The following is a 57671-nucleotide window of genomic DNA, read 5'->3' on the forward strand; positions in this document are numbered from 1 at the left end:
CGTAGCGCCTCAGAAAAAACCAGTAAAGATCCATTAGTGGAGTTTGCAAGTAATTTAAACCAACGTGCTGCAGAAGGTAAAACCGATCCATTGATAGGACGCGGTCCTGAAATTGAGCGTACTGCACAAGTATTGTGTCGTCGCCGTAAAAATAATCCATTGTTAGTTGGAGAGCCGGGCGTTGGTAAAACTTCTATCGCTGAAGGTTTGGCTTGGCTTATCATCAACGAAAAAGCCCCAAAACCACTGAATGGCTGTGTGATTTACAGTCTTGATATTGGTGCGTTGATTGCAGGTACCAAGTATCGCGGTGATTTTGAAAAACGTATGAAGTCATTACTTGATGCGCTCAAGAAAAAACCCAATGCGATTTTATTCATTGATGAGATTCATATGATTATTGGTGCAGGTTCATCAATGAGTAGTAATATGGATGTGTCAAACTTAATCAAGCCAGCACTTGCAAATGGTGAGTTACGTTGTGTCGGTTCGACCACCTTTACTGAGTATCGTCAAGTATTCGAAAAAGATCACGCATTATCGCGTCGTTTCCAGAAAATTGATGTAAAAGAGCCAAGTGTTGAAGATAGCATTGATATCTTACGCGGTCTTAAACCACGTTATGAAGAGTTCCACAACGTTGAGTATACTGATGAAGCGTTAGTGACAGCTGTAGAGTTGTCTTCTAAGCATATTCATGAGCGTTTTTTACCAGATAAAGCGATTGATGTTATCGATGAAGCTGGCGCGTATAAGCGTTTAGGGATTATTCCCGATACAAATGATATCAATGCAGAAGACGGTCTGATTGCGGATTTGGAAAAAGATATCAACCAAAAAGACCATGAAGGTATTGATACCAGTAAGTCTGATAACGACAATGAGATGCAAGCTAAGGCAGCCACTGCTAAAGCTGATGACGAGTCGAAAACAATAGATGATTTGCAAACGATCAATAATCAAAAGCCATCGATAAAAATTGATGTTGCTGATATTGAAGCCATTATTGCTAAGCTTGCCCGTATTCCACCCAAATCAGTCTCCAGTGATGATAAGAGTATTCTCAAGCATTTAGATCGTGATCTCAAGCATTTAGTGTTTGGACAGGATGAAGCGATCGCTACACTTGCTGATGCTATTAAGCTGTCACGAGCAGGACTAAAAGCACCAGAAAAACCGATTGGCTCCTTTATGTTTGCAGGTCCTACAGGGGTTGGTAAAACAGAAGTATCACGTCAGTTGGCGAGCCTGCTGGGCGTAGAGCTGGTACGCTTCGATATGTCAGAGTATATGGAGGCGCATACAGCCTCACGTCTGATAGGGGCGCCGCCAGGTTATGTCGGTTATGATCAAGGCGGTCTGCTTACTGAAAAAATCAATCAGCATCCGCACTGTGTATTGTTGTTTGATGAGATTGAAAAAGCGCATCCTGATGTTTTCAATTTACTATTGCAAGTCATGGACCACGGTACGCTAACTGACAACAACGGCCGTGTGGCTAGCTTTAAGCAAGTTATTGTTATTATGACGACCAACGTGGGTGCAGATAGTATCAGTCGCTCATCTATGGGCTTTACTCAACAAGATCACAGTCGCGACAATACTGAAGCGCTAAAACGAGTCTTTACGCCTGAGTTCCGTAATCGTTTAGATGCGATCATTCAGTTCAATCCTTTAGATACAGAAGTAGTGATCTCAGTTGTTGATAAGTTCTTAGTAGAGCTGCAAGTACAGCTTGATGACAAACAGGTCACTTTAGAGATTGACGATGAGGTACGTGACTATCTTGCTGATAAAGGGTATGACCGTTTAATGGGTGCGCGTCCTATGCAGCGTCTAATACAAGATGAGATTAAAAAACCATTGGCAAATATGATTTTGTTTGGTGATTTGGTTAATGGCGGAGTGGTACATATATCTCTAGAACCGGAACATGATGAAGAATCTAATACTACTTCTAACGAAGTTTTGTTGAATAAAGATGAGGCCACATCAAGTACTAGTATGCAAACTGATAAAGGTTCAGCGGATAGCCGTATTATTCTAACTGTGGTTGAAACTCATGAACCACATTCAGACTCTGAGTCATTAGCAAGTTAACAATATTCTTTCTTTAGATAAAAAACGGTTACTTAGGTAGCCGTTTTTTTGTGATATTCGATTATGCGATTGCTATACTTTATAACAAATTTGGCATAACATTTTGCTAATATAATAAGTAGGATGCTTTTTATAGTATGGTTATATACTTTTTAAGCTGATTAATAATAAATAAGAAAGGACTTGTTATGGAACTGTTCCATGAGCCGACAACAAAAACCCCAGAACAAAAGCAGGCGATTTTAGATAATGTACGCCTGCCAGAAGATTGGAAAACAGCATTAGCAGATGAATTAACCTCTGAGAATATGGATAACTTGCGGGCTTTTTTAAAAGAATCTTACCAGTCGAATGACAGTATTTATCCGCCAGCACAACTGATGTTTAATGCCTTTAATTTAACGCCGTTGTCACAAGTGAAAGTCGTGATTTTAGGTCAGGACCCTTACCATCGTCCAGGACAGGCAATGGGCCTATCGTTTTCTGTACCTAAAGCCATTCCAAAGCCTCCTTCATTGAACAATTTGCTTAAAGAGATGGCAGATGATATCGGTACCAAACCCCCTGCACATGGTGATTTGACCTATTGGGCACAGCAAGGGGTACTATTATTAAATAGCTCTTTAACGGTTAGAGAAGGTGAACCAAACAGCCATCAAAATAAAGGCTGGGAGCAGTTTACCGATGCTGTTATTGATGTGGTGAATGAACAAACAGAGCACACAGTATTTATATTGTGGGGCAGTAAAGCACAGAAGAAAGGTAAGTATATCAATACTGACAAGCATCTTATCTTAACCGCTGTTCATCCATCCCCGCTTGCTGCAAATCGTGGCGGATTTTTTGGTTCCAAGCCGTTTTCTAAAACCAATGACTATCTAAAGCAATATGGGAAAACGCTAATTGACTGGCAGCTACCACAGTAAATGGCAATGTTTCAATATGATGAGTATCAGCCTGTCTATTCTATGAATAAGCAATTAACAAATGATAAATTTAATTTTCTTCCAATTGCAACGAATACGTTTTGGTCAACTCAAGATGTTAAATGGATGCAAAAAGCTCTCACGCTTGCTCGTCAAGGTGCTGAGTGCGGAGAAGTGCCAGTAGGTGCGATATTGGTACATGATAATCAAATTATTGGTCAAGGGTTTAACGAGCCGATTGGACGCCATGATGCGACAGCACATGCTGAGATTGTCGCATTAAGAGATGCCTGTACGCGCTTGAAAAACTATCGCTTACCACTTAAGACTACTTTATACGTGACTTTAGAGCCATGCACCATGTGTATTGGGGCTCTGATACACGCACGGGTCGATAGGCTGATATATGCTGCAAGTGAGCCACGCGCTGGTATGGTTGGTAGTCAAATGGACTTGGCTGTACAGCCTTTTTATAATCATAGTATCCAAGTGCATAAAGGTTTATGTAGCGAACATAGCAGTCAGATGCTCAAAACTTTTTTTCGTGAACGTCGAAAAAGCATGAAGCAGCGTAAAGACAGTGCTTCTAGTAAATAATATGGTTAATGGATAAGATATAAGTCTTGATACTAGTGATAACGTGGTTTGTTTGCTATAATATTGCCCTATTTGATTGCTAACCAATTAATTGGCTTATTAAACACCTGATAAATAAACTTTAATATCAAGTAAGTATATGAAGCATCGTCTCCATAATATCTGTGATTAAGTGAGTGTTATGACCGTCTCTACACCTGATGACTCTTTACTTAATAGTGAGGATAGTGGTACAACGAGTTTTAAGCGTTATCCTGTCATTTGTATCGATGGGCCAAGTGGTGCAGGCAAGGGCACGGTTACATGGCGATTAGCACAGAGTCTTGGTTATCAACTATTAGATTCAGGCGCGTTATATCGTATCGTAGGACTAAAAGCGTTTGAGGCTGGATTGGTTAGTGCAGACGCCAAACGACCTATCGATGAAGAAGCATTACTGCAATTGACTCAAGGTTTAGATATTGTTTTTGTGCCCAATAATGAGTCAGGGCGGGTCGATATTTTGGTCAATGATGAAGCCGTCGGTGAGCAAGTCCGTAATGAAACTATCGGAGGTTATGCCTCTCAGATAGCGGTATTCCCTAAAGTTCGTCAAGCATTGCTTGAACTGCAACAAAATATGGCTAAACGTTCAGGGTTGGTCGCTGATGGTCGTGATATGGGAACGGTCGTTTTTCCAGATGCTGATGTGAAGGTTTTTTTGACGGCGAGTGCTACAGCCCGAGCTGAGCGCCGCGTAGCCCAATTGCTGAATGCTGGTCAAACAGCAGATTTTGAAGCCATTCTGAATACAATCAAAGCTCGTGATGAACGTGACGAAAACCGAACCACAGCACCGTCAAAACCTGCTGAAGATGCTTTGGTATTAGATAGCTCAATGTTAGATGCTGATAAAGTTTATAAGTTAATTAAAAAGCAATGCCAAGATAAAGGTATTTATTTTAATAGTTAATAAAAACAACATATTACGAACTAAAAACTTTCCTACGATGATTGAATTTAGTATAAAATTATAGTAATCAAGGTTAATAGTGTTTGAAGAAGTATCAAGATCTTTATATAAGACAGTTGTTGCTAGTAAGTAGAATTGACAAGAAGCTTATTATCAACAAACGTTTTTTTATATGATTGTATAAGATATAAAACCAGTATTCTCGTTTTATGCAATCATAAATTTGATCCGTACTGTGCTGGACAGGATACGGCTATACAAAGGTAGACATAATGGAATCATTTGCTGAACTATTTGAAGCGAGCATTGAAGAGCAGGGTCTGGATATTGAGCGTGGCTCAGTTATTACAGGTGCTGTTGTGGCCATCGATAGTGATTGGATCACAGTAGATACTGGTCTTAAATCTGAAGGTATCGTCGCTCGTGAAGAGTTTTTAAGCGAAGAAGGCGAACTTGAAGTTGAAGTTGGCGATAGTGTCGATGTTGTGGTTGAAGCAGTTGACAATGGTATGGGTCAAACCTTACTGTCACGTGAAAAAGCCAAACGCGTTGAGACGTGGAATGTCCTTGAAAAAATCTATGACAACGATGAGATTGTTAAAGGCATCATTTCTAGTAAAGTAAAAGGTGGTTTTACTGTAGACGTGGGTTCAGTACGCGCGTTCTTACCAGGCTCATTGGTAGATGTACGTCCGATCCGTGACACGACGCATCTTGAAGGCAAAGAGCTAGAATTCAAAGTCATCAAACTTGATCAAAAGCGTAACAACGTTGTGGTTAGCCGCCGCGCAGTTATGGAAGCTGAAAACTCAGCTGAGCGTGAAGAGCTATTGAACAAGCTTGAAGAAGGTATTGAGATCGAAGGTATCGTAAAGAACCTTACTGATTACGGTGCATTCGTTGATCTTGGTGGTATCGATGGCTTGCTACACATTACTGACATGGCATGGCGCCGTATCAAGCACCCATCTGAAGTTGTTGAAGTTGGCCAAGACTTAAAAGTTAAAGTACTGAAGTTTGATCGTGAACGTAACCGCGTAAGCTTAGGTCTAAAACAACTTGGTACTGATCCTTGGGACAACGTGGGCGGCACTTACCCAGTCGGTAGTGTGGTTAAAGCACGTGTAACTAACTTGACAGATTATGGTTGCTTCGCTGAAATTTCTGAAGGTATCGAAGGTTTGGTACACGTATCAGAAATGGATCACACTAACAAAAATATCCATCCATCGAAAGTCGTTCAAGTAGGCGATGAGATTGATGTGATGATTCTTGATATTGATGAAGAACGTCGTCGTATCAGCTTAGGTATCAAGCAAACCCTAGCAAACCCATGGGATGAGTTTGATAAAAAGCACGAGCGCGGTGATAAAATCACTGGTACGATCAAATCAATCACTGACTTTGGTATCTTTATCGGTCTAGACGGTGGTATTGATGGTCTTGTTCACTTGTCTGATATCTCTTGGAATGAGACTGGTGAAGAAGCTATCCGTAACTACAACAAAGGTGACACCGTTGAAGCAATGGTATTGTCTGTAGATGCAGAAGCAAACCGTATCAGTCTAGGCGTGAAGCAGTTAAGCTCAGATCCATTTAACGAGTACTTGGTTAGTAATGACCGCGGTGCTATCGTAAATGGTAAAGTAAAAGAAGTAGATGCTAAAGGTGCTACTATTGAACTTGCGGATGAAGTAGAAGCTTACCTACGTGCTTCTGAAATTCAACGTGATCGCGTTGAAGATGCTACTAAGCATTTAAGCGTTGGTGATGATGTTGAAGCGAAGATCATTAGTGTAGATCGTAAGACTCGTAATATCAGCTTGTCTATCAAAGCAAAAGACGAAGCCGAAGAGCGTCAAGCGATTAAAGATCTTGGCGGTGCAAGTGCTACTCCAGCAGCTGGTTCTGATGCTCAACCAAAAACGATTGGTGATCTAATCAAAGAGCAAATGCAGTAAGCTTTAAGTTATAACTATATTAACCATAAAAAAAGCGACTTCGGTCGCTTTTTTTATGATTAAAAATGATGATAGCGCTTAATCAATAAGTACAAAAACAATTTTTCAACGTTTTGTCCAAACTTTGATTCCTATTTGTGTAGAATTCCGCTATCATTTGCTACATTGAGTAAAGAAATGTAAACTCATGCCAAGTGTTTGATTATACATTAACTTTTAAGCGTTATTATTTTTATCTTTTTAAAGTAGCTGTTCTTATAAAAAACAATCGATTAGTTTTGGACGATACTTTGTAGTAATAATAACCAATTGATAACCTAGATATGATTGATATGTAAATAATACATAGCGAAAAATCGCCTTTATTTATCAGTCATATTTTCATTAATTAAAGAAGGCAATTGTAACGATGCAACAAGCGATTAATAAATCCGACTTCATTAGTAATTTAAGTGTGAGCTGTGACACCATGACTGAGATGGTTGTTGATGATGCTGTGCGAGAAATACTAAACTTGATGGTAGATACTTTGGCTAATGATGGCCGAGTTGAAGTTCGAGGGTTTGGTAGCTTTTGCTTGCATCATCGACGTGCTCGTATGGGCCGTAATCCAAAGACAGGAGAGAGCGTACCGGTACCTGCTAAAGCTATTCCTCATTTTAAACCTGGCAAAGCATTGCGTGAAGCAGTCAACGACAAAGTAGCCTCATAGCTCATAAAGACTGATGGTTAACAGAACAAGTATAAAGTAATGGGTACTTATGATTTATCATGACTACTTATTATTTAATTTACTTGTTTTACCTTTGTTAGGTATTAAGAAGCAGGTGTTTTCGCACATTTTGTCGAGGTATGCATATCATGCGCTTTATACTGTTCGTTTTATTATTTTTAAGTTTTGCTTATGCGCTTGGTTTGGTGATAGCTAACAATACCGATATTGGCGTCAACCTGCTGTTCTTACAAGCTCCTACGATGAATTTAGGACTGCTACTCATACTTTGTCTGATACTCGGTATTGTGATTGGTATGCTATTAGCATTATTAATTTTCCGTGTATTACAAAATAAGTGGGAAATATCGCGTTTGCAAAAGTTAAATGCTAATTTGCAAGAACAAGTAACTCAGGCCAACGTCGTTATCGATCGTCAAGCGAATGCGCCGACAGTTGAAGAAGCTGTTTATGGTTCGACAGCGACCAACGTACATGACCAAGCCACGGTTAATGTAGATGAGAGTGCTACGCTTACTAAGCAAAAGCGAGACTAAATTATGTAATGGTTAATCAATGATTCACCTATACATATCACGCTTAATAAATTCAATATTGATATGGCAACATCATGAATAATACAACTAATTCTCCAGTCATCATTGCTTTAGATAATATGACAATGGAAGCATCAATAGCATTGGCTGAGCAGCTAGATCCAGCGCTGTGTCGTTTAAAAGTAGGTAAGGAGCTGTTTACTCGCTGCGGGCCTGATATCATAAAAGCGCTTCATCAACGTCAATTTGAAGTGTTTTTAGATTTGAAGTTTCATGATATTCCTAACACCACAGCACAAGCAGTATTAGCGGCAGCCGAGCTTGGTATATGGATGGTTAATATTCATGCTAGCGCAGGCTTTGAAGCTATGTCTCTGGCTAAACAGCGCTTACTGGATAATGACTTAGATACCTTACTAATTGCTGTTACTGTGTTGACTTCTATGGATAATGACGCATTGATGCAAACAGGTATTACTGATGGTTTAGATGTACAAGTTAGTCGTTTAGCACAATTAACTAAGCAAGCTGGTCTTGATGGCGTGGTTTGTTCAGCACAAGAAGCTGAAACCCTCAAGACGCTGTGTGGTCAAGATTTTAAGCTAGTGACGCCTGGTATTCGTTTACCAGAAGACAATGCCGATGACCAAAAACGTATCTGTACGCCAAAGCAGGCGTTGAATGATGGCGCTGATTATCTCGTGATAGGACGTTCTATTACACAGGCTACGAACCCTGCTGCTAAATTGCAGATGATACTCAATAGTATCTAATGTTTATAATGTTATAAGAGGTGCAGCTTAAACAGCTGCATTTTTGCTTTTTGTAGGTAGCAAAAAAGGTGCTACACTATTTAACTTTATATGTATACCAGTTGCGAAACTATGATTGGCAGTGTCAAACTTGCTCAGTGCTAAGCAAACCACAAATAGAGTACTTATGCTTGTGATCATTGTTTGATGCTTCTACAGCTGGTGTTATTAGACAACAATGGATAATATGAAATTACAGATACTAAGTGACTTACATATTGATAGTTATGCACGTCAATCACATCCCGTAGGTCATATTCCCAAAACTGACGCTGACGTGGTATTAGTAGCAGGGGATACTGCCAACAGCGATAGTGGTATGCCATGGTTACAGGAGCAGGCAGAACGTCTGCAAGTGCCCCTTATTACCATCGCAGGCAACCATGAGTACTTTAATGAAGATGTATTGCATTTTGATAAAAAATTAGCCACTTGGGACAACTATAATACCGATTCGCAGCTAGGCGTTCGCGTCTTACAGTGCCAGCATCTCGATATTGGTGAGGTACGTATTTTGGGGTGTACGTTGTGGACAGATTATCAGTATCAAGCCAATGAAGATACGATGGTAGTTGCTAAACGTTTTATGCGTGATTATAAGCAGATATATGCAGGTAATGGGCTATTTTCTCCTGAAATATCGATTGAGCTACATATTCAACAGCGCCAATGGTTAAAGCAGGCGTTGATTGAGGCGCAGCAATTAGGAAAAAAAACAATCGTGATGACTCATCATAGTATTAGCGCCTTATCGGTCTCTGAAAAGTATGCTACGCTGCCCAGTAACGCAGCTTTTGTTAGTGATTTATCTAGCTGGATGCATAAGGATTGGGCACCAACCCTATGGGTACACGGCCATACCCATGAAGCGTTTGATTACCGTATTGGTAATACCCGCGTGATTGTCAATCCTCGTGCATATCCTAACGAAGTTAGTAGCACTGAGATTGAGTTTGCGTGGGATAGAGTTATCGATATTGGCTAGCATATCTTGAATGATGTGAATTATGCGATACAGCCTACACAATGCTGCCTGTAAGCCATGAGCATTTGGTGTTGTAGTCTCTATATGACTTATCTATCGTTATACTTTGTTACTGACATTTTTATTGTTGGTCTGCTCATATTTCGTTCACTAGTATCCAATAATCTGCTACGCTAGCTGCTATGAGTAAATTTTCTGAATCATCACGTTCTGAGCAGTCCAATGCTCAAAAGCCTCTTAAGATGAGCGCGCCTGCCCCAGCGCATCTGCCTGATAGTATGATTTCTTCGGTTAACTTGTTACCCGAGAATAAGCGCTTGATTTTGTTTACTAGACACTCTTTGCGTGAGCGCTCCGATGGTAACGGGTTTGCCAGCTACCAGCTGCCACTTACACCTAAAGGACGCGTATTAGCAAAGTCTTGGGGACGCTGGTTAGCTGGTCATCTACCATATTCTCTCGACGTAGATAGCATCTCAAGCCCTATTGGACGTTGTATTGATACTGCGCAGCTAATGCAAGAAGGGGCAGGATTACAACGACCGATAGCGCATCAATCGTTATTGGTTGAGCCAGGTAGCTTGGTTACTGAGCCTGAAATTGCGAATGCAGTCTTTAAAGAGATTGGTGTGCTCAATTTTATTAATCGTTTTTTACAAGGTAACCTTGAAGGTACAAAAAATGCCTATCAAGGTGGACTCGATATTTTATCGCTTTTTTATCAAAACCAGCCACAGCATGGACATTTAATGTTGGCAGTGAGTCATGATACGTTACTATCTGCTTTTTTAGCGATAATGTTCGATGTGATTGAGATTGATTGGAACGACTGGCCCAAAATGATGGAAGGCGTGTTTTTATGGTTTGATGATAAGCCATTTGAGCAGGCTAATGCATATTTTGTTTGGCGCGGTGAGGTTTATGTTCGCCCGATCAATACGTTAATAGATAGCTACCGTGCTGCTGGTTTTCATCCTAGTAAGCTATTATTACCGCCGAAAGTGAGATGGACGTAGTATTAAAGCGGCGCGAGGCTAAAACTACAAGGGACAGTATTAAATATGACATTTTGAATAGATATAAAAAAACCTTGCCACTAGGACAAGGTTTTTTTATGAACGCTTGTTAAAGCTACTAATCTTAAGCTTGAAGAGCTTTGATAGCTTTGTTTAGACGGCTCTTACGACGGGCAGATTTATTCTTATGAATAATGCCTTTGTCAGCCATACGATCAAGAACAGGTACCGCTTTTTTATAAGCTTCGGTAGCTGCATCATAATCTTTAGATTCGATTGCCGCGTCGACACGCTTTAAATAAGTACGAACCATAGAGCGTTGTGACGCTGAGTTTTGGCGACGTTTAGTGTTTTGACGGGCGCGTTTACGAGCTTGTGCAGTGTTAGCCACGCGTATCTCCTTTATGAAAGACAGATAAAAATATGAATGTTGATTGGAATAATGAGTTTAACAATCATCGGTGACGAGCAGCCGTCTCGTCAAACATGATATCGATGTTCAATATTAGACTTCCTAATATTAATAAATCATCGGTAGCGTCAAAGCCATCTGGAATAATTAAATAGCTATGACATGTAAAGCCGGATATCTTAGCAAATTATTGCGCTTAGAACAATATATTTGACCATCAAAGCGAAAAGAAGTTGTATGTGTCGTTATGCTAATATGTATAAAGTTAGGTATATAGATAAATAGTGGTTAATAATCGAACCATTGATAAAAACTTTTACAATAAATCATGAATAGTAGCGACAGTTATAGGGTAACTTAGTTATGATACTGCCCTATAATATAGGGCATAGTCCGTTTTACGTAAAACCAGTAGGTTACTAGCCACGCACTGTATGGGTTTTATAGTGAATCGTCTATAGTACGACTCGAAAACCATAAACCTAAAAGTCATAAAATAGTCTCTATAATACTTTACGATTATGAATAATGGATAGGATATGCAGCAAAAAGCAATTTTAATTGGCGCGACAGGCTTGGTTGGTCAGCATCTTGCGAAGCAGCTTAGTGAACTCTATGATACATTAATAGTCATTGCCAGACGTCCACCGAGGTATATAAATGCTAGTATGAGATTCTATCAGGTGAATGACTTTGATAACTTAGCCGACGTTTTTGCAAACATCGGTGTGGATGCTACAACGGATGCTTTCAGTTGCCTTGGTACAACTAAGAAGCAAGCAGGCAGCGATGAGGCTTTTCGAAAAGTAGATTATGACTATAACGTAAGTTTTGCCAAGTTATGCTTTGATAAAGGGGTTAAAAACTTTTTTTTATTGTCTGCAATGAATGCTGACGTTGACAGTCGGTTTTTATATAATAGAGTAAAAGCAGAAACTGAACAAACCATTATGAGCCTAGGGTTTGAGCGTTTGGCTGTTTTTCGTCCCTCATTATTATTGGGTAAGCATAAAGGTCGACCAATCGAGAGCATTAGTCAAAAAGCCTTTAAAATCATCTCGCCTTTAGTGTCTGAATCATTACCGCTGCATCCCATTTCAGCCAAACGTGTCGCGATTTCGATGGCAATGACCGCCCATGATATGTACGAACGTCGTAAATACAGCGATTATCGTTCTGAATCAAAGCTCTCTGAATCAAAGCCCAGTATGACTGATATTATCGAGAATAAGCAGATGCTAGCGATGACTCGTGTCAAAAAATGAATCACGACATTACTATGTCGGTAAGTTAGGCCAAACGACCAAACTTGTTTGGAAGATAATAGCCTAAGCATTTGCTGATAAAGTAATATCAATAATAGCAAGACCATAGATTGCAAAATAACTGATAGTCATTAACAAGGAGTAAATAGCTATGTCAGAATCAACAGCAATGAATAAAGAGAACTTTGTAACCTGTGATTTATTGGATGCCAATCCTGAATCACAAGTCTGCTTACCAAATATTGAGGGCAAGACCTTTCAGAGTTTTGGCGCAAAAGATAAGTTTTGCGGCGAAATTGTGACAGTAAAATGCTTTGAAGATAATAGCCGTGTGAAGGCATTATTGAATAGTAATGGCAAAGACGATAACGGTGCAGGCAAAGTGTTGGTCGTCGATGGTGGTGGTTCAATGCGCTGTGCGCTGCTCGGCGATATGATTGCACAGTCAGCGATTGATAATGGCTGGGCTGGAGTTATTGTGTATGGCTGCGTCCGTGATGTCGATGACATGGCGCAAATGAATATCGGTGTGATGGCATTAGGCTGTATCCCGCGCAAGTCAACACGCCGAAATGAGGGTCAAACAGATATTGAAATTAGCTTTGGCGACCTGACTTTAAATTCTGGCATGTTTGTCTATGCAGATAATAATGGCATTATTGCAAGTCATAAGTCTTTAATAGCGTAAAGTATTGTTAGTATAAATCGATTGTAATTATAAATAATTATATATTATAAGTAATTATATGATAATTAAAAAACCCAGTTCAAATTACGGAACTGGGTTTTTTGGTTGAAAGTAAATGATTCATTAGTATTTTTCAAGCTCTGAGAGTAGTTGTTCGCGTGCTTTATAAATCCTGCGTAGACCAAGCCATAAGCTAATACACATAACGATCAACACCGAGGTAAAAGGCAAGCCCGTACTTACTGAGCCTGCTTGAATGGTTTTTAGGGCTTGCGCACCGCCGCCATAGAGAAGAGCAATAGCGATAAGTCCTTGAGCAACAGCCCAAAATATACGCTGATATATTGAAGCTTCAAGCTTACCACCTGCCGTAATCGTATCAACCACTAAAGAGCCTGAGTCTGATGAAGTCACAAAAAACACCATTACTAGAATAATAGCAATTAAAGAGGTAATGGTCCCTAGAGGAAGATTTGCCAGCATCTGAAATAAGGTTAAGGAAGCATCACTGACCCCTCCTGCCAGCTCACCGACTTGATTATCATATTGGCTCAATCCTGACTGTCCAAATACCGTCATCCAGACGATGGTTACAAGCGTAGGGGCCAACATTACTGAGGTAATAAACTCACGTACTGTACGGCCTTTTGAAATACGAGCAATAAACATACCTACAAAAGGTGACCAGCTGATCCACCATGCCCAATAAAACACTGTCCAGCCATGAAAGAATTCGTCGTCACCGCGGCCTATAGGATTCGATAACGGGATAATATAAGTTGCATAATCAACAGCAGTGGCACCGATTTTACTCAGCAATCCGATTGAGTTGCCAACGAAAAACACAAACAGCAACAAAGATAAAGCGACTAACATATTGACGTTACTCAATAGCTTAACCCCGCCATCAAGGCCACGTGCTACAGATATTGTAGCAAGAGCAGTCACTACAACTATAATGGTAATCTCAAGCGAATTACCTGCAAAGTCCCAACCAAACAAATAATTAAGTCCGCTGGCCGCTTGTTGAGCACCCAAACCCAGCGAAGTCGCTAGACCAAATATCGTTGCTAGTACGGCCAATATATCAATAATATGACCAGGCAGCCCCCATGTCTTTTCTTTAAAAATAGGATAAAATACGGAGCGCATGGTCAATGGGAAGCGAAAATTGTAAGCAAATAGGGCCAATGACAAACCAACTACTGCATAGATACCCCAAGGGTGCAAACCCCAGTGGTACATGGTCGCACCCATAGCAGCATGGTAAGCTTCAGGGCTGCCTGCTGCGACACCAAGTGGTGTACCTGCCCAACCGCTTGCATAAGCCAATGGCTCAGCCACACTCCAAAACATAAGGCCGATGCCCATGCCAGCTGCGAACAACATGGAGAGCCACGAGCGCCGATTGAACTCAGGTTTGGCATTTATACCGCCAATTCGGATGCTGCCATAGGGAGACACAACCAATATCAGACTAAATATCACCATAATATTAGCTGTGCTGACAAAGAGCCAGTCAAAACCATTGACCACCCAATCTTTAGTACCATTAAGCCAAGAATTGGCTATATTCGGTAGTAATAAAGCAAATAATACAAAGCCAACAACGGCAATAGCGGTAAAGAAGAATACAGGTCTGTGTAAATCTAAACCCAATATTTCAGTGTTATTTTCACCAACTGTATGTTCAGTGGTATAAAGCCTGCGACGAAATTTATCGAGAAGGGGCTTTGGAATCTGTTTTTGCTCGTTCATAGGTGACGAATCTCCTGATGAGTTAGCTGAGCTGGACACCGTCAAAGTATCGACTATTTATGACTAATAAACAGTTTTTGGCAGCTACAAGCTTTAGATTTTAGGTAATGTAAAAATGCTGTTGGCGCTTTACAGAGAGTGCAAGCTACTGAATAATCGAGACTCAATAAAAGGCATGTATAGGAGATATTTATTCAAAATACTATGCAAAAGTTTATATAGAAATAATTAAATGCTAACAATGGAAAGTTAGCTTAAAACAAGAATAGCCAAAAGCGTGCCATGTTAACAAACCGTTTAGTTTTGTCAAATCGTAGCAGCCTGTTAAAGTGTAAATTAGTTTTGGTCAATTGCGAAAATATTCGTATAATAACTGCCAGATTCTTAAATAGATCCTACCTGCTATGTCTATCACTGCCCTAACTGACGCTTTTGCTCCCATTAATGAACAGCTATTTCCTATCCAAAACTTGCAAAGACGCTGGCTTGCACCCGTACATGGTGCAGTAGGCAGTCTATGGTTAGCAAGTTTGGTCAAAACGACTATATGGGAAGTATCAGAACGTTTGAAAGTGGTCGTAGCTCGAGATCAAAACCAGCTCAACCAGATAGAGACTGAACTGGCATTTTGCGGCGTTGATGCTTATGTCTTTCCTGACTGGGAGACGCTAACGTATGATGAGCTGTCCCCGCACCAAGATATCGTTAGTGAACGAATCAACTTATTGACAGATATGCCAACGTCAGGTGTGCTACTCATATCTGTACAAGCTTTGATGCATCGCGTTGCACCGCCTAGCTGGCTGATTGGACAACACTTTGATTTAGGTGTTGGTGATCAATTTGATATCCATACTCAACGTGAGCTACTAGCGAAAGCGGGCTACCGTGCGGTTGACAATGTATTTGAGCCAGGCGAGTTTGCAGTACGCGGTAGTATTATTGATATTTTTGCGATGGGTCAGCCATTTCCACTGCGCCTAGATTTATTTGATGATGAAATTGAGACAATTCGCTTTTTTCACCCGCAGACTCAGCGTACGTTGACCGATGATGATCTAAAGGCTATGGTCTCCGGTAATGATAAAAGTATGGGTCAAGAGTCGCTATCGTTGTTGCATAAATTGCCCGATATCTCAAAACCTATTAAGAAGTTTCAAATACTACCTGCAAAAGAGTTTCCTTTAGAAGATGGGAAAGACACTTTTCGCATGAATTTTGCTGCAATGTTCCCAAATGCTAGTAGCCGTAAATCTGAGTTACATAAAGATGTGATGGCAGGAATTGCGAGTAGTGGGCTTGAATATTATCAACCGTTGTTTTTTGATCTAGAAGATTGGCAGCAAGAGAGCAGCTTATTCAATTATTTGCCTAAAGATGCTTTGTTCATTACAGATGAGCTAATCAATGAGCGCCAAGCGGATTACTGGTCGCAAATCCAGCGCCGCTATGAAGAGCGTCGTCATGATATTGATAAACCTATCGTAGCACCAAAGCTATTGTATTTATTATCCAATACGCTGAATGAGCATTTAAACCAGTATCCACGAGTGATATTAAGTGCAAGAGAAGAGCTCGCATCTATGACAGATGTAGCAGATCTCAATGGTCAAGAAGCATCCGCATCTACTGTATTGCAAACCAAACAGCAAGGCCTAGTCACATTAAGCGCTCAAATGCCGCCGCAATTGACAGTAAACCACCAAAAGGCAGAACCTTTAACCGAACTGTTGGATTTTTTACATCTGCAGGTAGAAACAGGTACACCAGTATTAATTGTCGCTGAAACTGCAGGTCGTCGTGAGATTCTCATTGAGCTGTTCAAAGGTAAAATTGATATAAAAACCTATGACAGCTTCAAAGATTTTTTAGCAGCAGACAAGGTCAGTGACAACAATTCAAGCCAAAAACCATATGTTGGTCTGACAGTTGCACCGATTGAGCGCGGAGTCTTTGTCCCCGAACGTTTGGTGCTGATTAGTGAGACTCAGCTATTCGGTAGGCAAGTACTACAAACACGTCGCCGTCGACAAAGTGGCGTATCAGAAGAGTTCTTGGTCAAAAGTGTCACTGAAATGACACAAGGCAGTCCTATTGTCCATATCGAGCATGGTATTGGTCGCTATAATGGCCTCATTATTTTAGATGTGGGTGACGGTGAGCAAGAATTTATCCATCTAAAATACGCCGATGATGCCAGTATTTATGTACCAGTAGCCAGTCTACAAATGATCAGTCGTTACAGTGGTGGTGATCCAGCACTTGCTCCTCTACACAAAATTGGTAGTGGAAAATGGGACAAAGCCAAGCAAAAAGCATTGCAGCAAATTCATGATGTAGCGGCAGAGCTGCTCAATATGCAAGCAAGACGCGAAGCCAAAGTGGGTATTCATTTTAAAATAGATATCTCACAGTATGATCTGTTTGCCAGCCAGTTTGCTTTTGAAGAGACCCCTGATCAAGCCAACGCTATTCATGCGGTTATCGAAGATATGAGACAAAACCAGCCGATGGATCGTCTTATTTGCGGTGACGTGGGCTTTGGTAAAACAGAGGTTGCCATGCGAGCTGCGTTTATTGCCGTCAGCGCTGGTTATCAGGTTGCCGTATTAGTACCGACTACTTTGCTTGCAGGACAGCATGAAGACAACTTCCGCGACCGTTTTGCTGATTGGCCTGTTCGTATCGAGACCTTATCACGGTTTGGTGGTAAAAAGCATCAGGAGACAGTGCTAGCAGATTTGGCTGCTGGTAAAGTTGATATTGTGATAGGCACGCATAAGCTGTTACAGCCTGATGTCAAGTTTTCTAACTTGGGGTTGATGATCGTCGATGAAGAACATCGCTTTGGTGTGCGTCACAAAGAGCGTATCAAGGCTATTCAGACTGATGTAGATAGTTTGTCGATGACAGCGACACCGATACCTAGAACGCTTAACATGGCGCTATCTGGTATGCGTGATATGTCTATTATTGCAACCCCGCCTGCACGTCGTTTGGCTATTAAAACTTTTGTCATGCAAAAGACAGAAGCTTTGATGAAAGAGGCTATTTTACGTGAGTTGCTACGCGGCGGACAGGTATACTTATTGCATAATGATGTCGCCAGTATTGAGCGTATGGCAGAGACTATTCGCGAGCTGGTACCAGAGGCACGTGTAGGGGTCGCTCATGGACAGATGCAGGAGCGTGAGCTTGAACAAATCATGCAGCAGTACTACCATAAAAAATTCAATGTGTTGATTTGCACAACTATTATCGAAACTGGTATCGATGTACCAAATGCCAATACTATTATTATTGAGCGCGCTGACAAATTTGGCCTGGCTCAGCTGCATCAGTTGCGTGGCCGTGTCGGTCGCAGTCATCATCAAGCGTACTGTTATCTGTTAGTACCATCGCTTAAGGGTCTTAAAGGGGATGCCAAACGCCGATTACATGCGATTGAGCGCGCCAATACATTGGGTGCAGGCTTTATGCTGGCGAGTGAAGATTTAGAGATTCGCGGTGCTGGTGAAATCCTAGGCAAACAGCAAAGCGGTAATATGCAGGCAATTGGCTTTAGTCTGTATATGGATATGCTCGAACGGGCTACCAAAGCCATCAAAGCAGGCAAAGAGCCAGATTTGAGCACGCCGTTATCGTTAACCAGTGAAATAAACTTACACAGCTCAGCACTGATACCAGAAGAGTATCTGCATGATGTACACCAGCGCCTATTATTTTATAAACGGATTAGTAACGCGGATAGTAAAGAAACCTTGATCGACATACGTACTGAAATGATCGACCGTTTTGGCGTGCTGCCAGATCAAACCAAGCAGCTATTTGCCATTCATGACCTGCGCTTACAGACAGAGCCATTAAAAATTAACAAAATTGATGCCAATAGTCATAGTGTGACCTTAGAATTTGCGCCTGATACACCAGTTGACGCGCTGGCAATCATTAAATTGATTCAATCTGATGGTCAACGTTATCGTATGAACGGCGCTTCAGGTATTCGTTATAATGACGCCGATAAACTTGAGACACCGCAGCAGCGGGTCACTGCTATCCAAGAGCTACTGCAGTATTTTAGCGAACATACAGTAGCCGAAACAGCTTAAAAACGTGTTCTGTTTTCTTTAGTCAAGGGCGTTATATTGTTATCATCTTGCCTCAATATAAAACACAGTTTTGATAGATAAGTATGATCAGTAGTAGGTATGTGTGAATGTTTAACACGTCGTTACAGATAACTGATAAAATAGCGCCATTATAGATAACTGTTAACTGATTTTATTGATATTTTATAACAAGAGAAGCCGTTATTATGTTCCAACTGCATCCTAAGCTTGCTGCTGATAGTTTTTTGGTAGGGGATTTTCCCTTGTCGACATGTCGTTTGATTAACGACTGCCAGTTTCCTTGGCTGGTTTTAATACCACGTGTATCAGGTATCAAAGAATTGTATGAATTGTCTGAATCCGACCAAGCACAATTTTTACGTGAGTCAAGCTGGTTGTCAAGCCAACTTGCCAAGACATTCCAAGCCGACAAAATGAATGTTGCAGCACTCGGCAACCAAGTTCCACAGCTACACTTTCATCATATAGTACGCTATCAAAACGATCTGCAATGGCCAAATCCAGTATGGGGCGTACCTGCAGTACCATATACAAAAGATATATTGGCACAAATGCAGCAAACATTAATGATTGCATTGCGAGGTCATCATCAAATGCCGTTTGATTGGCAAATGTAGTTGTTAATCAACAGTTAGATACAATGTTAGATACAGTACTTGGCGAATGGTTACGTTTATATTTTTTGCGTTGTACTGTTTCTTACGTTATAACCAGAACGTCAACTACTGACACTACTGAGTAATGTTAAACGGTATCTAGGATGAATAGTATTGATTAACTGTTGTTCATTTTTAGCAATGTACGTTACTAGTAACTTATACAACATCTACATAGATCATTACCGCCAATCAACCAGCTGTATTCCTCTCTATTTTATTATAAAATTTAACACTCACTCTTCTAAGCTTTTTTAGCTTGTCTTAATCTAAGCGACTGTCAAGTATGCCTCTTTTAGGTAGATTGAAATCATCGACTTTATTGAAAAATCAAGAATATGCTCGGTTTGACTATCCAGAGATATTCGTCCTACTGCTTACTGTAGTGCTGGTCGCTATGCATTTTGAGTTTAATTCTATTTCAATGGTATTGTTTACAATTGTAAGCCTACCAAGTCTAATGATTTTAATTTACAACTACCGGCGTCAACCAAGCTTTTGGACATCCAATATCGTTGTAATGCTATTGTCAACAGTCATTGGAAGTATGCAGTTTTGTACCATCTTATCACTGAGTTTGTCATTATTGATCGGTATTCGAATCATCTTAAGTGAGCCTGAAAATCGACTTAAGCTGATTATTGTTTCGATCGTTATTACTGTCATGTTTTATTACGTCAGTACCATGCTAAATAGCGATATGATGGTTTGCAATGATGACTTTATATCACCCATTGTATTACTAGCTAGTATTATTACTATATGCTGTCAGTTTTGGGAGATTTATCATAAATATTTGAGTTACGAAAACACGGCAGAGAAGACAAAGGGACGACTTAATACTTTGGTATCAGTCATTAGTAAATTGTCCCGTTTCATACCTCCTCAGGTCTGGCAACCAATTGTAAAGTCAGACAATGTGGTAGATGTGAATAATAAACGAGCGAAACTTACGATCATGTTTTCAGACATCGCTGGATTCACTGAGCTGTCTGACAGTCTAAGCTCTGATAACCTAGCTGATATTTTAAATACTTATATGAAATGTATGACAGTTATTGCCAACAAACACGGCGCGATGCTAGACAAGTTTGTTGGTGATGGTATGATATGTTTTTTTGGTGAACCCAACAGTCGAGGGACGCGGCAAGATGCATTGGACTGCGTGGCCATGGCAATTGATATGCGCCGAGAAATGCGCAGTTTACGTCAGGAATGGCGTTTGATGGGCTTTGAAGGACTGTATGTACGCATTGGGATTACCACCGGTTACTGTCATGTAGGGAACTTTGGCAGTAATAGTCGCATGAGCTATACTATCATTGGTAAAGAGGCAAATCTTGCATCTCGTCTTGAATCGATAGCAGGAAAGGGAGATATTCTTATTAGTCAAAGGACTTATGATTATGTCTGCCACGATTACGAATGCGAATATGCTGGCACCTATCAGTTAAAAGGTTTTGATAGTAGTATCAATGCTTGGCAAGTATTAGACCCTGACGCTAATAAAGGCCGCTTATCTAAGTGGGTGGATCATACTCTACCTGGCTTTAATCTACATCTAAATTTTAAAGACATGCAAAATTATGATTATAAAGAGATTAAAAGCAAACTGAACTTCGCACTTGAACGTATTGAAAAGGAAGAAAAAGAGCATTCTTTAATCAATAAGTAAAAGATAACTGGGGCAGTTTTTTTAATTAACACAATGAACGAAGATTACTAGCTTTTCATCCAAACAAAAAGCCAGCTATTATATTTTAATAGCTGGCTTTTTAGTGTAGAAAAACTTTATGCTTATTCTTTAATGATTTTCTTTGGCATGGTTAAGCGTATATTTGGGAATTTCTATGGTTAAATCTTCTTCATCAAGCATCACCTGACAAGACAGGCGTGAATCAGGTTCCAGTCCCCAAGCACGATCTAACAAGTCGGCTTCAATATCATCCATTTCTTCTAAGCTATTAAATCCTTTACGAACCACGACATGACAGGTCGTACATGCTTTTGACATCTCACAAGCATGTTCAATCTTGACGCCTTTTTCAAGCAAGGCTTTACATAAATTATCACCAGATTGAAGCTCGACCTCAGTACCTTCAGGGCAAATCTCGTGATGGGGTAGTACAGTAATCTTTGGCATAAATTGTCTGTCCAATACTAATCGATTAAAAATCTAAAAATGAAATGTTATAACGTATAAATATATTATATTAAATGAATTATACTTATTGATTTATAGTCATCAGTGTAGCTATTACCAGTCCTGAGCACTTGTACCTGCCATGCTGGCTTTGACACTCTGATTCATAATACGAGCAGCAAAAGCGTCGCTGTGCGGTTTAAGTGAAGCTTGTTCTCTCTCGATAACTGATAAGTCGTCAGTTTCAAGGGCCGTTTGTAACCCTTGAATATGCTTAGCAAGGGACTGCTGCTCCTCCGATGTTAATAAAGCAGCAAACTCGTTCAGGGCGGATTGTAGCGCGAGCACTTCGCGCTCAGCTTCTACTTTAGTCTCAATTAAAGAACGAGCGTTTTTATCTTCTTCTGCATGCTTAAATCCAGCAGTCAAAAGCTGCTCTTTTTGCTCATCTGATAATCCATAAGAAGGCACAATCTCAATCTGACTCTCTGTCTTTGTTGTGGTTTCTTGTGCACTAACTGTCAACTGTCCATTAGCATCAATACTAAAAGTCACTTCAATACGGGCAAAACCTGCTTTCATTGGCGGAATGCCATATAGCTCAAAACGTCCCAGTGAACGGCAGTTCTCTACTGTTTCGCGCTCACCTTGTACTACGTGAACAACCATGCCCGTTTGTCCGTCTTGATAAGTGGTAAACACTTGACGCTTTTTAACAGGAATAGGGGTATTACGTGGGATTAATACTTCAACCAAACCGCCCATGGTTTCAAGACCAAGCGATAATGGTGTCACATCTAATAATAGTAAATGGTCATCACTATCACCACTAACCAGTTGATGCGCTGTCTGAGCCGCACCTAAGGCAACGACCTCATCTGGATTTAGGCGACAAAGTGGCTGCTTATTGAAAAACTCAGCCACAACGTCTTGGATAGCAGGCATACGGGTTGAGCCGCCCACCAAAATTACTTCATCTAAATCAGTGCTAGATAGCTTTGCATCACGCAGTACTTGTTCACACACGCTTAATGTACGGCGACTAACAGGGTTAGCGATGGCGACTAAGTCTTCATGACGCAGTACGCCTTGATAAGACTGCTCATTGACAATAATGTCAATATCGACTTGTTTGGCATCAGTTAGCGCTTGCTTGTAGGCTTTAGCCTGCTGCGCAAGTATTGATTTATCATGAGGGCTGACGTCTTTAGGATCGACGTTTGCTTGTTTGATGAGCCAATTGGTCACCAAACGATCAATATCATCACCGCCTAGGGCACTGTTACCACCCGTTGCTAATACTTCAAAGACACCATCATTAAGCTTTAAAATAGACACATCAAAAGTGCCACCACCAAGATCATAAATTAAGTAGTAGTTTTCTTTAGTCTCGCTATTAACAGAGTCTTCAGCGGGTTTGTCGAGACCATATGCAACTGCAGCAGCGGTAGGCTCATTCAATAAACGCAGTACATTAATACCAGCCGCTTGTGCCGCATCTTTGGTCGCTTGACGCTGCGCTTCATCGAAATAGGCAGGCACGGTAATCACAGCACCTTCTACACTATCTATAGGTAGGGTACTCGTAGCTCGCTGTTCAAGAGCCGCTAAAATCCGGGCTGATACTTCAACAGGAGAGACCTCACCTTGGGCGGTGACAAACGTTGGCATATCATCTTTGTGGCCAGACAGCTCATAAGGATGAGAGAACTTGATATCAGCTTGGCTACGGCCCATAAAACGTTTGGCTGAAACAATCGTATTTTTTGGATCATCCGCTAAGTGCGCTAGAGCGTCGTAACCGACAAGGGGATTACCTGTACTTGGATAATAAACAACAGAAGGTAATAAAGTATCAGTCGTTGTAGCTGCCTCTAAGACTTGCGCTTTGCCTGAACGTACCACAGCGACCAGTGAGCGTGTGGTACCAAGATCAATTCCTAAACCAAAACGATGTTGGTGAGGTTGGGCGCTTTGATTGGGTTCGGCAATTTGCAATAAAGACATAAAATAACTCAAAGATAAAATAGATAAGTAAAATGAAGCATGCAGGCGACGATAGTTTAACGGCTAAAGTCTTACTCTACAATAGAAGAAAATGGCGCTTAAAATAAGAGAATACTGTTAGTAATATTTTGACCATACATATAGAGTATAGTACTCATACGTCAAGTTTAAACATATAGGTCATCATCATCTGAGTGTTCAGCGCTCGCTACTTCATCAAGACCGATCGTCACATCAGCATTTAATTTGACCAAAAACTTCAGCTTTTGTGTGGCATCGATGGCAGTCTGCCAGTCTTCACTTTCATAAGCTTCTTTAAAACGTTTAGATTGAAGCGCTAAGCGATCTATGATTTGCGGATGCAGTTGTTGTAATGTCGCACGATCTTTATCTTCGATGGCTTCATCTAAATCAATACGCATCTGCATCGCATCTTCTAGAAAATCCAAATCAGCAATAGAGTGCTCTACATTCTGTGCTTGGTCAGCCATATCAAGTAAATAGCTGGCACGACTATCGGGAGCACTGAGGGTTTGATAAGCTTGATTGATCAAGGCTGATGTCTGCTCAGTTTGCTGCTTTGCTTGCGCGGTATCTGTTACGCTCTCTTTACCATTAACAGAAAGATTATCTGGATGATAACGCTTTTGTAGTAAACGTAAACGGTGATCAAGGCTATCTTGATTGACTTCAAACTGTACAGGATGCTCAAATAGAGCGAAAAAGTTATCAAACTGAGCTTCTAAAGTGACCTCTGTCATATTATGCGCCTTGCTGTTCTGTTTGTTTTTCAGGTCTTTGCTGAACTAAATATTGTAACTACGGACTTATATAAGGATTAATGACCAATACTAACTTTACAACATTTATATCGAGATGCTGCTACTTGCTCAATATCGTAATCGTACATTTTAAACAGTAAAGGATTCCCCGCAGCCACATTCGCCTTTTTGATTGGGGTTGGTGAATTTAAAGCCTTCGTTTAAGCCTTCCTTTTCATAATCCATTAATAAGCCGTCTAAATAAACCAAGCTTTTAGGATCAATAAAGATGCTGACACCGCGACTTTCATAGCGTGTATCGTTATCATCAGGTATATCTACAAACTCTAAAACATAGGCTAGGCCTGAACAACCAGCTGTACGAATACCAACTCGAATACCTTCACCTTTGCCGCGATTATCCAAAAAATCTCGAACATGCTGAGCGGCGCGTTCTGTCATCTCAATCATGCCAACTCCTATTCACTATTAAATTTGATGACGACTAACAATATAATAACTTATACAATATGGTAATTTATGCATTAATAACAATCATTATAAATGTATGGTCATATCAATAAACTCATCACAATCTAATAACTCTTAAAAATAAAAGGTGACAAGTACTTATAAGCATCATTGTCACCACTAAGCGTCATTAGTAATGCAACTCACACTACTACAGCAGTACTAACAGCATACATCGCGTACGCTATCAGATTTAACTAGTCGCTTCTTCTGCTACTTCGGCAGTACCATGCTTACCTTTATAATCGGTTATGGCAGCTTTAATAGCATCTTCTGCAAGCACAGAACAATGAACTTTTACTGGTGGCAATGCCAATTCTTCAGCAATATCCATATTTTTAATTTCGCCAGCTTGATCTAAACTTTTGCCTTTTAACCACTCAGTAACGAGTGAGCTTGACGCAATAGCTGAGCCGCAGCCATAAGTTTTGAAGCGAGCGTCTTCAATGATACCTTTATCATCAACTTGAATTTGTAGACGCATTACATCACCACAAGCTGGGGCACCGACCATGCCAGTTCCAACATTTTTGGCATTTTTATCAAGATTGCCAACGTTGCGTGGATTTTCGTAATGATCAATAACTTGGTCACTATAGGCCATGGGGTTTTCTCCTAGTTAGATGATGAGTAGTTATTTATGAACGTTGAAAGGTTTAACTACTCATCGATAATTGGGGTCAAACACTTCATATAAAAACGTTATTTATAATTGTCTGATTTTTCACTAAATGGCTATATTTCATAACCATATTATTATCTAATTCATTAAATATATCTTACCAAATATTAATGTTCTGCCCACTCAACTGAATCTAAGTCAACACCTTCTTGATACATATCCCAAAGTGGCGATAGGGCACGCAGCTTATCAACCGCTTCATGCATTTGCTTAACCACAGTATCAATATCTTCTTCAGTCGTATAACGACCAAAACTGAATCGAATCGAGCTGTGAGCTAACTCATCTGGACGACCAATTGCACGTAGCACATAAGATGGCTCAAGCGTCGCTGATGTACAGGCTGAACCAGATGATACCGCTAAGTCTTTCAATGACATCATCAGTGATTCACCTTCAACAAAGTTAAAGCTGATATTTACGATGTTAGGGACACTATGTTCTAAATCGCCATTCAAGTAAATCTCTTCGATGTCTTGTAGGCCATCCCAAAGCTTTTGACGTAGTTTGGCTGCGTGCGCATGATCCTCTTCATAACGCTCATTAGCTAAAGCGAATGCTGCACCAATACCGACAATTTGATGCGTCGGTAATGTACCTGAACGCATACCACGCTCATGACCACCACCATGCTGCTCTGCTTTTAGGCGAATGCGCGGCTTGCGGCGAACAAATAATGCGCCAATGCCTTTAGGACCATATGCTTTGTGACCAGAAAAACTCATCAAGTCAATTTTCATCTCTTCAAGGTTGATCACTACCTTGCCGACAGCTTGAGCACCATCAACATGGAAAATAACACCTGCGTCACGCGTAATCTCCCCAATAGCAGCAACATCGGTAATCGTACCAAGCTCATTATTTACCATCATAAGTGATACTAAGATGGTATCGTCACGAAGGGCTTCTTTAACTTGCTCTGGCAAAATAAGACCAGTACTTGCTTGCGGCTCAAGGTACGTGATCTCAAAACCTTCTTGCTCAAGCTCACGGCAAGTATCTAATACTGCTTTATGCTCAATCTTACTTGTAATAATATGCTTACCACGAGACTGATAAAAATGTGCTGCACCTTTGATTGCTAGGTTATCAGATTCTGTTGCACCAGAAGTAAAGACGATTTCGCGCGGATCAGCATTGATTACTTCAGCTATCTGCCCACGAGCAGTCTCTACCGCTTCTTCTGCTTGCCAACCATAGCCATGTGAGCGCGAGGCTGGATTACCAAAGATGCCATCTACAGTCAGATACTCACTCATCTTAGCAGCTACTGGTTTAGCAACTGGCGTAGTAGCGGCATAATCTAAATATATAAGGGTGTTATGTTGGCTCATGCTGGGTTTGCCTCGCTGGTCGATAAAGTAATAGTATTAATGTCTTTTAAGGAAATCTCTTTAGTAGAGGTATGCTGACGTTCTGATACTGACTGCACGTTTTCCATATCTAATAATTGCGCTAATGTTATATTTTTCAAGTACTGTTCTATATGATTTGATAATGCACACCATAAATCATGGGTCAAACACATTGTACCGCCTTGACAATCACCGCGTCCTTCACACTGCATCGCGTTAACAGATTCATCAACAGCAGAGATGATGGTCATCACGTCTATTTCATCTAAAGGTTTTGCCAAATGGTAACCACCTGCCGCGCCGCGGATACTAGTAACCAAGCCACGTTTACGAAGTTTGGAGAACAGCTGTTCAAGATAGGAGATAGAGATAGACTGTCGCTTTGCAATATCAGATAAGGACACAGCGCTGTCTTGCTGACTAGTCTGTAAAGCCAGATCTAATAAAGCGGTAACGGCGTACCTACCTCGAGTAGTTAAACGCATAAAATATCTCCAAGCTGATCAGTTATAAGCCAAATTTAATAACGAGCTTAAGCATATTGATTAATAAAATTAATGTAAGACTACTTACATTATGGCGATACTAAACAGATTAAATGCTAGCACCATCAAACAACAAATGATTAACCAGATATGTGCTGTGATAGAGTTATTATACTTAATCCTGAGTAATTTAGTCAAGATTAAAGTGTCTTAGTATGGTTAATCTTATCTATCACGGTTATTAATAAAAGTAATCGGTAAATTTAAGACTTAAAAAGAGACATGACAGGGATGGGAGCAGTACGAATAGAACACTTAACAACAGCTATGTAGCGTCATTAAGTGTCGTCATTTAACAAGAGCAAGGCTAAATAGATTAATTCATTAATAAAGCAATGATGGCACCGATTGCGATGATAGTCGCTACAACTGATACAATGGTAAGCGTTTTTTGTCTACTTTGTAGCTCTTTTACTGTTGTTTCAAACTCGCGATTTTTTATGGTCAACGTATTTATTTGAGTCTGTTGTTCTGCAATACGTATTTTATAATTATGCTTCTTTTCTTCCATCTCCTCTGTACTAGACTTTTTCTTAGTACTGCCACCTTTGAATTTTTTTGCGATACCTTGGATCAGGCTACCCAACCCTAGCTGAGTGATAAACTGCTTAACCAGTTGCACTTGAATGGCTTCGCCGCGCATTTGTAGTTTTTCAGTTGTCTCACTGTCGTGTGAGGTAAGAGCGTTCAACACTTGAATACTATAAGCGTTGATAACGACGTCAGGCTCACTACGATCAACAGGTAGTTGAGCGTCGAGTAACACACCTTTGTAGCTAAAAGTTGCAAAAACCTCTACATGAGGTAAATAGAGGCGCAGACAAACCAAAGTGCCCTGTTTAGCAAGTGGGTAGGCAGCTTTACGTAGCTCAGGATCTAGACGTAGCAACAGGGTCAATGCTGACTCAATGAACACTAAAATGATATTAAGAAGAGAGTGAGACAATGTAGTACGCTTCATGTAAGTAATCCATTTTATTGGGCAGGTTAAAAGAAAACATAAAATATAAGTAACAATGAATGTTTGCAAACATAGGATTGATTATAGTTCGGTTTTTTATAACATACTATGCAACAGCTATCATAACGTTTTCATCATAAAAAGTAATGTATCTCTATGTCAGTTAATAAATTGTTGTGCTATGAACTAACAGCAAACAGTAAATTGATAAGCATTAATAGAATGATAATACAAGCCGCTAAAAACTATACTAACGTTGTTGGCTATCAATCAATAGTCTTATGTGGTCATAAAGAATCATTGTATAAGATGAATTTCTACCTTTAACGTTGAGTTAACCATTTAAATTATATTAAAAGCGACACTTTTTTAGTAAAGTTTGTATTGTAGAGTACAAAAATTACATTAGAAGTCTACTAAACCATTCTTTTATAAGTAGTATTTTTAAAGCAAATTTATACATCAAATGAAGAGTTACAGGAGATTTGCGTAACGTTAAGTGTCAAATACGTAGTTTCGCAGGCGAAAAAATGTAAAATCGCTTGCGCTCCTTTTGTTGCCTTGATATAAAGACGTTAATAACGCGCAACCTGCAAACAAAAGCGTCTAAAATGGTTTTTATTGCTTATATCATGTGAGAGCGATACAATGCCGGACGTTAGCGTTTATTTCAGCCCTTAAACTTGAAGGAAATTTTATGAATAAGTCAGAATTAATTGATAGCATCGCAGATAAAAGTGGTCTAAACAAAACTCAAGCTGGTGATGCATTGAACGCCGTTATGGAAAGCGTTGGCGAAGCTCTAGAAGCTGGTGAAAGCATCTCATTAGTCGGTTTTGGTACATTCAGCGTAAAAGACCGTAAAGCTCGTACTGGCCGCAATCCTAAGACAGGTGAAGAGCTAAGTATTCCAGCAAGTAAAGTACCAAGCTTTAAAGCTGGTAAAAACTTAAAAGAGCGCTTAAACTAGGCGAATATTGGCTTGTTTTTTATATTTGTTGTTTAATCTCTAATAGCAAAGCAAGCAATGAAAAGCACCTTTAAACAAAGGTGCTTTTTTTATTGCTAAAATTTGTGCCGTACAAGCTTGGAATATTTTGAGTATAGACCAAAATTCACGTATCATAGGGCGCGCGTAACGACATTGCTTTATTGAATTACGATTTTATCAGTTTCAAATAACACACATACCATTTATCATTTCATTGTTTTACATGTCATCGACAGTGTTGCAATGGTTCATCATCAATATGAGTTAAAAGTAGAAATAACTATGGATAAATTGCGCGATTTTTTAAAAAGCTGGCCTGGTCGCATTTTATTGATTCTATGCTTATCGCCACTTGCTTTATTGGGCATTGAAAGCTACTTTCAGGGTAATGTTGACCCCAATCAAGTTGCTCAAGTAGGTGAAGCAAGTGTAGGCTTATCAGAGTATCAGAACGCAGTCAACAATAGACGTTCTGAGATTTTAGACCAAATTGATGATGCAAGCTTATTAAATGAAGACGTATTACATGAGCAAGTGTTAAAAGGGTTGATTGATCGTACTTTACTTGAACAGCAAGCTGGCAAGCTAGGTATGACAGTATCAGATGAAACGATTAATCGTCTGTTGCGTCAAGAGGAAGCTTTTAAAGATGAAAATGGTGAGTTTTCTAATGCTCAGTTTTCAAACTTTTTACGTCAACGTGGCATGAATAAAAACCAGCTTTTTGCTGAATTTCGCAATCAACTAAGTCTTGACCAGCTCAATGCTAGTATCGTTGGTACTGCTATTTATCCTATGCAAGCGGTAAATCAATTGATTGATTTGCAGTTGGAATCGCGTGATATTTGGCTGCACCGCTTTGATTGGCAAGACTATCAGCAGCAAGTTAAGCTTAGCGAAAACGATATTCAAGCCTACTATGATGCCAATAAAGAAGCGCTAAAAAGTGATGCGATGGTTGACTTGGCATACATTCAGCTGAGCCCGGCGATGATTAAAGTTGATACAGTGACAGAAGAAGAGTTGCAACAGCAATATGAAAGCTATAAGCAAGGTCTTGCTGTGGTCGACGAACGTAAGATTAGCCAAATCTTATTGACTGGTGATGATGCAAAGGCACGCGCCAGCGATATTAAAGCCCGTCTTGATAAAGGTGAGTCATTTGTAGCATTGGCTAAGTCAGAGTCAGACGATCCATCAGGAGCAAGTGGTGGTGATATTGGACTGTTTAATGCCTCAGTATTCGGTAACGATGCTGCCACTGTTGAATCAGCATTACAAGGTTTGAGTGTTGGTGATGTTACACCACCTATCAAAACCAGTTTTGGTTATCAGATATTTACGGTAACAGAAGACAATGGTAGCAAAATACCAAGCCTAGAAAGCATGCGTGACGAGCTAACAGTCAAGGCAAAAGAGTATAAACGTCAATCTATTTATGCTGATAAAGTAACGGCGATTAATGACTTGGCAGCTGATGGTTTTAGTATCGAAGATATTGCGCAGCAAGAAAATGTGGCATTAAAAAATATTAAAGATTATAGAAAAAACAATAACACCTCAGTGTTGTCGCAACCTGCTGTTATTAAACAGGCGTTTGATGAGTTTACTATTCAAGATCAAGCAGTAACAGCAGGGATTGAGGTCGGTAATGGTACGGCGTGGGTACAACCAAGTAACTATCGTCCTACTCAGACTCTTACGCTCGCAGCAGCAACACCGATAATCACACAAAAATTACGTCAACAAAAAGCCAGTGCAATGGCGCTTAAAGATGCCAAACAACTGGCTGCTGGTATTAAGACTGTAGCTGATATTAAGAAACAAGCGGTAGGCTTTCAGGCGTTAGGTCAATTAAATCGTCAGACAACATTATTGACTGATAAAGAACGCAGTTTGGCATTCAGTCAGCAAGCCCCTAAAGATGGAGTGGTGGCGTTAGCGAGTGAGACTGAGGTAGGCGCTAGCGTCATCGTTGGCAATCGTATCGAAACTGAACAACAATCACAGTTATCGGATATAGAAAAAGCCCAAACCGCACGTATCATTCGCGACAATTTAGGTCAAGATCAGCTACAAGATTATTTAGATTATCTGCGCTTAGTATATAAAGTTGAAATCAATGAAGCCAATATAGCCGGCGCACGAAGTCAATAAAAGTATCATTGCTTTAGTTTTAGCGATTAAGAATGGCTAGAAGATGGGCAAGATTTACTGAATAAAAAAGCCACTGTCTAGACAGTGGCTTTTTTTGATGAATTGTATATTGAGTGCTAGTGACGGAAATGACGCATACCAGTAAATACCATGGCGATACCATGCTCATTTGCTGCAGCAATGGTCTCATCGTCACGCATAGAGCCGCCTGGTTGAATAATAGCTGAGATACCAACTTCTGCCGCATTATCAATACCATCACGGAATGGGAAGAAAGCATCTGATGCCATGACAGCTCCTTCGGTCACCAAACCAGCGTGCTCAGCCTTGATAGCTGCGATACGAGCTGAATTGACGCGGCTCATCTGGCCTGCACCAACACCAATAGTACGCTGGTTTTTGGCATAAACAATAGCGTTGGATTTAACATACTTTGCAACGTTCCAGCTGAATAGCAAGTCAGCGATTTGGGCTTCAGTTGGTTGAACATCGGTAACGATTTTTAGATCATTAGCCGTAATCAAGCCTAAATCCTGCTCTTGTACGAGTAAGCCACCGTTGACGCGCTTATAGTCAAGTTGAGAGTCACGCTGAGCTGGCGCTGGCAACTCGCCAGAAACCAATACACGTACGTTTTTCTTAGTCGCAGTTGTCTCAAGCACGCCGTCTTCAATACTTGGGGCAATAATGACTTCAACGAATTGGTTGTCAATAATAGCTTTAGCAGCCGCCACGGTTAATGGACGATTAAAAGCAATGATACCGCCAAAAGAAGACTCAGGGTCTGTACTAAAAGCTGTCTTATAAGCTGCGACCTGGTCTTGATCCACTGCTACGCCGCAAGGATTGGCGTGCTTTACGATGACGCAAGCAGATGCATTAAAAGCTTTAACGCACTCAAGAGCTGCATCAGTATCGGCGATATTGTTATAAGAAAGCGCTTTACCTTGTAATTGCTTTGCAGTAGCAATAGAAGCTTGCTGGCTTTTTAAAGACTGGTTTTCGGTATAGAAGGTCGCATTTTGATGAGGGTTTTCACCGTAACGTAGATCTTGTGCTTTCTCAAACTGCACATTAAAGGTACGCGAAAAATTTTCAGGCTCTTGAGTATCATTGACACGGCTGCCTAGGAAGTTGGCGATCATACCATCATATTGTGCCGTATGTTCAAACGCTTTGACGGCTAAGTCATAGCGTAGAGCCGTTGTCAGCTCCGTGCCATCGCCTAAAGCGGTAAGCACACGCTCATAATCAGCTGGGTCAGTTACGATACCTACATGAGCATGATTTTTAGCAGCGGCACGTACCATAGTTGGACCACCAATATCGATGTTTTCAATAGCATCATTCATAGTGACATTGGCACGAGCAATCGTTTCAGCAAATGGATACAGATTAACCACGACCAAATCGATACGATCAATGCTATGTGAATTCATTACTGTATCGTCTGTACCACGGCGACCTAAGATACCGCCATGAATTTTTGGATGTAGTGTTTTGACACGGCCATCCATCATTTCAGGAAAACCAGTATAATCTGATACTTCAGTTACCGCCACATCATGCTCTTTGAGCAACCGATAAGTACCACCAGTGGATAATAAGTCAAATCCTGACTGAATAAGCCCTTGAGCAAATTCTATGATATTAGATTTATCAGAGACTGAGAGTAGAGCAAACGGTTTGGTAGCCATAAAAACGATTCCATAGAAAAAGCCCGACAAAACGTCCGGCAAGATAGTAGTAGCAATCACAGATACAATTACATTTAATCTATAAATTGCCTTATACAATAATGATAAAGCGTGATATTAACAGCATGAAGTGAAACTTTAAGGTTATAGCAGCGTATCTGCAGTCAGCTATGTATCGCCTAACCTTAAAAACAACACCCTAACAATCACGATGTCTATAATAAAACATCTGACTCATTTACACAAAACTCAATATCATTTTAGAGCATAAATACTAACTTCTATACAACCAACTACATTAAATTATGAATTTTTAGTTTCTTACGTAATGTGCCACGGTTGAGACCCAAGATTTGAGCACACTTGGTTTGATTGCCACGAGTTTGTTCAAGCACGACTGTCAATAAGGGTAGCTCTACTTCTCTTAATATAAGCTCATAAAAGTCTGTTGGCATCTCGTCCTCCAAAGCAGCAAAGTATTCACGTACGACACGTTCGACATGTACTCGCAAGGGTGCATTGACTGGAGCAAGCTCTGAGTTGCCATACAAGTCATTGTTTGAGCTGCTTTGTGCGTCCATTGTTGGCTGCTGAATGCTATCTTGATTATCAGACTCGCGAAGATGATTATGATGGTGGGCAAGATGGTTGGCAGTAGGAGGAACTGAGTGTGCCATAAGATAATGTCCTTAAATATTGTCATACGACAAAGGTTATAAATAAAAGGCTAACTGGGTGTCAAACTGCATATCAATGTAAACATCAGGCTAGAGACAGGCAGGCATAAAAGATTAATAAATAGGATCAATAATTACTTTATTAATCTCATCATTGACCACAGGGACGGTAAACATAAAAGGTTTGTTTTGTTCAGCAAAGAGTAGGTTTTGTTTGCTGACTAGATAGTCCTTTGGCATGGCAATGAACTCTCCAATAACATCGTCATTACTATAGATACTGACTTTTAGATTGGGTAATAACTGAGATTTTGTGCTTTGATTTGCCAAGGTAGCTGCTATATCAGTAAACCCATCAGCAGCATTTACCTCACTGGGCCGATAAATCACGTCAACGATATCAAAAGCTGTCATATCAGCAGTGGGCAGACTACAAGCGGCAATAGCGCAAACTGCTTGTAAGCGCTCTGCATACATTGGATTTTTGACTAGATTGTCTAAATTAAAAATAACATATTGTGCAAACAATAGCATTATCAACACCAAACAGCCGGCCAGCCACAGTAACGAAGCGATGGATGTTTGTACACGAGATTGTACTGGATAAATACGTGACTGAGCTTTGCTTGCTCGCTTAGGAGTAGCTTGAAATTGATCTCTCAGTGGTACGCCCATACTCACCAGCAATTGTGATAAATCAGTACCAGGTTCTATAACGTCTGTTTTATGGTTTTGCTCTTCAAGGAGTTTTTCGAGCCATGCATTATCATTATTAGTATTTCTGTTAGAAGTATCAATAGGGGCTGAAACATTGTCGTATCGAGACATGGTGTTTATAGCATCATTTGTTTCTTCAAACATGTTTTCTTGTTCGTTATAGATATCATGATCAATGAAAGCGTCGCTATCTGCAGTGTCTATTGATTTATCAGCTGCGTCTGCAGAGTTTTGATGCGTTGATGATATTTGCGTAGCGTCCAAATCAAAAGACCAAGCGCTCATCTCATCCAATGAATTGTGTGCTGAGTTTGGCGATTCAAGATAATCAATAGGCATATCATCATAGATAAGCGTGTCAGAAGATAAAAAGTCATCATCTTTTTGTTGCACGTTATTATGATTATTTTTTTGGTTGAAAGTAGAGGTGTTATTGATACCCGAAGGCTCGTTACCAGAAACCACAAGGTTTTCATTGACCAAAAATATCTGCTGACAGCGTTTGCAGCGTACTTTTGCATCCAGCTCATTTAGTAAAGTTTGTGGCAAACTAAAGTAGGCTTGACAAGAAGGACATTGTGTTTTGATAAGCGTAGTCATGTAATTGAGTCCAAAGAAATACAGTAATAATCACCATATACTCACTCACCAAAAACTGTCTTATTTGAGATATCTGTAACACGATAGACAATAGGGAGTAGTATTGCATTTGCAAAATCCAACCAATTACCTATCGTAACAGATGTAATAAATTGTTGCTAGTGTGTAAACAAAACTATTTTTTATTGCTATTGTGTAAATAATCCTGATAAACGTTGCCAATGTTGATCTTCTTGAGAAGTGAAAGCATGTTTGGGATCAAGGTCAAAGTAAGGACGATAAGCCTCTGCAACCTGCTCGGTCTGAGACTCAATTAATCCTGCTAACACTATGCGTCCTTTAGGTGTCATTAAAGTTGCAAAATAGGGAGCGAGACTAATAAGAGGTTTTGCTAAAATATTGGCAACAATAACATCCACTGGAATAATATCGTGCTGCGCGCAATAATCTGCAAACTCTTCTGGTAAAAATGCTTGCAATTGTCCATCAACCTTATTGCGTGCAGCGTTTTGGTTCGTAGCTAGAACTGCTTGTGGATCAATATCGACTGCATAGACTTGTTTGGCACCTAATAACAACGCGCCAATGCCCAATATACCCGAGCCGCAACCATAATCTATAATTACTTTATTCTCTAAGTCTTGCTCTGTTAGCCAGTCTAGACATAGACGCGTAGTGGCGTGATAACCTGTGCCAAAGGCAAGTCCCGGATCCATAACAATATTAGTGGCATCAGCGTCAGGTGGCGTTAACCAGTTAGGCACAATCCATAGGTTGTTAGCGCATTCAATTGGATGATAATGAGTCATCCATTCACGTTCCCAGTCCTTATCGTCAACTGCTGTTAACCAAATGCGACTGGCTTGTATTTGTGCTGCAATATCATGACTGAGCTGCTCAACGGCCTGTCGACTGCCGTCTTCAGTAGTAGCGTCAAAAAGGCCGGTTAGTATTACGTCATCCCACAAAGGTGATTCGCCAGGCAATGGCTCAAATAAGGGTTGATCACCTGCATCGTCTAACGCGATAGATAGTGCGCCTGCCTCTAACAATAGTGCTTCTGCAAGTTCGACGTTTGCTTTTTCACACTGGAGGTGCAGTTGTTGCCATGCCATAAAGATACCTTTGATTAGATTAAAATGAGTAAAACAAATATAAGCTACTGTATTTTATGTAAAAGTAGCTCAAAATTACTTAAGTGCTTGCTGTGCTTCACGAACAACACGCGAATTGTTTTGTTGTTGACCTGAACGTAGGATAAGCTGCCATAATGAACGCCGGCGATTGGCATCTTCAGAAACAGTCAGACCGCGCCGCGCCATGGCCTCAGCTTTACGTGGTTGCCCTTTTTTTAGGGCTACTTGTGATAGATAAAAGTATACTGCTGATGATCTCGGTGCTAAACGCTGCGCACGGGTAAAGCTGTTCTCAGCAGACGTTAGATTGCCTGATTTTAAATGATTAGTACCAGTTTGCATGAGATTGCGAAAAGCTGGCAAGTTACTTTGATTATCAGTAGGTTGACGGCTTTTTTGCTTTGAATTCTGACGCGCCTGCTCTAATAGCTCATTATGTGACGGTGCAGTAGGAGGCTGCGAGATCATATAATCGTCACGCGGGGGAGTATATACAGGCTCGTTAAATATGATTTCTGGTTGTTCTATGACCTGTGTTTGCTGTGTTAAAGGGTTGTTAGCGTCTGAGGTGTTTTCTGAGTAAGTATTATTCTTTGGCATAGCATCAGTAGGCGGTATATATGGTTTGGTTTGGTAGATATTTGTACCATCAGGACGATTTTGAATATCAGACGGTGTTTTAGTTGTGGTAGGTGCTACAGTCACAGGCGTTTTGGTTATCACCGTAGCAGTGTTGCTAGGTAGCGATGATGTCGTTTGACAGGCACTCAACGTCAAAGTACTGATGAGCGCACTTGTTAGCAATAAAGATCTGCTGAAAATTTTGTTCTGTACTACCAAGTACTGATGTTGCATAAATACAGCCATATCAAACCCCTTATTCTGTGTCATTTTAACCAACAGTATGAATCAACAGCTTATCAGATATTTTACTAAAACCACTCAAGAGCTCGATTGTACCAAGTATCCGTACGTCTTTGAGTATCGTTATCACCATTTTCGTCAGTTGGCTCGATTACCTCACTGTTTGGTATATTTAGACCTTCACGCTGACGCTGCTGATTGATCGATCCTTGCTCATTTTCCCATTGTATTTGACCACGTGCTTGCTCCTGCTGATACAAAGAGATCGCACAGCTGCTTGCTTCTTCTGGCAAATGTGCCGACATAACTGGTAAATATCGAGCCGAGGCGCAGCGCTCATTAGATAGTTTGCCAGTGTTATTCTCAAGCCATAACCATTCAATTCCTTCAGGCTCTGGCATCGCGACAGGCGTCAATTTTATACGATTCATATAATCAACCCATACTGGCAGTGCTCCAGTACCACCGCTAAGCCCAATTGGTTTATTGTCGTCACGTCCAACCCAAACGACGCTCACATAGTTGCCACTATAGCCTGCAAACCATGCATCACGGTAGTCATTGGTCGTTCCCGTTTTACCCGCCAGATTTAAATTGCTACCAAGTGACTTAGCACGTTTGGCAGTACCGTTTTTGACTACTTCTTGTAGGGCATAGTTGGTTAAATAATTGGTTTCAGGTGGTATGCTACGCTGAGTGTTCAGACCAGTACGCTGCAAAATTCGTCCACGATTGTCAATAACGGTTCGAATACTATGAATAGGGGTGCGAAAGCCACCAGTTGCAAAGACTTGATATACGCCAAGCATGTCCATAGGACTTAAATTAACCGAGCCTAATAGTGCTGAGGGATAAGCGGGGATTTTTTCTTCAATACCCAAACGACGTAACTGTTTGGCAAATGTGTCAATGCCAAATTCCATTCCCAAACGCACGGCACTTTGGTTGTATGATTTGGCAAGTGCAGTCGTTAATGGGACATAACCATGATCACGACCACTATAGTTTTTAGGGTTCCACTTGCTACCATCACCTAAGTTGACTGTAATTGGAGAATCATCGACGGGGCTGGCTAAATTGTAGCGACCGCTTTCAAGCGCTGTCATATAAATAACAGGTTTTAACAATGATCCAACTTGACGCTTGGCATCAACAGCACGGTTAAAACCAGTAAACTCGCTACCACTACCAACGACAGCAACTAGTTCACCAGTCTCAGGATTGGCACTGACCAAGGCACTTTGCAAGTCTTTGGTCTTACTACTGTTGCGACGTAATTCGCCAAGTTTTTTATCAACCGCTTTATCGGCTGCTAATTGCGCAATAGGGTCAAGGGTACTAATAATGGTCAGCCCCTCGTTTTTTAGGTCATCAGAGTAATAGACGTCATTAAGCTCGCGCTTGACGATGTCCAAAAAGTCTGGAAACTGGCTTTTGCCTTCAACAGGTTTGTCTACCACTCCAAGAGGCTTTTCTAGTGCCGTATCGTATTGCTCTTGACTGATAGAACCCATCTGTAGCATATTGTTGAGCACTACATCACGACGTGCCTTTGAATCATTAGGATGGCGACGAGGATTGTAGACGCTTGGCCCTTTAGCCATACCGACTAGCATGGCTTGTTGATCCAAGCGCAGCTCATTTAGAGGCTGGTTAAAATAAAATTGTGCAGCTAAGCCAAAACCATTTATAGAGCGGTTGCCATTTTGACCAAGATAGATCTCATTAAGATAGGTTTGCAAAATCTCATCTTTACTATAATGCAGCTCTAGTAATACGGCCATCAGTGCTTCATTGGCTTTACGCTTAAGGGTGCGATCAGAATTCAGATAAAAGTTTTTGATAAGCTGCTGGGTGATGGTCGACCCCCCCTGCATAGAGCCACCAGAGAAGTTGTTGATCACGGCACGGGCGATACCGCGTATAGATACTCCTTTGTGCTCATAAAAACCGCGATCTTCAGTCGCGATTAAGGCATCAATTAATGGTTGCGGTACGTCATCTAAAGAGACAACCATGCGATCTTCATTGCTATCCGGATAAATGCCGCCAATACTTACAGGCTCAAGACGAATAATGCCAGTCTTATTTTGTTCAGTGCTCTGAATCGACTTAATCTTATCGTTGGCAATCGTCATTTTGATGACTTGTTCTTTATCAATATCGTTTGCGCTATAAGTAAAGCCGCGCGTATGAATAAAGTAGTTATTGCCTGACTTATAGAAGCTACCTGTGCGATCATAGGCTTTGTTGCTACGATAATTAAGCAGCTCAAGCCAAGTCTTCATCATGCTGTTGTCAACTGCCGCACCTTGATAAAGCTCAAGCGGTTGCGAATACACTTTGGCAGGAATATCCCAGCGCTTACCTTCAAACTTATGAGTAATAGTACGGTCAAGCTTGACCAGATACAGCGCCAACAAAACCATGCCAACGATGACAATGATTAATAGAATACTACTAAATACAATTCCGCGTTGCTGCGAGGGGAGATTACTTGCAGCAGACTGAGGTAACTTAGGATTAGATTTTCGCACTGATAACGCACCGTATTGGGATAAAAAACTGCCTCATAATGACGCAAATTGACAAAATTTTCAATCTATCATCATCGACTTAAGGTTTTATTGGGTTTAGCTAGGAAGGTGTATAATGATATAACATCGAATATCAATATATAAATGAACTAATGAAAGCGTAGTAATAGTACTAATATGAGTTTAAAAGAACTAAGAGTAGGGCAAATATTGTATTTAACGAATGAGTTTTAATATGGCATTCGCTTATATATGACTGTCTATAAGGTTTTAATTTATTTAATAAGTGCCATATAGGATAACAGCCTATACGCCCAAAAATGGTGTTTTTTGTATGGATTATCTGCTGTTATTTTATCAATAGTTGCTAGGTTATTGTTAAGCTTAAATTTAGTCTAAATCAAGCAATATTTATGCAACACAATATCTGTAAAGCAGTATGTCTAAAGGAAGTAAGCACGATTATGTCTAGTGTCTCGTCATCAATACCCGCAATCATATCTCATGAAGACAGCTCAATCATTGAAGGTTTGGTATTGCCGCTTGCCGGTCACTGTTTCCATTGCGGTGATCCAGTACCGCAGCCGCCGTTTCATGCTGAGATATTAGGGGAGTCACGTGAGATGTGTTGTATGGGCTGTCAACTGGCTTCTCAAAGCATTGTAGAAGCTGGACTTGAGCAGTATTACCTTGATCGCTCAGAAATCAACCGTACAGCCAGTCTACCCACTCAATTAACACGCCTTGAAGCCTACGATAATGACGAAATAAAGTCGCAGTTTGTCTATGCCCAAGATGGTATGTCAGTTGCAGAGTTGTCTGTCAACAATCTACGCTGTGCCGCTTGTACGTGGTTGATTGAATCACGCTTAGATGAGTTAGATGGTATTCGCAAATGCCAAGTAAATCTGACCAATCAGCGTATGCGAGTGATTTGGGACGAGAGCAAGCTGCCTATTAGTCGCATCTTAGCTGTCATTAACGAGATCGGCTATGAAGCAAAACCTTATCGTCAAGATACCCATGAGGCTATGCTAGCGCGTCACAACAATCAGATGCTACTAAGGCTTGGTATTGCAGCATTGGGTTCCATGCAGGCGATGATGTATGCCGTAGCGATCTATTTTGGCGAGTATAGCGATATGCTGATATTCCAGCGCGACTTTTTACGCTGGGTATCTTTATTTGTTAGTACGCCTGTGTTTTTTTATGCAGGTATACCGTTTTTTACCTCGGCTTGGTCAGCGATTCGTGCACGCCAAGTCAATATGGATGTGCCAGTTAGTATTGCCTTGATTGTTACTTTCTTTACCAGTCTCTATGCCACTGTTACTGGTCAAGGAGAGACGTATTATGACTCAGTCAGTATGTTTATTTTCTTCTTATTGGCAGGACGTTATATTGAGCATAATGCTCGTTTAAAGGCAGCGACTATGGCGAACGACTTAGTCGTTGTAGAGCCTGTACTGGTACAAAAAGTCGCCGAAGACAAAGAGTCTGCCGAGCGTATTTTGCAGCAATTAAAGCAAAGTACGACTGGGGAGAGTGATGTTAATAAAGCAAGGAAAAATCTTGCTGAACAGATTGACAATGTGGCTATTGAAGATACAAGCAATCAGTATGCGTCAAGCTCTATACCTAACTTTATGCAGAACATGGAGGACGACGTCCAGCAATTAACCTTGCGTATTGCTAAAGACTGGCAGCAGACACGTAATCGACAATTGGATCTCTTAAAACGACAAAACGAAGATAAAGAAAAGCAAATGGTCACCGCTCATAGTTTACAAGTGGGCGATATCATCATGGTTGAGGCGGGTTCCGAGATTATTAGTGATGGTATTTTGCTAAGTCCAACTGCTACAGTCTCTCAGAGCCTATTAACAGGTGAAGGCAACTTGATCGCCAAAACTCAAGGTGACTATATCATTGGCGGCGCTCAAAACGACAGTCAGCCGTTTGAGATGTTGATTACTGCACTGCCAGCAGACAGTCAAATAGGCCTGATTGATAGGTTAATGAACCGTGCTATGAGCGAAAAGCCAAAGCTGGCTCAGCAAGCAGATAAGCTGGCCCGTTGGTTCGTGGCGCGCATTTTAGTACTGTCGGCGTTGGTGTTTATTGGCTGGTATATCGTTGATCCAAGCCAAGCGATTTGGGCAACGGTCGCTGTGTTAGTAGCGACTTGTCCCTGTGCACTGTCATTGGCCACACCCATTGCCTTGACTGTCTCGACCAATCGCTTGGCAAGCTATGGTTTTTTGACGACTCGTGGACATACGCTACAAACACTAGCAGAAATCACCCATGTGGCTTTTGATAAAACGGGCACACTTACTTATGGTAAACCAAACTTATTGAATATTGAGCTGTTAGATTCTGCACAACAAAACGAAAAAGATGAGTCAAAGACAGCTTCACAAAAAAACAGTCTCTTAGCCATCGCTGCCGCTTTAGAAGTAGGCAGTCGTCATCCTATTGCTCATGCATTGCTAACAGCGGCTCATCAATTGCACTTACCATCCACCCAAGGTTTGCAACATTATCCAGCGGGCGGGGTGGAAGCGATGATTGAAGGCGTCTTATACCGTATTGGACATATAGATTTTGCGTTAGATAGGGTCAACGATAGTTCTGTCAACGATAGTTTTGATAGCCATATAAACGCCATTGATGACTCCATTATTAATTTAGTTGCTCATCGTGCCAGCTCCGCGGTGGTGTTATCGTGCCAAGCAAACGGTGGCAGTACGTGGCAGGGAATGGCATGTTTTTATTTCAATGACAAGATACGTGATGATGCCAAACCGATGCTTGATACCCTTAAGGAGTATGGCATCGAGTCAATGATGCTAACAGGAGATCCAAGTCCGCAAGCGCTCGTAATGGCTAAAGATTTGGGAATGCAGTCTGCTTACAACGGTTTATCGCCAACCGATAAGGTTAACCACTTACAAAAACTGCAAGTTGAAGGCGCAGTCGTCCTAATGGTCGGCGATGGTATCAATGATGCCCCTGTGTTGGCAGCAGCAGACGTGTCGACCTCGATTGCTGGGGCCGCAGATTTGGCACAGGTATCTAGTGACAGTATCATATTGAACGGTCAAATCGATGCAATTACTGCCGCCAAACGTATCGCTGATAAAACCGAACGTATTATTAAACAAAACTTTCGCTGGGCTCTCGCTTATAACGGTATTGTGTTAATACCAGCGGCCCTAGGCTATGTTCCGCCTTGGCTTGCTGCTATTGGCATGTCGCTAAGCTCATTATTGGTGGTATTAAATGCGCTGCGTTTAAAACGAGCTTAACCTATATTTTCATCTGGCAACTGCTATCATCTAGTGACTTCAGGCTTATCAAATTTGCTAATTTCAATCACAATGCTTCTTTCATCGCAACTTAAGTTTTAACAAGCCATTAGTTTTATCCATAAAAAAACCGCCTGTTATTAAAGGCGGTTTTTTAGCATAATTCTAATGAAACATTACTTTTGGTTAGTCTTGAAGATAACTTAGCAAACGTAGGAACTCGATATACATCCATACTAAAGTCGCTACGATACCTACACTAAATATCCATTCGTAGTCTTCAGAAACGCCCGCTGCTACTCCGCGCTCGATGTTATCAAAATCCAACAACAGACTGAATGAGGCGATAACGATGACAAACAAGCTAAAGCCAATAGCAATCATCCCGCCATCAAACAAAAACGGTAAGCTTGAGCCAAATAACACAAAACCCCACTGTACAACGTATAAGATCATAATCGCAAAAACTGCTGACATCATAATAGAGCGAAACTTATCCGTGACCTTTACTAGGCCTGAGCGATATAGACCTAACATAACCGCGGCTGTCACAAAGGTTGCACATAACGCAGTCAACGGCACACTTGGATACATACTCATAAATATCATCGAGATGCCGCCCAAGAACAAACCTTCTAGTAAAGCATAAGGAATGGCTAGGGTCTTAGCCATATGAGGCTTAAAAATCATAAAAAACGCTAAACCAACACCTGCAAACATACTAACGATTGCAGTCATATAGATAAAGCTACTAGATAATCCAGCAGCAATTGCATAAAAGAAAAAGCCTAAACCAGAGAGTGCTGACAAGCCTAATAGCATTGTTGTCTTTTGTACCACACCTTTGACGGTCATCGACTTACCGCCGACCGCAAGTTCTGCGCGACTGACAATAGGATTGGCCATACATGTATCCTTAATAAAAAATATAAATAAAATAATACAGATGTCAGTTACTTTAGCAAAACCGTTATTATTGTCAACTGTGTTTGCGTGACACCATGAGAGCATTAGAGATAGAGGTTTTATGCGACTGCTAAATCGCTTATTGACTAATATAGACGATACTTTTAGTAGTCAAAAAAACATCTAAAAAATGCGTACGTTAGTTATTATATGGGGTCGATTATGACAGTTAACAACGATAATTGATAAAACATGCTAGTTTAAACGCTCATTTATCGCTATCATTACTCTGTACTTTACAGTGATACCGAGTCGTTTTATGGAAAACTCAGCGCAGTCAGAAAGATTGCCGCATTTGCACGAATCAGAGCTATTTCATGCTATAAAAAACCCAGCTTTTAGGCGTATTGGTCTGATGGGCCGCGCTGGGAAACGTAGCGTCACCCAAAGCCTTGTTCAAATTGCACAAACCATTAATGATATGGGTTTGATGTTAATTATGGACGTACAAACTGCTAACTTGCCTACTCTAGATTTGACGGAAGTAGAAAAAGTCAAAATCGTCAAGCGTAGTTTGATAGGCGAGATTTGTGATCTTGTCATCGTAGTAGGGGGAGATGGTTCTATTTTACATGCAGCTGAAGCACTAGCGCGCTACCGTGTACCTGTATTGGGTGTCAACCGTGGCCGACTTGGGTTCTTGGCTGATGTAAAGCCTGATGAAGCTGCCTTTAAGCTACGTCAAGTATTAATGGGCGACTATCAACTTGACCATCGGTTTTTATTAACCATGGAGATAAGAGAAGGACGTGACATTATCCATGAAGACATGGCGCTTAATGACATTGTTTTACATGCCGGAAAATCGGTACATATGATTGATTTTCAAATGAAAATTGATGGTCAAGATGTTTATCGACAGCATAGCGATGGGTTAATCGCTGCAACGCCGACAGGATCGACCGCTTATGCCTTGTCAGGTGGCGGCCCTATTATCCATCCTAGTATGGATGCAATATGTCTAGTGCCTATGCATCCACATACGCTATCGAGCAGACCGATTGTAGTCAGTGGCAATAGCGAAGTCTGTATTCGCATTCATGAGGACAATCGTACGCAGCCGATGGTCAGTGCAGACGGCAAAGCGAGCATGCCACTTGAGCAAGAGCAGCGTTTATACATTCGTAAACATCCAGATAAGCTGACTTTACTGCATCCTCCAGGCTTTGACTTTTATGAAGCTTGCCGTACTAAGCTACACTGGAACGTCCACGCTGAAGAATTTAGTCTCGACAGTGATGATGATATTATAGATGACGAGTAAACGTATCTAAAATAATAGTAGAGAGTAGATATAATGGATAAACAAACAATCTTAGCGAGTTTAACCCCAGAGTTGGTCGATAAGTTCCGCGTTGCTATTGAGCTAGGTAAATGGGCTGATGGCACTAAGTTAAATGCTGAACAGCGTGCTACTTGTATGCAGGCAGTCATGATTTGGGAGCACGAACATCTAGCACCTGCTGAGCGTACTGGCTTCATTCATAAACCTATAAAAGACGATGGTTCAACCGTTGGAGCTGAGTGTGATGTAGAGCATGAACATCATTATCCTAATATGCCCAATCCTAAGGGGGCGATTCAACCGGTCAAATTTCGCGATAAGTAATGTGATAAATTGAATAGTATTGAATAACACTGGGTTGAATAATCTGAATCAACTTGATATAAAAAAGCCACGCTATCATCATAGCGTGGCTTTTTTATAGTGGCAGACACTATATAGCTTACAATGCAGTAGTATCTACGTTTGGACGTAATGTCAGTGGATTTGTTTCCATTAAAAATCCCTGCCAGCCCCAATGTAAAAAATTACGAATGTTAGCATGGTCTGTACCATTCGGCGTAGCTTTTACCTTTTCGTAATGCTCACCGAAAAGCTTTAGGGTATCTAATTGATCTAAGCCATGATGTCTAGCAAAGCCAAAGACTTTTGCACTCCCTTCATTTTCACCAGCATCATTATGCAGTAAGCCATTCACGAATGGCATTGGTGCATAGCGATAAAAATCATCAATAAAGCTGATAACATCATTAAATCCAATGGCTTTTTTGTTCAATCCATTAAGCAAAGCCGATACGTCTGATTGGCGGATACTCATAAGTAAATGACCTCAAAGCAGGTTAAATTAACGATTAAAGTAGTCTTCATCATCAAATGATGGCGCAAAATTGCCTTGTTCAAGATGTTGCATCTGTGATTGTACTGTACGCTCTTGCTGGATACGCTGATAAATCTCTTCACGATGTACTGCAATATCTTTAGGTGCATTAACACCTATACGTACCTGATTGCCTTTAACGCCCAGAACAGTAACACTGACTTCATCACCGATCATTAACGTCTCGCCCACACGGCGTGTCAAAATTAGCATGCGTCACACTCCTTATGTCGCATTAAAAAATTATTACTCATTACATTACATCTCAATTACAGATCATCACTAAATCGTCATGACATAGAACCTATATACGACAACCATAAAGTAATATAGGCGCCTCATACGATAAGTAAAGTGTTACACGATAAGCGATGATGATAGGTAGGTTCATTTAGCCCAAATGAGCCCCCATTATAGGTGGCATAACAGATGCTGTCACGGGTTTTCATAAAACTATTAGGTAAACTACAACGTTAATAACGTTAAAATTACAAAAAGGGTATAAAAAGTACCTTCCTAACCAAATGCTTATTAGAAACGATAAATAGCTATTTAATTGAAAACCGTCAAAGCAATGCTACTAAAATAGACTTACAGTTTTAACGGTTTCAATAATGATCAATACTAAATCATCGAGCCACAGTATTTTGCATTGGTTTTATAAACCCGCAATTTTGCTATCGCCGTCTTCACGATCCAGACCAAAGGCCGTATGTAGTGATTTAACGGCTTTTTCTAAATGCTGATCTTGAATCAAAACCGAAACTTTAATCTCACTAGTCGATATCATTTGAATATTAATATTGTTTTCAGCGAGCGTCTGAAACATAAGGCTAGCGACACCTGCGTGTGAGCGCATACCGACACCAACCAGTGACACTTTGACAACCTCGCTATTGCCTAGTATCTCTTTTGCACCAATCTCGTCTTTTACCTCATCATTTAGCACTTTCATGGTTTTGTCTAAGTCAGTGCGATTGACGGTAAAAGTAAAATCTGTTGTACCCTGATCCGAAAGATTTTGCACAATCATATCGATCTCAATGTTAGCGCGACCAATCGGGCTTAGGATAGCAGAGGCAATACCAGGATGGTCAGGTACACCGCGTACTACAATTTTTGCTTCGTCTCGGTTGAATGCGATACCTGAGATGATTGCCTGTTCCATATTGTCTCCTTCGTCTATTGTAATTAGGGTGCCGACATTGTCTTGAAAATCTTGATCAAAGCTGCCGTCGGTATTTTCATCAAAGCTAGAGAGTACACGTAAAGGCACACCATACTTACCAGCGAACTCTACAGAGCGAATTTGTAGAATCTTGGAGCCAAGACTGGCCATTTCGAGCATTTCTTCAAAGGTGATCTTTTCAAGCTTTTTGGCTTTTGAGGTCACACGTGGGTCGGTGGTATAGACGCCATCAACATCCGTATAAATTTGACACTCATCTGCGCCTAAGGCAGCTGCAATCGCAACACCTGTAGTGTCAGAGCCGCCGCGTCCTAAGGTAGTAGCATTGCCATACTCGTCGATACCTTGAAAGCCTGCCACGATAACGATATTATCAGCGTCTAGTTGTTCACGTATGTTTTTATCATCAATACTCTCGATACGTGCTTTATTGTGCGCGTTATCCGTTTTGATCGCTACTTGACGACCAGTCATTGAGCGAGCACCCACGCCAAGGTCTTTAATTGCCATGGCTAAGAGTGAGATAGAAACTTGCTCACCAGTTGAGACCATTTGATCATATTCACGAGGATCTGGTTGGCTACTAATTTGGCGAGCCAGATCAATCAAACGGTTGGTTTCACCGCTCATGGCTGAAACTACAACGACAATCTGATGGCCATTATCGTGCCAACGTTTGACGCGCTTTGCGACATTTTTGATACGGTCGATACTGCCCATCGACGTACCACCATACTTTTGCACTATTAAAGCCATAAAATTTACCTATTATTCGTCAATGGCTGTCTATAAGTTGCTAGTGTTAACCTGTAATGAGTCTATTTATTCCTATTGCTCGAGGTAAACACTAACAAAGATAAAGCCGGATCATAAAAACTGCTGTGCTATTAATTGTTTTTTTCGTTGGCAGACTGGATTAAGAGCTGACCGCCATACTTTATACCACACTAGCACGCTGATTTTAAGTCGCAACAGCCATTAGATACATGGCGATTGGTTATAACTGTTATAACCAATCAGATAAGTTATAGAACTCTGAGCCTCTTGTTAACCAAGTTGTGACTTAATCCACGCTGGTAGAGCTGTAATAACTGCGCCTATGTTATCGGTCTTGGACGCGCCACCTTGGGCATAATCAGGCTTACCACCGCCTTTACCTCCTAACTCGCCAGCAAGATGACGAACGATATCACCAGCTTTAATACGAGCAGTGACTGACTTGGCTACGCTGGCCGCCAACGCTAGCTGTCCATCTTTATCACCCACTAAGACGATCACGCTGTCTTGCAGTTTGGACTTAATATCATCCATCAATGGGCGAATCGACTTACCATCAATGCCTTCTACAATACTAATTAATACTGGCGTGCCTGCAATGGTCTGTACATCGTCTAGTAAGCTGGCCGCTTGAGCACTGGCCATTTTTTGTTGCAGACGCTCCAGTTGTTTTTCTAAGTCGCGCTGCTTGTCAGCCATGGTACGTACACGCTGTGCAACTTCAGGGCGTTTGACTTTGAGCTGGGAGGCTAAAGTGCTCAACTGCTGATCGTTTTGTTGGATGTATTTTATCGCGCCCATGCCAGTAACGGCTTCGATCCGGCGAATACCTGCGGCAATACCAGACTCACTGACAATTTTGAAGGCACCGATATCACCGGTACGCTGTACATGAAGGCCACCACATAGCTCGATAGAGAAGGGCTGACGCTGTCCATCAACGATACTTTCTGTGCCCATAGTTAAGACCCGAACGTCACTACCATACTTTTCACCAAACAGCGCGACTGCGCCTTTTTGCATGGCTTCATCGATGGGCATATTCTCAATACAAGCAGGTGCGTTAGCTTGTATTTGTTCATTGACTAAACGTTCTACGCGCATGATTTCAGCGCTACTGACGGGCTTGTCATAAGCAAAATCAAAACGTAATACATCGCTTGATACCAGCGAACCTTTTTGTGCAACCTCATCGCCCAATACCACTTTTAATGCTGCATGCAATAGGTGCGTGGCAGAATGGTTTTTGGCACTAGCGGCACGAACATCAGAAAGCACGTGCGCGTCCGCCGTTTGCTGCACACTAACGCGGCCCATATTTACGACACCATAGTGAATAATAGCTTGTCCAGACTTTTTAGTATCTTGTACTTCAAACACCCCTGTTGTCGTACGAATTTCGCCAAGCTCGCCAACTTGCCCGCCGCCCTCAGCATAAAATGGTGTGCGATCAATGATGACGACACCTTCCATTCCTTCATCTAAGTGTTCAGTAGATTTACCGTCTTGGTATAAGGCAATAACATTGACGTTGTTTTCTTCCAGTTGCTCATAACCGATAAATTCGGTAGGGCTCTCAACTTGAATGACACTACTATAATCAACGTCAAACTTGCCAGCATCACGTGCTCGCGTGCGCTGTGCCTGCATATGCTCATCAAACTCAGCTTCATCGATCACAATACCACGCTCTCGAGTGATATCAGCGGTTAAGTCAAGCGGGAATCCATAAGTATCATAAAGTTTAAAAGCAGCTTCACCAGAGAGGGTATCGCCGTCTTGTAAGTCGGTAAGCTCGCTGGCAAGCAAACGTAAACCTTGTGCCAGTGTCTTGGCAAATTGAGTTTCTTCTTTTTTGATGGCATTTTCAATCGTACTCTGCTTATCTTTTAGTTCAGGATAAGCTGCTCCCATTTCAGCCACAAGCGGTGCAACCATCTTAAAGAAAAACTCATTTTCTGCACCAAGCTTATTGCCATGGCGTACAGCGCGGCGAATGACACGGCGTAACACATATCCGCGACCTTCATTGCTTGGCAGGACACCATCAGCAATCAAAAAGGCAACCGCACGAATGTGATCAGCAATCACTTTAAGCGATGACTGCTGCTCATTTTGGATATCTAAAATGTCAGCAGCGGCATCCATTAAGTGTACGAATAAATCAATCTCGTAGTTGCCATGGACGCCTTGCATAATCGCGCTAATACGCTCAAGCCCCATACCAGTATCGACACTAGGTGCAGGTAGTGGCAGCATAGTGCCGTCTTTTTGACGATTAAACTGCATAAACACGCAGTTCCAAATTTCAATAAAGCGGTCGCCATCTTCTTCAGGTGTACCTGGTAGTCCACCTTCAATCTCAGGACCATGATCGTAAAAGACCTCAGTACAAGGACCACAAGGGCCAGTATCACCCATCGTCCAAAAGTTATCAGATGCGTAGGGTGCACCTTTATTATCACCGATACGAATGATACGATTGCTAGGAATGCCAATGTCTTTATTCCAGATATCAAAGGCTTCGTCATCAGTTTCGTAAATGGTCACATACAAGCGATCTTTATCTATCCCAAGCCATTCATCAGATGTCAAAAACTCCCAAATATAAGCAATACCTGCTTGCTTAAAGTAATCCCCAAACGAGAAGTTACCCAGCATCTCAAAAAAGGTATGATGGCGCGCGGTATAGCCAACATTGTCCAGATCATTGTGTTTGCCGCCTGCACGGACACATTTTTGTGAAGATACTGCCCGTGTGTAGTCACGTGGCTCCATACCCAAAAACGTCTCTTTAAACTGGTTCATACCGGCATTGGTAAACAGCAGTGTGGGATCATTATGCGGGATGAGACTCGATGAAGACACAACGGTATGCTGCTTGCTCACAAAAAAATCTAGAAAAGCTTGGCGAATATCGGCTGAGCGAAATGGCTGACTCACAGCGGCTCCTTACTGACAAATAGAGATAAATAAAAAGGACAAAATAAAGAAAATAATTTTGCAAGCGATTTTAGCACAAACACATAAGGTGTGTTGAAGATTCACAAATAGACGCTTAGTAAACACTAGTTACATTTGTGTGTTGCACCTACAAGTAATGAGAGGTTTAGCCCTAACATTACTTGGTCAAAATCGCGGCATCAGTTTCGTCAAGTTGATTCTGAATCAGAGGGTCAGATTCGATTATTTTTACAGGCAAATAGCGCAGTTGTAACTTGATAGGTAAGTAATCAGGAAAGTTATCTGCCATATCTTGGGTAATAACCGCTTCAATCTTTTGCACATCAGAGGATGTCGGACTGTTTTCACCACGAATAACAGCACGTACAGTCTGATAGCCTCCAACTTTTTCGAATTGGGTGTTGGTTAATACGTTACCTTTGTCTATAAAATGGCTGTTTATAGCGTCCTTTACGTTATTTTCAAAGGTTTGCTGTTTGGCGCTAACGTTTAAGTTAATGGACAAATAAATACCTAAGCCGACCAATAGTAATAAAGCGATGGCATTACGGCGAAAGAACGTTAAATAGGTGCTTGATTTGTAGTCATCATCGACTAAACGACGAAAGCCCAAAAACCAAAGCACCATCGCATTCGTAAATTGAATGGCAATAATATTGGTCAAAGCAAGCAGAGCTGCACCAAAACCTAACGTAGTTTCTCCATTGGCAAATAAGATACCACTTGCTGCAAGGGGCGGTACAAGAGCGGTTGCAACCGCCACACCAACCACTGCGACAGACAGATGCGGTGAAACCATTGCGTAAGCACCAGCAGTACCGCCAGCGAGTGCAATCATTAAGTCCATTGAAGTCGGCTGCGTACGCGAAAGAATTTCAGAGGAAAGCGGTTGGCCTTGATGCATATAGCCAACAATAAAACCTACCAAGATAACTAAAGAAACGCCAGCTATAACGGTAAATAGCGTTCTGCGCAGTAGCGGCATGCGATAGTCAATGATAGCCAATGCAGTACCAGTAATAGGCCCTAACACCATAGCGACCAACATTGCACCGATAACGACTGCCGCTGAATTGGTTATCAATCCATAACTGGCGATGATGGCAGAAAGGGTATTCATCATAAAATACATTTTGTTGGGTAGGGCATTGGCCTCGATAGTGAGCCGCACCTTTGGATAGTCTACCTTTTGATTGCTAAATTGCTCCGCTATAAATTGCTTATAAGACTCAAGTTTTGCTTCCTTTTCTTCTTTGACTTTATCGACTTTATCATCGTCTGTTAGATGGCTTTCTGTGTCATTCGCACTTTTTTCGTTTTCATCCTCGCTTTGATGTGGCTTAACATTGCCATCAACATCATCGTTCAACGCCGAATTTGGCGCAGGTGATGATGAGTTATTATTGGATTCTGCTGGTATTGTAGGAGGCGTTTGAGACGAAGAAGTATTTTCTGATTCGGTAGTGCGGTGGTGGTTGTTATCTTTATCATCAGCTTGTGCTGCCGCAGTTTCCGATTGAGGTGAGATATTTTTGACAGAGGCGATGACCACATCTGGGCTGGGCGACGTCATGGTTATTTCAGGATCGGGATGTTTAGCTCCAGTTTCTATTTTATCTGTGTGTTGCCTATCATCTTTAACCAAATTATCGCTGTCCAATGGATATGGCTGTTTGGTCTTGGTAGCTTCGGTACTATTTTTTTCGGTACTGTTTTTAAAGTCAGATACATTTTTTTTTGACGGCGAAGGTTCAGAAGAGTCGTTGATTGATGATGTCATGGCATTATGGCTTTACATGTCAGGTAAGAGAGGACTGCTAGAGAGGACTGCTATTGTAATGATAAAACATAAAGAGCGTAGCAGTTTTTTTGACAACAGACATTATTCTAAAAAATATCAGATGACTAATTTTATAAATAATGTCTATAAGCATGATACCAAGAGTTGATAAGTGTAAATCAAGGAAGAAAAATATAGGTTTTATAGACCGACAACTAATCCCTCATATTAGCATGGTTTTATAAGTAAATCAGCTGGTATGTGTGCTCTAAGAGTATACTGTAAAAGCTTACTATTAGTGTGGATTTAACGTATAAAGGAGATATACCCACACAAACTATGAGGATTAGGTTATGAACTGGACATTATTTTCTATGATCTATTCAATGACAGCAACAGTTACCATCGGCGTACTTATGATTGCAGCGTTGGTGTCAGGATTTAATGAAATACCGCACATTAAGATTGCTGTAGTCGTTGGTATCTTAATTTCAATACCAGTCGGATTGTTCTTTACCAAAAAAATAGGCAGCATTACTGGTGAAGAAAATAACGACGGTCAGCGAGTATAATGTTTCAGCTATATGAGCTATTCGAGGTTTATAAAACTTGAAATATTTGGAGTTTTTGACCATATAACCTCGCTTCATTGATGCTTTATATTTGTAGAGCTTGATTAATCTGATGACACAAACGTAAAGCACTAAATGCAGCTAAGCTTGAAGTTTTGGGATTTTCAGCTAATGGTAGTCCAGTTATGCTAATTTCAAGCTTACCAAATATGCCTTCAGCTATTATATGATGAATGTTGTGAGAAAGCGTGGGATCGGCGATCAACTCTACTTGTGTCTCATCTAAGCCAACCCCTGCTAAAGCAATGGTTGCGGCGACATTAGAATTGGCAGGAAATAAAGTCGCAGCCTCTCTAGCAGTACCTGTAAAGAATACGGTCGATTTTTTTAAAGAGTCGTAATCAATGAGCTTGTCAGCATAACTGCCTTTCCAACTCGAAGGGCTTTTTCTACCTTGATAAATAACTTTACTAAGTCCGGCCAAGCTTGCAGCATTGATGCCATCTATACCTGCTACCGCTCCTGCTAAAATATGAATTTTTACCCCATGTCTTTTTGCAGCATCATGTAGCGAAATCGCAAATTTTTCATCAGTAAAAGCACCCACTGAGACAATCCCAAGAGGTATGTTTCTCTCTAAGATTTTGATACCGTGCTCTTTGAGCCCATCTTGTCCCGCCATCTCAATAGCGATATCAGGAACTTCTAGTAAGTCGTCTACAGAAGTAATCACATTTATAGATTCGCCCATCTCTATCGTTAAGTTATTTGCGCTCCTTGGACTGGCTAATACAGTCGATAATTTGACATTTTTAGGTAGCATCTCGTGCACCTTTCTTGCCATCGATCCATAACCTATGAACATCACTGTCTTCATATTTGATCCCTATAATTTATGAATAAAAATCTATCAGTAAACAAAAAAAGACCTTTAAAATAAAGGCCTTTTTAAAATGAACGATAAATATATCAATGAAGTATTATCGAGTCAGCTACTACTTAAGCTCGACTGTCGCGCCATTTTCGATATTGGCATAAACTTCTAATACATCCCAGTTGGTTAGACGAACACAACCTGCTGATGCTTGGCGACTGATACCTTCAGGTTTGGGTGAACCGTGAATACCATAAGAAGGCTTTGATAAACCCATCCAGACGACACCAACGGGGTTATTTGGCCCTGGTGGTAACATATGTACTTTTTTGTCGCCACCTTCACCGACAGTCGCTTTATACCATGGCATCTTAACTCTATTAATGATCTTAAAGGTACCTTGTGGTGAAGGAGTGGCATCGCTACCAATCGTCGTTGGATAAGTAGCAACCAGCTTATCATCATTATAAGCATATAGTGTTTTGCTTGCTTTATCAGCAACCACGCGATTAATACGCTCATTGAGCGGCTTACGTGTGTTAAGTACGGTAATGGTTTCACCCGCTCGATAGTTTTTATTTTTATTTAACTTATCAAGGTAGCGTATGTCCATATGAAAGCGCTCAGCAAGCATCTCTTTAATGTCTTGATAATACAAACCTTTCACTTTTGACTTGGCTTCCGAGCCTGAAGGCGTAGTCAAAAAGTTGGTTTTGATATCATCTTCAGTCAACGTATACGTGACTAAAACAGGCTTATTGGCAGGGATATTCTTAGTCAATGCATCCCATGTTTTTTGGTCCATCGTACCAGTCGCTGGTAATCCTTTCATCGTTTGAAAGTTGATTAACGCCTTTTTACTATTCATGCCCCAACCACCATCGATTGGACCAGGAGAGGCATAGTTCCAGTCAAGCAAAGCCTGCATTTTGATGGTCATCGCTGAATTGACATTCATATTCGGCGACCATGTGGCATTGTTTACTTGCTTGGCATAATTTGACAAATTAAGCGTGGTATATCTTTTGCCATCCTTATCTTCGATATTTTTGATCGCAGGATCAGTGTTGAAATCTAGACTCTTTTCATATTGAGGCATCTCAAAAGATGAAGGATCTGTTGCGTCTATAGATGAGGCGTCACTAGGACCCGCCACAGCTTGGCCTTCACTAATATCGTCAGTACGATCAGATTGTTCATCCTTACGCGTCAGCTCAGCTGCGCTCATATTGTCTGCAGCGACTGGCTCTGATGCTGACTGTATTCTGTTATCTTGCTTAGTGTCGATCAGATCACTCATACTGTCAGTGGTCTTAGGCTTGATGCTAGGCGTAGCAACTGTGTTATTGTTATCAATTGATGTGCTACGACTTTCTTGTACATCAAGGCTTGCCAATACAGCAATACCAGGTAATTTGTCAGCCGTACGTGCTGGCGTTGTACGCGTATTATCGGTTGCAGCAACGGCACTGAGACTCATACTAGCGCTAATGATAGCGATAGACATAGAAGCAATAAGAGGTTTTATTTTCATCATATTTGACCATAGTAGGTTATTACAATGGAGCTATTATGCGCACAATTAAGATTCTAAGCAAACTTTTGATACATCTTTTTGTACCTGTAGAGTGCTAAGCGTCAATAGCTGACGTATGACATACAATATAGTTATATTTGGCTGATATTTTGGCTGGCATGTTGCTCAAAATGTTTGATTAGCAATTTTTAAGTAAGATTATCTTTTTATAAAAAATTCCAAAAAATGAATAAATGCTGGTCAATTACTAAATAATGATCAATTAATTTTATTGCTATAGATAGCTGTAAACTCTTACTTCAAAGTTTTATTGCAGTAAGATTTATAGTCATTGGCGCTATATAGCGTTTACGTCTATAATGCATGCACAGCGTTTTATTTAATCCACTATCATGTGACTAACGAGCATGTAATCAACAAGGTGCGATATGTCAGAACACCAGACTATGAGTGCAGAAGAGTTTCAAAATCAATATTCTAACGATCAAGCGTCTCAATATTTTGAGCAGAATCTACAAGATGGGTTGGATACAGATGAAACGGATCTAATCACTGAAGAAGATCAATTTGCAAACTTACATAGCGAGCTTGAAGAGGCGCGTGAACAATTATCTAGCATACGTGATTTCATTCGTTTTTCAGTCACTCAACTACGCAATTATGATGTGGTTGTGGCACAAGGTACTACTGACGAGTTTGCTGAAGCGTCAGCGATTGTTTTGCATTCTCTGTCTTTAGATTGGGCCGCCAATGAGCAAATACTTGATTGCCGTTTGACGACGTCAGAAAAACAGCAGGTGCTAAGCTTATTAGAAGAGCGTATCGCTGAACGAAAACCGCTGAGTTACCTAATCAATTTGGCCTATTTTTGTGATCTGCCTTTTTATGTCGATGAACGCGTTCTTATTCCGCGCTCGCCCATAGCGGAGTTAATCCGCCAGCAGTTTCACCCATATTTTGATGTCAATGAGCTTGCAAAGCCTCTAGGTGCAACTGTTAATGGTCAACCGGCTGTGTTTTATGATCATGGGCTTGATATGAAACAATTGTCACAACCAGAGCGTATTTTAGATCTATGCACTGGGTCAGGTTGTATTGCTATTGCACTGGCGACACGTTTTGTCGATGCCTTAGTCGATGCGGTTGATATTGACAAAGGAGCATTAGAAGTGGCGATGGTCAACGTTGATCATCACGATCTTGGTCATCAAGTGAACGTGATCGAATCAGATCTATTTGCAAAGATTCCAGCGGAAAATCAATATGAACTTATTGTGACCAATCCTCCTTATGTTGATGCTGCTATCATGGCCGACTTACCGCCTGAGTTTTTATATGAGCCTGAGCAAGCACTGGCTGCTGGACAAGATGGACTGGATTTGGTGCATCGTATTTTATTTGAAGCGCCAGAATATCTAAGTCCTGAAGGCTTGTTAGTGTGTGAAGTGGGTGATAGTGAGTGGGCGCTTAGACAAGCTTATCCAGACATTCAGTTTGACTGGCTAAAATTTGCACTCGGTGGTCATGGTATTTTTGCGATTACTTTTGATGAGCTAATGGCGCATCGTGAATTGTTCGCACATTACGTACAGTTATTGGACAAGAGTCAATAACGAATCAGCGCTTTTGATCCACTAGTAAATACATATAA

At 41.0% G+C, this 57671-nt stretch carries 45 protein-coding genes and 1 pseudogene (1 of these 46 cut by a window edge); 22 read left to right on the forward strand and 24 right to left on the reverse strand.

All coding sequences use genetic code 11. The annotated features are described in order from the left end of the window. From clpA to ACS8FB_RS01450, 10 genes are all read left to right on the forward strand, one after another. Positions 1-2100, forward strand: partial view of an ATP-dependent Clp protease ATP-binding subunit ClpA gene (gene clpA / locus ACS8FB_RS01405; RefSeq protein WP_439260669.1) — the 3' portion only. Its footprint begins 474 nt before the window's first position; only the last 2100 of its 2574 coding nucleotides appear in the window; its start codon lies beyond the left edge, outside the window; the stop codon is at positions 2098-2100. A gap of 188 nt (positions 2101-2288) precedes the next feature. Continuing rightward, positions 2289-3026 carry a uracil-DNA glycosylase gene (locus ACS8FB_RS01410; protein WP_439260670.1) on the forward strand — a complete coding sequence of 246 codons (738 nt, stop codon included), beginning with the start codon at positions 2289-2291 and terminating at the stop codon, positions 3024-3026. Positions 3027-3068: 42 nt separating this feature from the next. Next, entirely contained in the window at positions 3069-3623 is a 555-nt protein-coding gene (gene tadA / locus ACS8FB_RS01415) for a tRNA adenosine(34) deaminase TadA (RefSeq protein WP_439260831.1), read from the forward strand. A gap of 181 nt (positions 3624-3804) precedes the next feature. Beyond that, the gene (gene cmk, locus ACS8FB_RS01420; RefSeq protein ID WP_439260671.1) at positions 3805-4575 is read left to right on the forward strand and encodes a (d)CMP kinase; all 771 of its coding nucleotides are present in this window, start codon (positions 3805-3807) and stop codon (positions 4573-4575) included. Between the two features lie 272 nt (positions 4576-4847). Next, positions 4848-6536, forward strand: a complete 1689-nt coding sequence (gene rpsA / locus ACS8FB_RS01425) for a 30S ribosomal protein S1 (protein WP_439260672.1) — start codon at positions 4848-4850, stop codon at positions 6534-6536. A 409-nt stretch (positions 6537-6945) separates the two neighbouring features. Then, on the forward strand, positions 6946-7248 hold the full coding sequence (locus tag ACS8FB_RS01430) for an integration host factor subunit beta (RefSeq protein WP_068036291.1): 303 nt from the start codon (positions 6946-6948) through the stop codon (positions 7246-7248). Positions 7249-7397: 149 nt separating this feature from the next. Beyond that, complete coding sequence (locus tag ACS8FB_RS01435) at positions 7398-7805, forward strand: lipopolysaccharide assembly protein LapA domain-containing protein (RefSeq protein ID WP_299216303.1); 408 nt, start codon at positions 7398-7400, stop codon at positions 7803-7805. A 74-nt stretch (positions 7806-7879) separates the two neighbouring features. Beyond that, on the forward strand, positions 7880-8578 hold the full coding sequence (gene pyrF, locus ACS8FB_RS01440; RefSeq protein ID WP_439260673.1) for an orotidine-5'-phosphate decarboxylase: 699 nt from the start codon (positions 7880-7882) through the stop codon (positions 8576-8578). 226 nt (positions 8579-8804) lie between these two features. Further along, a complete protein-coding gene (locus ACS8FB_RS01445; protein ID WP_439260674.1) occupies positions 8805-9602 on the forward strand; it encodes a metallophosphoesterase in 798 nt (265 codons plus the stop codon). A 242-nt stretch (positions 9603-9844) separates the two neighbouring features. Next, positions 9845-10618: a histidine phosphatase family protein gene (locus ACS8FB_RS01450; protein WP_420884184.1), complete on the forward strand. Its 774-nt coding sequence runs from the start codon at positions 9845-9847 to the stop codon at positions 10616-10618. A 124-nt stretch (positions 10619-10742) separates the two neighbouring features. Here the strand turns inward: ACS8FB_RS01450 and rpsT are convergent, their stop codons facing one another. Then, positions 10743-11009 (reverse strand): 30S ribosomal protein S20, encoded by a 267-nt coding sequence (gene rpsT, locus ACS8FB_RS01455; RefSeq protein ID WP_058369082.1) that lies wholly within the window; start codon positions 11007-11009, stop codon positions 10743-10745. 560 nt (positions 11010-11569) lie between these two features. Here rpsT and ACS8FB_RS01460 point away from each other — a divergent pair. Together ACS8FB_RS01460 and rraA are read left to right on the forward strand one after the other, a co-directional pair. Continuing rightward, positions 11570-12295: an NAD-dependent epimerase/dehydratase family protein gene (locus ACS8FB_RS01460; RefSeq protein WP_439260675.1), complete on the forward strand. Its 726-nt coding sequence runs from the start codon at positions 11570-11572 to the stop codon at positions 12293-12295. A gap of 151 nt (positions 12296-12446) precedes the next feature. Next, on the forward strand, positions 12447-12983 hold the full coding sequence (rraA, locus tag ACS8FB_RS01465; RefSeq protein ID WP_439260676.1) for a ribonuclease E activity regulator RraA: 537 nt from the start codon (positions 12447-12449) through the stop codon (positions 12981-12983). A gap of 123 nt (positions 12984-13106) precedes the next feature. On the opposite strand, the gene ACS8FB_RS01470 is transcribed toward rraA, so the two are convergent. After that, a complete protein-coding gene (locus tag ACS8FB_RS01470) occupies positions 13107-14741 on the reverse strand; it encodes a BCCT family transporter (RefSeq protein ID WP_299216288.1) in 1635 nt (544 codons plus the stop codon). A 404-nt stretch (positions 14742-15145) separates the two neighbouring features. Between ACS8FB_RS01470 and mfd the strand changes: the two genes are divergently transcribed. From mfd to ACS8FB_RS01485, 3 genes are all read left to right on the forward strand, one after another. Next, complete coding sequence (mfd, locus tag ACS8FB_RS01475; RefSeq protein ID WP_439260677.1) at positions 15146-18850, forward strand: transcription-repair coupling factor; 3705 nt, start codon at positions 15146-15148, stop codon at positions 18848-18850. A gap of 206 nt (positions 18851-19056) precedes the next feature. Further along, on the forward strand, positions 19057-19488 hold the full coding sequence (locus ACS8FB_RS01480; protein WP_439260678.1) for an HIT domain-containing protein: 432 nt from the start codon (positions 19057-19059) through the stop codon (positions 19486-19488). Between the two features lie 343 nt (positions 19489-19831). Continuing rightward, positions 19832-21202, forward strand: coding sequence for an adenylate/guanylate cyclase domain-containing protein (locus ACS8FB_RS01485; RefSeq protein WP_439260679.1), 1371 nt, complete (start codon positions 19832-19834; stop codon positions 21200-21202). Between the two features lie 129 nt (positions 21203-21331). On the opposite strand, the gene fdx is transcribed toward ACS8FB_RS01485, so the two are convergent. The 8 genes from fdx to ACS8FB_RS01525 all read right to left on the reverse strand — a co-directional run bounded on the left by fdx (position 21332) and on the right by ACS8FB_RS01525 (position 28512). Beyond that, on the reverse strand, positions 21332-21670 hold the full coding sequence (fdx, locus tag ACS8FB_RS01490; protein ID WP_439260680.1) for an ISC system 2Fe-2S type ferredoxin: 339 nt from the start codon (positions 21668-21670) through the stop codon (positions 21332-21334). A 114-nt stretch (positions 21671-21784) separates the two neighbouring features. Beyond that, positions 21785-23677, reverse strand: coding sequence for a Fe-S protein assembly chaperone HscA (gene hscA / locus ACS8FB_RS01495; protein WP_439260681.1), 1893 nt, complete (start codon positions 23675-23677; stop codon positions 21785-21787). 167 nt (positions 23678-23844) lie between these two features. Continuing rightward, positions 23845-24438: a Fe-S protein assembly co-chaperone HscB gene (hscB, locus tag ACS8FB_RS01500; protein ID WP_439260682.1), complete on the reverse strand. Its 594-nt coding sequence runs from the start codon at positions 24436-24438 to the stop codon at positions 23845-23847. 150 nt (positions 24439-24588) lie between these two features. Beyond that, the gene (iscA, locus tag ACS8FB_RS01505) at positions 24589-24909 is read right to left on the reverse strand and encodes an iron-sulfur cluster assembly protein IscA (RefSeq protein WP_439260683.1); all 321 of its coding nucleotides are present in this window, start codon (positions 24907-24909) and stop codon (positions 24589-24591) included. Between the two features lie 253 nt (positions 24910-25162). Then, on the reverse strand, positions 25163-25573 hold the full coding sequence (gene iscU / locus ACS8FB_RS01510; protein ID WP_299216265.1) for a Fe-S cluster assembly scaffold IscU: 411 nt from the start codon (positions 25571-25573) through the stop codon (positions 25163-25165). A gap of 185 nt (positions 25574-25758) precedes the next feature. Continuing rightward, positions 25759-26985 (reverse strand): IscS subfamily cysteine desulfurase, encoded by a 1227-nt coding sequence (locus tag ACS8FB_RS01515; protein ID WP_439260684.1) that lies wholly within the window; start codon positions 26983-26985, stop codon positions 25759-25761. Then, entirely contained in the window at positions 26982-27491 is a 510-nt protein-coding gene (locus ACS8FB_RS01520) for an Rrf2 family transcriptional regulator (protein WP_299189044.1), read from the reverse strand. Before ACS8FB_RS01520 ends, ACS8FB_RS01515 begins: the two co-directional genes overlap by 4 nt. A 376-nt stretch (positions 27492-27867) precedes the next feature. Beyond that, on the reverse strand, positions 27868-28512 hold the full coding sequence (locus ACS8FB_RS01525) for a hypothetical protein (RefSeq protein WP_439260685.1): 645 nt from the start codon (positions 28510-28512) through the stop codon (positions 27868-27870). Between the two features lie 697 nt (positions 28513-29209). Between ACS8FB_RS01525 and ACS8FB_RS01530 the strand changes: the two genes are divergently transcribed. After that, entirely contained in the window at positions 29210-29482 is a 273-nt protein-coding gene (locus tag ACS8FB_RS01530; RefSeq protein ID WP_025653024.1) for an HU family DNA-binding protein, read from the forward strand. A gap of 303 nt (positions 29483-29785) precedes the next feature. After that, entirely contained in the window at positions 29786-31660 is a 1875-nt protein-coding gene (locus tag ACS8FB_RS01535) for a SurA N-terminal domain-containing protein (RefSeq protein WP_439260686.1), read from the forward strand. 116 nt (positions 31661-31776) lie between these two features. Here the strand turns inward: ACS8FB_RS01535 and purH are convergent, their stop codons facing one another. The 6 genes from purH to mrcB all read right to left on the reverse strand — a co-directional run bounded on the left by purH (position 31777) and on the right by mrcB (position 39888). Next, positions 31777-33357, reverse strand: coding sequence for a bifunctional phosphoribosylaminoimidazolecarboxamide formyltransferase/IMP cyclohydrolase (purH, locus tag ACS8FB_RS01540; RefSeq protein WP_439260687.1), 1581 nt, complete (start codon positions 33355-33357; stop codon positions 31777-31779). Between the two features lie 293 nt (positions 33358-33650). After that, entirely contained in the window at positions 33651-33938 is a 288-nt protein-coding gene (locus ACS8FB_RS01545) for a helix-turn-helix domain-containing protein (protein WP_420884185.1), read from the reverse strand. A 210-nt stretch (positions 33939-34148) separates the two neighbouring features. Continuing rightward, a complete protein-coding gene (locus ACS8FB_RS01550; RefSeq protein WP_439260688.1) occupies positions 34149-35351 on the reverse strand; it encodes a zinc-ribbon and DUF3426 domain-containing protein in 1203 nt (400 codons plus the stop codon). Between the two features lie 188 nt (positions 35352-35539). Next, positions 35540-36466 carry a 50S ribosomal protein L11 methyltransferase gene (gene prmA / locus ACS8FB_RS01555; RefSeq protein ID WP_439260689.1) on the reverse strand — a complete coding sequence of 309 codons (927 nt, stop codon included), beginning with the start codon at positions 36464-36466 and terminating at the stop codon, positions 35540-35542. Positions 36467-36541: 75 nt separating this feature from the next. Further along, positions 36542-37354, reverse strand: coding sequence for a tetratricopeptide repeat protein (locus ACS8FB_RS01560; protein ID WP_439260690.1), 813 nt, complete (start codon positions 37352-37354; stop codon positions 36542-36544). A 65-nt stretch (positions 37355-37419) separates the two neighbouring features. Continuing rightward, positions 37420-39888: a penicillin-binding protein 1B gene (mrcB, locus tag ACS8FB_RS01565; RefSeq protein ID WP_439260691.1), complete on the reverse strand. Its 2469-nt coding sequence runs from the start codon at positions 39886-39888 to the stop codon at positions 37420-37422. Between the two features lie 464 nt (positions 39889-40352). Here mrcB and ACS8FB_RS01570 point away from each other — a divergent pair, with 464 nt between their 5' ends. Then, complete coding sequence (locus tag ACS8FB_RS01570) at positions 40353-43199, forward strand: heavy metal translocating P-type ATPase (RefSeq protein ID WP_439260692.1); 2847 nt, start codon at positions 40353-40355, stop codon at positions 43197-43199. A 186-nt stretch (positions 43200-43385) separates the two neighbouring features. Here ACS8FB_RS01570 and ACS8FB_RS01575 read toward each other — a convergent pair whose 3' ends face one another. Next, positions 43386-44105, reverse strand: coding sequence for a Bax inhibitor-1/YccA family protein (locus tag ACS8FB_RS01575; protein WP_058368538.1), 720 nt, complete (start codon positions 44103-44105; stop codon positions 43386-43388). 319 nt (positions 44106-44424) lie between these two features. Between ACS8FB_RS01575 and ACS8FB_RS01580 the strand changes: the two genes are divergently transcribed. Next, complete coding sequence (locus ACS8FB_RS01580) at positions 44425-45429, forward strand: NAD(+) kinase (protein WP_439260693.1); 1005 nt, start codon at positions 44425-44427, stop codon at positions 45427-45429. A 33-nt stretch (positions 45430-45462) separates the two neighbouring features. Then, positions 45463-45774: a YeaC family protein gene (locus ACS8FB_RS01585; RefSeq protein ID WP_299216232.1), complete on the forward strand. Its 312-nt coding sequence runs from the start codon at positions 45463-45465 to the stop codon at positions 45772-45774. Between the two features lie 118 nt (positions 45775-45892). Here ACS8FB_RS01585 and ACS8FB_RS01590 read toward each other — a convergent pair whose 3' ends face one another. The 5 genes and pseudogenes from ACS8FB_RS01590 to ACS8FB_RS01610 all read right to left on the reverse strand — a co-directional run bounded on the left by ACS8FB_RS01590 (position 45893) and on the right by ACS8FB_RS01610 (position 53037). After that, entirely contained in the window at positions 45893-46267 is a 375-nt protein-coding gene (locus ACS8FB_RS01590; protein WP_439260694.1) for a HopJ type III effector protein, read from the reverse strand. 105 nt (positions 46268-46372) lie between these two features. Continuing rightward, positions 46373-46540 (reverse strand): annotated as a pseudogene (csrA, locus tag ACS8FB_RS01595) (carbon storage regulator CsrA); the annotation flags it as partial. A gap of 445 nt (positions 46541-46985) precedes the next feature. Next, complete coding sequence (locus tag ACS8FB_RS01600) at positions 46986-48272, reverse strand: aspartate kinase (protein ID WP_439260695.1); 1287 nt, start codon at positions 48270-48272, stop codon at positions 46986-46988. Between the two features lie 291 nt (positions 48273-48563). After that, positions 48564-51236 carry an alanine--tRNA ligase gene (alaS, locus tag ACS8FB_RS01605; RefSeq protein WP_439260696.1) on the reverse strand — a complete coding sequence of 891 codons (2673 nt, stop codon included), beginning with the start codon at positions 51234-51236 and terminating at the stop codon, positions 48564-48566. A gap of 178 nt (positions 51237-51414) precedes the next feature. Continuing rightward, a complete protein-coding gene (locus ACS8FB_RS01610; protein ID WP_439260697.1) occupies positions 51415-53037 on the reverse strand; it encodes a DUF389 domain-containing protein in 1623 nt (540 codons plus the stop codon). Between the two features lie 353 nt (positions 53038-53390). On the opposite strand from ACS8FB_RS01610, the gene ACS8FB_RS01615 reads away from it, so the two are divergent. Then, positions 53391-53609 (forward strand): hypothetical protein, encoded by a 219-nt coding sequence (locus tag ACS8FB_RS01615; RefSeq protein WP_439260698.1) that lies wholly within the window; start codon positions 53391-53393, stop codon positions 53607-53609. 85 nt (positions 53610-53694) lie between these two features. On the opposite strand, the gene ACS8FB_RS01620 is transcribed toward ACS8FB_RS01615, so the two are convergent. Together ACS8FB_RS01620 and ACS8FB_RS01625 are read right to left on the reverse strand one after the other, a co-directional pair. Beyond that, a complete protein-coding gene (locus ACS8FB_RS01620) occupies positions 53695-54486 on the reverse strand; it encodes an aspartate dehydrogenase (protein WP_439260699.1) in 792 nt (263 codons plus the stop codon). A 118-nt stretch (positions 54487-54604) separates the two neighbouring features. After that, positions 54605-56020: a L,D-transpeptidase family protein gene (locus ACS8FB_RS01625; RefSeq protein ID WP_439260700.1), complete on the reverse strand. Its 1416-nt coding sequence runs from the start codon at positions 56018-56020 to the stop codon at positions 54605-54607. Positions 56021-56448: 428 nt separating this feature from the next. On the opposite strand from ACS8FB_RS01625, the gene prmB reads away from it, so the two are divergent. After that, a complete protein-coding gene (prmB, locus tag ACS8FB_RS01630; protein WP_439260701.1) occupies positions 56449-57633 on the forward strand; it encodes a 50S ribosomal protein L3 N(5)-glutamine methyltransferase in 1185 nt (394 codons plus the stop codon). The last annotated feature ends 38 nt before the right edge of the window (positions 57634-57671 follow it).

It is taken from the genome of Psychrobacter sp. 1U1 (assembly GCF_051847535.1).
GTDB lineage: Bacteria > Pseudomonadota > Gammaproteobacteria > Pseudomonadales > Moraxellaceae > Psychrobacter > Psychrobacter saeujeotis.

What these genes read in the sequence shown, in the direction of transcription:
- ACS8FB_RS01410 (WP_439260670.1), top strand. Translation starts at nt 2,289, where the DNA reads ATGGAACTGTTCCATGAGCCGACAACAAAAACCCCAGAACAAAAGCAG.
- tadA (WP_439260831.1), top strand. Translation starts at nt 3,069, where the DNA reads ATGAATAAGCAATTAACAAATGATAAATTTAATTTTCTTCCAATTGCA.
- cmk (WP_439260671.1), top strand. Translation starts at nt 3,805, where the DNA reads ATGACCGTCTCTACACCTGATGACTCTTTACTTAATAGTGAGGATAGT.
- rpsA (WP_439260672.1), top strand. Translation starts at nt 4,848, where the DNA reads ATGGAATCATTTGCTGAACTATTTGAAGCGAGCATTGAAGAGCAGGGT.
- ACS8FB_RS01430 (WP_068036291.1), top strand. Translation starts at nt 6,946, where the DNA reads ATGCAACAAGCGATTAATAAATCCGACTTCATTAGTAATTTAAGTGTG.
- ACS8FB_RS01435 (WP_299216303.1), top strand. Translation starts at nt 7,398, where the DNA reads ATGCGCTTTATACTGTTCGTTTTATTATTTTTAAGTTTTGCTTATGCG.
- pyrF (WP_439260673.1), top strand. Translation starts at nt 7,880, where the DNA reads ATGAATAATACAACTAATTCTCCAGTCATCATTGCTTTAGATAATATG.
- ACS8FB_RS01445 (WP_439260674.1), top strand. Translation starts at nt 8,805, where the DNA reads ATGAAATTACAGATACTAAGTGACTTACATATTGATAGTTATGCACGT.
- ACS8FB_RS01450 (WP_420884184.1), top strand. Translation starts at nt 9,845, where the DNA reads ATGAGCGCGCCTGCCCCAGCGCATCTGCCTGATAGTATGATTTCTTCG.
- ACS8FB_RS01460 (WP_439260675.1), top strand. Translation starts at nt 11,570, where the DNA reads ATGCAGCAAAAAGCAATTTTAATTGGCGCGACAGGCTTGGTTGGTCAG.
- rraA (WP_439260676.1), top strand. Translation starts at nt 12,447, where the DNA reads ATGTCAGAATCAACAGCAATGAATAAAGAGAACTTTGTAACCTGTGAT.
- ACS8FB_RS01470 (WP_299216288.1), bottom strand. Translation starts at nt 14,741, where the DNA reads ATGAACGAGCAAAAACAGATTCCAAAGCCCCTTCTCGATAAATTTCGT.
- mfd (WP_439260677.1), top strand. Translation starts at nt 15,146, where the DNA reads ATGTCTATCACTGCCCTAACTGACGCTTTTGCTCCCATTAATGAACAG.
- ACS8FB_RS01480 (WP_439260678.1), top strand. Translation starts at nt 19,057, where the DNA reads ATGTTCCAACTGCATCCTAAGCTTGCTGCTGATAGTTTTTTGGTAGGG.
- fdx (WP_439260680.1), bottom strand. Translation starts at nt 21,670, where the DNA reads ATGCCAAAGATTACTGTACTACCCCATCACGAGATTTGCCCTGAAGGT.
- hscA (WP_439260681.1), bottom strand. Translation starts at nt 23,677, where the DNA reads ATGTCTTTATTGCAAATTGCCGAACCCAATCAAAGCGCCCAACCTCAC.
- hscB (WP_439260682.1), bottom strand. Translation starts at nt 24,438, where the DNA reads ATGACAGAGGTCACTTTAGAAGCTCAGTTTGATAACTTTTTCGCTCTA.
- iscA (WP_439260683.1), bottom strand. Translation starts at nt 24,909, where the DNA reads ATGATTGAGATGACAGAACGCGCCGCTCAGCATGTTCGAGATTTTTTG.
- iscU (WP_299216265.1), bottom strand. Translation starts at nt 25,573, where the DNA reads ATGGCCTATAGTGACCAAGTTATTGATCATTACGAAAATCCACGCAAC.
- ACS8FB_RS01515 (WP_439260684.1), bottom strand. Translation starts at nt 26,985, where the DNA reads ATGAGCCAACATAACACCCTTATATATTTAGATTATGCCGCTACTACG.
- ACS8FB_RS01520 (WP_299189044.1), bottom strand. Translation starts at nt 27,491, where the DNA reads ATGCGTTTAACTACTCGAGGTAGGTACGCCGTTACCGCTTTATTAGAT.
- ACS8FB_RS01525 (WP_439260685.1), bottom strand. Translation starts at nt 28,512, where the DNA reads ATGAAGCGTACTACATTGTCTCACTCTCTTCTTAATATCATTTTAGTG.
- ACS8FB_RS01530 (WP_025653024.1), top strand. Translation starts at nt 29,210, where the DNA reads ATGAATAAGTCAGAATTAATTGATAGCATCGCAGATAAAAGTGGTCTA.
- ACS8FB_RS01535 (WP_439260686.1), top strand. Translation starts at nt 29,786, where the DNA reads ATGGATAAATTGCGCGATTTTTTAAAAAGCTGGCCTGGTCGCATTTTA.
- purH (WP_439260687.1), bottom strand. Translation starts at nt 33,357, where the DNA reads ATGGCTACCAAACCGTTTGCTCTACTCTCAGTCTCTGATAAATCTAAT.
- ACS8FB_RS01545 (WP_420884185.1), bottom strand. Translation starts at nt 33,938, where the DNA reads ATGGACGCACAAAGCAGCTCAAACAATGACTTGTATGGCAACTCAGAG.
- ACS8FB_RS01550 (WP_439260688.1), bottom strand. Translation starts at nt 35,351, where the DNA reads ATGACTACGCTTATCAAAACACAATGTCCTTCTTGTCAAGCCTACTTT.
- prmA (WP_439260689.1), bottom strand. Translation starts at nt 36,466, where the DNA reads ATGGCATGGCAACAACTGCACCTCCAGTGTGAAAAAGCAAACGTCGAA.
- ACS8FB_RS01560 (WP_439260690.1), bottom strand. Translation starts at nt 37,354, where the DNA reads ATGGCTGTATTTATGCAACATCAGTACTTGGTAGTACAGAACAAAATT.
- ACS8FB_RS01570 (WP_439260692.1), top strand. Translation starts at nt 40,353, where the DNA reads ATGTCTAGTGTCTCGTCATCAATACCCGCAATCATATCTCATGAAGAC.
- ACS8FB_RS01575 (WP_058368538.1), bottom strand. Translation starts at nt 44,105, where the DNA reads ATGGCCAATCCTATTGTCAGTCGCGCAGAACTTGCGGTCGGCGGTAAG.
- ACS8FB_RS01580 (WP_439260693.1), top strand. Translation starts at nt 44,425, where the DNA reads ATGGAAAACTCAGCGCAGTCAGAAAGATTGCCGCATTTGCACGAATCA.
- ACS8FB_RS01585 (WP_299216232.1), top strand. Translation starts at nt 45,463, where the DNA reads ATGGATAAACAAACAATCTTAGCGAGTTTAACCCCAGAGTTGGTCGAT.
- ACS8FB_RS01590 (WP_439260694.1), bottom strand. Translation starts at nt 46,267, where the DNA reads ATGAGTATCCGCCAATCAGACGTATCGGCTTTGCTTAATGGATTGAAC.
- ACS8FB_RS01600 (WP_439260695.1), bottom strand. Translation starts at nt 48,272, where the DNA reads ATGGCTTTAATAGTGCAAAAGTATGGTGGTACGTCGATGGGCAGTATC.
- ACS8FB_RS01610 (WP_439260697.1), bottom strand. Translation starts at nt 53,037, where the DNA reads ATGACATCATCAATCAACGACTCTTCTGAACCTTCGCCGTCAAAAAAA.
- ACS8FB_RS01615 (WP_439260698.1), top strand. Translation starts at nt 53,391, where the DNA reads ATGAACTGGACATTATTTTCTATGATCTATTCAATGACAGCAACAGTT.
- ACS8FB_RS01620 (WP_439260699.1), bottom strand. Translation starts at nt 54,486, where the DNA reads ATGAAGACAGTGATGTTCATAGGTTATGGATCGATGGCAAGAAAGGTG.
- ACS8FB_RS01625 (WP_439260700.1), bottom strand. Translation starts at nt 56,020, where the DNA reads ATGATGAAAATAAAACCTCTTATTGCTTCTATGTCTATCGCTATCATT.
- prmB (WP_439260701.1), top strand. Translation starts at nt 56,449, where the DNA reads ATGTCAGAACACCAGACTATGAGTGCAGAAGAGTTTCAAAATCAATAT.